Annotated in this window: 52 protein-coding genes, 1 tRNA gene and 1 pseudogene (2 of these 54 cut by a window edge); 34 read left to right on the plus strand and 20 right to left on the minus strand. The window is 53.7% G+C overall.

The genetic code is table 11. The features are described 5' to 3' along the window. The 5 genes from DK510_RS14600 to DK510_RS14620 all read right to left on the minus strand — a co-directional run. Nucleotides 1-313, minus strand: the 5' portion of a protein-coding gene (locus DK510_RS14600) for an ABC transporter permease (RefSeq protein WP_109312723.1). Its footprint begins 1,091 nt before the window's first position; 313 of the gene's 1,404 nt are visible here — the first part of the coding sequence; the start codon lies at nucleotides 311-313; its stop codon lies off the left edge, out of view. After that, a complete protein-coding gene (locus tag DK510_RS14605; protein ID WP_109312724.1) occupies nucleotides 313-999 on the minus strand; it encodes an ABC transporter ATP-binding protein in 687 nt (228 codons plus the stop codon). The genes DK510_RS14600 and DK510_RS14605 overlap by 1 nt, the downstream gene beginning before the upstream one ends. Before the next feature lie 29 nt (nucleotides 1,000-1,028). Beyond that, complete coding sequence (locus DK510_RS14610; RefSeq protein ID WP_160116533.1) at nucleotides 1,029-2,138, minus strand: HlyD family secretion protein; 1,110 nt, start codon at nucleotides 2,136-2,138, stop codon at nucleotides 1,029-1,031. Between the two features lie 83 nt (nucleotides 2,139-2,221). Beyond that, on the minus strand, nucleotides 2,222-3,676 hold the full coding sequence (gene gntH, locus DK510_RS14615) for a guanitoxin biosynthesis MBL fold metallo-hydrolase GntH (RefSeq protein WP_109312726.1): 1,455 nt from the start codon (nucleotides 3,674-3,676) through the stop codon (nucleotides 2,222-2,224). Between the two features lie 4 nt (nucleotides 3,677-3,680). Then, nucleotides 3,681-3,989, minus strand: a complete 309-nt coding sequence (locus DK510_RS14620) for a hypothetical protein (RefSeq protein WP_109312727.1) — start codon at nucleotides 3,987-3,989, stop codon at nucleotides 3,681-3,683. A 144-nt stretch (nucleotides 3,990-4,133) separates the two neighbouring features. Between DK510_RS14620 and DK510_RS14625 the strand changes: the two genes are divergently transcribed. After that, the gene (locus DK510_RS14625) at nucleotides 4,134-5,459 is read left to right on the plus strand and encodes a tetratricopeptide repeat protein (RefSeq protein ID WP_160116534.1); all 1,326 of its coding nucleotides are present in this window, start codon (nucleotides 4,134-4,136) and stop codon (nucleotides 5,457-5,459) included. Nucleotides 5,460-6,177: 718 nt separating this feature from the next. Here the strand turns inward: DK510_RS14625 and DK510_RS23640 are convergent. Both DK510_RS23640 and DK510_RS14635 read right to left on the minus strand, forming a co-directional pair. Beyond that, entirely contained in the window at nucleotides 6,178-6,459 is a 282-nt protein-coding gene (locus DK510_RS23640) for a DUF2799 domain-containing protein (RefSeq protein ID WP_370246365.1), read from the minus strand. Nucleotides 6,460-7,361: 902 nt separating this feature from the next. Next, nucleotides 7,362-7,979 carry a response regulator transcription factor gene (locus tag DK510_RS14635; protein ID WP_109312730.1) on the minus strand — a complete coding sequence of 206 codons (618 nt, stop codon included), beginning with the start codon at nucleotides 7,977-7,979 and terminating at the stop codon, nucleotides 7,362-7,364. A gap of 155 nt (nucleotides 7,980-8,134) precedes the next feature. Here DK510_RS14635 and DK510_RS14640 point away from each other — a divergent pair, with 155 nt between their 5' ends. The 6 genes from DK510_RS14640 to DK510_RS14665 all read left to right on the plus strand — a co-directional run bounded on the left by DK510_RS14640 (nucleotide 8,135) and on the right by DK510_RS14665 (nucleotide 17,192). Continuing rightward, nucleotides 8,135-8,629, plus strand: coding sequence for a molybdopterin-dependent oxidoreductase (locus DK510_RS14640; RefSeq protein WP_160116535.1), 495 nt, complete (start codon nucleotides 8,135-8,137; stop codon nucleotides 8,627-8,629). Between the two features lie 43 nt (nucleotides 8,630-8,672). Beyond that, complete coding sequence (locus DK510_RS14645) at nucleotides 8,673-11,210, plus strand: ATP-binding protein (protein WP_109312732.1); 2,538 nt, start codon at nucleotides 8,673-8,675, stop codon at nucleotides 11,208-11,210. Nucleotides 11,211-11,361: 151 nt separating this feature from the next. Then, the gene (locus tag DK510_RS14650; RefSeq protein WP_109312733.1) at nucleotides 11,362-12,582 is read left to right on the plus strand and encodes an NAD-dependent epimerase/dehydratase family protein; all 1,221 of its coding nucleotides are present in this window, start codon (nucleotides 11,362-11,364) and stop codon (nucleotides 12,580-12,582) included. Nucleotides 12,583-12,658: 76 nt separating this feature from the next. After that, entirely contained in the window at nucleotides 12,659-14,215 is a 1,557-nt protein-coding gene (locus tag DK510_RS14655) for a cellulose biosynthesis cyclic di-GMP-binding regulatory protein BcsB (protein WP_160116536.1), read from the plus strand. Next, entirely contained in the window at nucleotides 14,212-16,047 is a 1,836-nt protein-coding gene (locus DK510_RS14660; RefSeq protein WP_109312735.1) for a glycosyltransferase family 2 protein, read from the plus strand. Before DK510_RS14655 ends, DK510_RS14660 begins: the two co-directional genes overlap by 4 nt. Nucleotides 16,048-16,118: 71 nt before the next feature. Beyond that, nucleotides 16,119-17,192, plus strand: coding sequence for a hypothetical protein (locus tag DK510_RS14665; RefSeq protein ID WP_160116537.1), 1,074 nt, complete (start codon nucleotides 16,119-16,121; stop codon nucleotides 17,190-17,192). A gap of 703 nt (nucleotides 17,193-17,895) precedes the next feature. Here the strand turns inward: DK510_RS14665 and DK510_RS14670 are convergent. From DK510_RS14670 to DK510_RS23005, 3 genes are read right to left on the minus strand one after another with little or no spacing between them, the layout of a single operon-like run. Next, nucleotides 17,896-19,230, minus strand: coding sequence for a HAMP domain-containing sensor histidine kinase (locus DK510_RS14670; protein ID WP_109312737.1), 1,335 nt, complete (start codon nucleotides 19,228-19,230; stop codon nucleotides 17,896-17,898). Beyond that, a complete protein-coding gene (locus DK510_RS14675) occupies nucleotides 19,230-19,889 on the minus strand; it encodes a response regulator transcription factor (protein ID WP_109312738.1) in 660 nt (219 codons plus the stop codon). Before DK510_RS14675 ends, DK510_RS14670 begins: the two co-directional genes overlap by 1 nt. 37 nt (nucleotides 19,890-19,926) lie before the next feature. Continuing rightward, entirely contained in the window at nucleotides 19,927-20,580 is a 654-nt protein-coding gene (locus tag DK510_RS23005) for a PepSY domain-containing protein (protein ID WP_200833246.1), read from the minus strand. Nucleotides 20,581-20,786: 206 nt separating this feature from the next. Between DK510_RS23005 and DK510_RS23010 the strand changes: the two genes are divergently transcribed. Beyond that, on the plus strand, nucleotides 20,787-22,058 hold the full coding sequence (locus tag DK510_RS23010) for a hypothetical protein (protein ID WP_200833247.1): 1,272 nt from the start codon (nucleotides 20,787-20,789) through the stop codon (nucleotides 22,056-22,058). Nucleotides 22,059-22,259: 201 nt separating this feature from the next. Here the strand turns inward: DK510_RS23010 and DK510_RS14690 are convergent, their stop codons facing one another. Both DK510_RS14690 and DK510_RS14695 read right to left on the minus strand, forming a co-directional pair. Continuing rightward, the gene (locus DK510_RS14690; RefSeq protein ID WP_109312739.1) at nucleotides 22,260-22,448 is read right to left on the minus strand and encodes a hypothetical protein; all 189 of its coding nucleotides are present in this window, start codon (nucleotides 22,446-22,448) and stop codon (nucleotides 22,260-22,262) included. Between the two features lie 316 nt (nucleotides 22,449-22,764). Further along, nucleotides 22,765-23,553, minus strand: a complete 789-nt coding sequence (locus DK510_RS14695) for a helix-turn-helix transcriptional regulator (RefSeq protein WP_160116538.1) — start codon at nucleotides 23,551-23,553, stop codon at nucleotides 22,765-22,767. Nucleotides 23,554-24,111: 558 nt separating this feature from the next. On the opposite strand from DK510_RS14695, the gene DK510_RS14700 reads away from it, so the two are divergent. From DK510_RS14700 to DK510_RS14760, 12 genes are all read left to right on the plus strand, one after another. Next, the gene (locus tag DK510_RS14700; protein WP_109312741.1) at nucleotides 24,112-24,288 is read left to right on the plus strand and encodes a Flp family type IVb pilin; all 177 of its coding nucleotides are present in this window, start codon (nucleotides 24,112-24,114) and stop codon (nucleotides 24,286-24,288) included. 144 nt (nucleotides 24,289-24,432) lie between these two features. Further along, nucleotides 24,433-25,392 carry a Flp pilus assembly protein CpaB gene (cpaB, locus tag DK510_RS14705; RefSeq protein ID WP_109312742.1) on the plus strand — a complete coding sequence of 320 codons (960 nt, stop codon included), beginning with the start codon at nucleotides 24,433-24,435 and terminating at the stop codon, nucleotides 25,390-25,392. 9 nt (nucleotides 25,393-25,401) lie between these two features. Continuing rightward, entirely contained in the window at nucleotides 25,402-26,937 is a 1,536-nt protein-coding gene (locus tag DK510_RS14710) for a pilus assembly protein TadG-related protein (RefSeq protein ID WP_109312743.1), read from the plus strand. A 14-nt stretch (nucleotides 26,938-26,951) separates the two neighbouring features. Then, a complete protein-coding gene (locus DK510_RS14715; protein ID WP_109312744.1) occupies nucleotides 26,952-27,449 on the plus strand; it encodes a TadE/TadG family type IV pilus assembly protein in 498 nt (165 codons plus the stop codon). Then, complete coding sequence (locus DK510_RS14720) at nucleotides 27,446-28,093, plus strand: TadE/TadG family type IV pilus assembly protein (RefSeq protein ID WP_234999093.1); 648 nt, start codon at nucleotides 27,446-27,448, stop codon at nucleotides 28,091-28,093. Before DK510_RS14715 ends, DK510_RS14720 begins: the two co-directional genes overlap by 4 nt. Further along, nucleotides 28,090-29,319, plus strand: coding sequence for an AAA family ATPase (locus DK510_RS14725; protein ID WP_109312745.1), 1,230 nt, complete (start codon nucleotides 28,090-28,092; stop codon nucleotides 29,317-29,319). The genes DK510_RS14720 and DK510_RS14725 overlap by 4 nt, the downstream gene beginning before the upstream one ends. A 12-nt stretch (nucleotides 29,320-29,331) precedes the next feature. After that, a complete protein-coding gene (locus DK510_RS14730) occupies nucleotides 29,332-30,723 on the plus strand; it encodes a CpaF family protein (RefSeq protein ID WP_058278683.1) in 1,392 nt (463 codons plus the stop codon). Continuing rightward, the gene (locus DK510_RS14735) at nucleotides 30,720-31,688 is read left to right on the plus strand and encodes a type II secretion system F family protein (RefSeq protein ID WP_160116539.1); all 969 of its coding nucleotides are present in this window, start codon (nucleotides 30,720-30,722) and stop codon (nucleotides 31,686-31,688) included. The genes DK510_RS14730 and DK510_RS14735 overlap by 4 nt, the downstream gene beginning before the upstream one ends. A 14-nt stretch (nucleotides 31,689-31,702) precedes the next feature. After that, nucleotides 31,703-32,689, plus strand: coding sequence for a type II secretion system F family protein (locus DK510_RS14740; protein WP_058278685.1), 987 nt, complete (start codon nucleotides 31,703-31,705; stop codon nucleotides 32,687-32,689). Between the two features lie 418 nt (nucleotides 32,690-33,107). Further along, entirely contained in the window at nucleotides 33,108-33,485 is a 378-nt protein-coding gene (locus DK510_RS14750) for a hypothetical protein (RefSeq protein ID WP_160116540.1), read from the plus strand. Nucleotides 33,486-33,774: 289 nt separating this feature from the next. After that, nucleotides 33,775-34,020 carry a hypothetical protein gene (locus DK510_RS14755; protein ID WP_109312748.1) on the plus strand — a complete coding sequence of 82 codons (246 nt, stop codon included), beginning with the start codon at nucleotides 33,775-33,777 and terminating at the stop codon, nucleotides 34,018-34,020. 74 nt (nucleotides 34,021-34,094) lie between these two features. Then, nucleotides 34,095-34,814: a hypothetical protein gene (locus DK510_RS14760; RefSeq protein WP_160116541.1), complete on the plus strand. Its 720-nt coding sequence runs from the start codon at nucleotides 34,095-34,097 to the stop codon at nucleotides 34,812-34,814. A 2-nt stretch (nucleotides 34,815-34,816) separates the two neighbouring features. Here the strand turns inward: DK510_RS14760 and DK510_RS14765 are convergent, their stop codons facing one another. From DK510_RS14765 to DK510_RS14785, 5 genes are all read right to left on the minus strand, one after another. After that, nucleotides 34,817-37,594, minus strand: coding sequence for an NACHT domain-containing NTPase (locus DK510_RS14765; protein WP_160116542.1), 2,778 nt, complete (start codon nucleotides 37,592-37,594; stop codon nucleotides 34,817-34,819). A 350-nt stretch (nucleotides 37,595-37,944) separates the two neighbouring features. Further along, a tRNA-Arg gene (locus DK510_RS14770) sits at nucleotides 37,945-38,021 on the minus strand. Between the two features lie 64 nt (nucleotides 38,022-38,085). Next, nucleotides 38,086-39,468: an ATP-binding protein gene (locus DK510_RS14775; RefSeq protein WP_109312751.1), complete on the minus strand. Its 1,383-nt coding sequence runs from the start codon at nucleotides 39,466-39,468 to the stop codon at nucleotides 38,086-38,088. Between the two features lie 18 nt (nucleotides 39,469-39,486). Continuing rightward, nucleotides 39,487-40,905: an NAD(P)/FAD-dependent oxidoreductase gene (locus DK510_RS14780; RefSeq protein ID WP_109312788.1), complete on the minus strand. Its 1,419-nt coding sequence runs from the start codon at nucleotides 40,903-40,905 to the stop codon at nucleotides 39,487-39,489. Between the two features lie 4 nt (nucleotides 40,906-40,909). Continuing rightward, nucleotides 40,910-41,641: a TVP38/TMEM64 family protein gene (locus DK510_RS14785; protein WP_109312752.1), complete on the minus strand. Its 732-nt coding sequence runs from the start codon at nucleotides 41,639-41,641 to the stop codon at nucleotides 40,910-40,912. A 296-nt stretch (nucleotides 41,642-41,937) separates the two neighbouring features. Between DK510_RS14785 and rpmH the strand changes: the two genes are divergently transcribed. The 14 genes and pseudogenes from rpmH (at nucleotide 41,938) to DK510_RS14855 (ending at nucleotide 54,336) form a co-directional block, all read left to right on the plus strand. Beyond that, entirely contained in the window at nucleotides 41,938-42,072 is a 135-nt protein-coding gene (gene rpmH, locus DK510_RS14790) for a 50S ribosomal protein L34 (RefSeq protein WP_005632162.1), read from the plus strand. Between the two features lie 25 nt (nucleotides 42,073-42,097). Further along, a pseudogene (rnpA, locus tag DK510_RS14795) lies at nucleotides 42,098-42,524 on the plus strand (ribonuclease P protein component). Continuing rightward, nucleotides 42,521-42,760, plus strand: coding sequence for a membrane protein insertion efficiency factor YidD (gene yidD / locus DK510_RS14800; RefSeq protein WP_109312754.1), 240 nt, complete (start codon nucleotides 42,521-42,523; stop codon nucleotides 42,758-42,760). The pseudogene rnpA and the gene yidD overlap by 4 nt, the downstream one beginning before the upstream one ends. Before the next feature lie 76 nt (nucleotides 42,761-42,836). Then, entirely contained in the window at nucleotides 42,837-44,453 is a 1,617-nt protein-coding gene (locus DK510_RS14805; RefSeq protein WP_109312755.1) for an acyl-CoA dehydrogenase family protein, read from the plus strand. Nucleotides 44,454-44,497: 44 nt separating this feature from the next. Further along, nucleotides 44,498-45,391: a tRNA 2-thiocytidine(32) synthetase TtcA gene (ttcA, locus tag DK510_RS14810; RefSeq protein ID WP_109312756.1), complete on the plus strand. Its 894-nt coding sequence runs from the start codon at nucleotides 44,498-44,500 to the stop codon at nucleotides 45,389-45,391. A 71-nt stretch (nucleotides 45,392-45,462) separates the two neighbouring features. Then, nucleotides 45,463-46,995 carry a GGDEF domain-containing phosphodiesterase gene (locus tag DK510_RS14815; RefSeq protein ID WP_109312757.1) on the plus strand — a complete coding sequence of 511 codons (1,533 nt, stop codon included), beginning with the start codon at nucleotides 45,463-45,465 and terminating at the stop codon, nucleotides 46,993-46,995. A 123-nt stretch (nucleotides 46,996-47,118) separates the two neighbouring features. Continuing rightward, nucleotides 47,119-48,948, plus strand: a complete 1,830-nt coding sequence (yidC, locus tag DK510_RS14820) for a membrane protein insertase YidC (protein ID WP_109312789.1) — start codon at nucleotides 47,119-47,121, stop codon at nucleotides 48,946-48,948. Beyond that, a complete protein-coding gene (locus DK510_RS14825) occupies nucleotides 48,945-49,682 on the plus strand; it encodes an MOSC domain-containing protein (protein ID WP_109312758.1) in 738 nt (245 codons plus the stop codon). Before yidC ends, DK510_RS14825 begins: the two co-directional genes overlap by 4 nt. Further along, complete coding sequence (gene yihA / locus DK510_RS14830; protein ID WP_109312759.1) at nucleotides 49,679-50,332, plus strand: ribosome biogenesis GTP-binding protein YihA/YsxC; 654 nt, start codon at nucleotides 49,679-49,681, stop codon at nucleotides 50,330-50,332. Before DK510_RS14825 ends, yihA begins: the two co-directional genes overlap by 4 nt. Continuing rightward, entirely contained in the window at nucleotides 50,329-50,697 is a 369-nt protein-coding gene (locus DK510_RS14835) for a DUF2946 domain-containing protein (protein WP_109312760.1), read from the plus strand. Before yihA ends, DK510_RS14835 begins: the two co-directional genes overlap by 4 nt. Nucleotides 50,698-50,764: 67 nt before the next feature. Further along, nucleotides 50,765-52,168, plus strand: a complete 1,404-nt coding sequence (locus tag DK510_RS14840; protein WP_109312761.1) for a PepSY domain-containing protein — start codon at nucleotides 50,765-50,767, stop codon at nucleotides 52,166-52,168. A gap of 105 nt (nucleotides 52,169-52,273) precedes the next feature. Continuing rightward, on the plus strand, nucleotides 52,274-53,137 hold the full coding sequence (gene argB, locus DK510_RS14845) for an acetylglutamate kinase (RefSeq protein ID WP_109312762.1): 864 nt from the start codon (nucleotides 52,274-52,276) through the stop codon (nucleotides 53,135-53,137). 18 nt (nucleotides 53,138-53,155) lie between these two features. After that, nucleotides 53,156-53,842 carry a ferredoxin gene (locus tag DK510_RS14850; RefSeq protein WP_109312763.1) on the plus strand — a complete coding sequence of 229 codons (687 nt, stop codon included), beginning with the start codon at nucleotides 53,156-53,158 and terminating at the stop codon, nucleotides 53,840-53,842. Then, nucleotides 53,839-54,336, plus strand: coding sequence for a histidine phosphatase family protein (locus DK510_RS14855; protein WP_109312764.1), 498 nt, complete (start codon nucleotides 53,839-53,841; stop codon nucleotides 54,334-54,336). The genes DK510_RS14850 and DK510_RS14855 overlap by 4 nt, the downstream gene beginning before the upstream one ends. A 48-nt stretch (nucleotides 54,337-54,384) precedes the next feature. On the opposite strand, the gene DK510_RS14860 is transcribed toward DK510_RS14855, so the two are convergent. The 3 genes in view from DK510_RS14860 to DK510_RS14870 are tightly spaced (at most 12 nt apart) and all read right to left on the minus strand, a layout consistent with a single transcriptional unit that may run on beyond the window. Then, nucleotides 54,385-55,176: an amino acid ABC transporter ATP-binding protein gene (locus DK510_RS14860; protein WP_058272392.1), complete on the minus strand. Its 792-nt coding sequence runs from the start codon at nucleotides 55,174-55,176 to the stop codon at nucleotides 54,385-54,387. A 12-nt stretch (nucleotides 55,177-55,188) separates the two neighbouring features. Beyond that, nucleotides 55,189-56,493, minus strand: coding sequence for an amino acid ABC transporter permease (locus DK510_RS14865; protein ID WP_058272391.1), 1,305 nt, complete (start codon nucleotides 56,491-56,493; stop codon nucleotides 55,189-55,191). A gap of 1 nt (nucleotide 56,494) precedes the next feature. Continuing rightward, on the minus strand, nucleotides 56,495-57,671 hold the 3' portion of the coding sequence (locus tag DK510_RS14870) for an amino acid ABC transporter permease (RefSeq protein WP_058272390.1). Its footprint extends 92 nt past the window's final position; the window shows 1,177 of its 1,269 coding nt (coding positions 93-1,269); the start codon falls outside the window, past its right edge — the gene reads right to left on this strand; it ends in the stop codon at nucleotides 56,495-56,497.

Below are 57,671 nucleotides of genomic sequence, written 5' to 3' on the forward strand. Positions count from 1 at the left end.
GGTTGTCACCCATCATAATTGGCACTGCCCAGCTTATCTGGGGCAGATCTTCGATCATCTCGTAGCTGTCCCAGCTGATACCAGCGCCAGTTGTGCCGACACCAAAAACCGTTGCCATCAGGATCTGCACATCGTTTCCGCGTGCCGCAATGATCAGATCGATCCCTGATGCAGAATTGGCAAAACCCGCTCGTGCCTCTGTTCGCAGTCGTTCAACCCCAACAATCAAAGCCACGCTCAAGGCAATGCTAAGAACAGTTAACGCAGCGATAAAGCGGCGATTGAGAAGGCTTTTATAACAAAGATTAAACATCACGTTTTGCCCGCGTTCAGCATCGGCAAGTCAACACTCCGATCGAAGTGTTTTTCCAGGCTGCGATCATGGCTGACAAATAACAAACTCGCCCCTGATGCTTTGCATTCCTTCAACAACAACTGGACAAACGTATCTTTCGCTTCCTCATCCAAAGCCGAGGTGGGTTCATCCGCCAAAACTACTTCAGGCGCCCCTATCAGAGCACGCGCCGCCGCAACGCGTTGTTGCTGCCCAACACTCAGTGCGCTGGCAGGTCGATTGATGAGCTCAGTATCTTTAAGACCCAGCTCACTTAGCAACCGTGTGGCGGTAGCCTTGGGGTCTGGCCCCGACCGATTGCGCCGTTGCGCTGAAAACCGGCAGGGCAGCAACGTGTTTTCAAGCGCGCTGAGCCAAGGCAAGAGATTAAAGACCTGGAAAACAATCCCCAAATGATCCACGCGAAAACGGTCACGATCACCTCCGGCCAAAGCCCCGACATCCGTGCCTGCAACGCGAACCGCGCTTTGCGGTACATCGATCACGCCAGCAATTGCCGAGAGCAACGTGGTCTTTCCGCTGCCACTGGGGCCTCTCATAAACACGCTTTCCCCGGCCTCAAGATCGAAGCTATCGACTGAGAGAACCGGGTCAGGTTGACCGGGCCACCGAAACACCAAGGATTTGAGTTCGACAGTTTTCATTGATGACACAGATGCTTTGGCTTGGTTTTTCAAAGATAATTGAGCTTTTTAGTGATCCAGAAAAGGATCTCTGCCAAAACACCAATAGCTCCGGCTTTGTCTGTCTTGACCAAAGCTGTTCCTGACGTTCCAAATTGCAAGGAATTACTGTCTGCATCTGCAGGTAGTTCAACCAATACGATGTAGCTGGATATCCCGGCTAGTTCGCGCAATGAGGGAAGACCTGATCTTAGATCAACAGTACCTTCGACAGTTCCGACCGGAAAATCGGAAATACGGCCGGTAATTTCTTCACCGGGTTCCGTTCTAAATGCAAGCCGGATTTCGTCACCGACCGAAACATTAGCGCGACTAGATTGGGGCAGAGTAGCAATTACTGCATAGTCCCCAGGTTTGACAAAAGTTATTGCCCCTTGTAGCGGAGTGGCGCGGTTACCTGGTCGTAGTGATACAGCCGTGACAACGCCGTTTCCCGGCGCTTTTACAACTGTTTGCTCTAAATCCCAAAGAGCTTGCGCAAGTGTCTGTTCGGCCTCCACAACACCTGCGTCACGCCCGTCGATCTTCGCGGCGATACGTCGCTCAAGGCTTGTCTTCCGGGCTTCTGCTGCGCGGATATTCGCGGTCAACTGGTCGATGGTTGAGACGGCCTCTTGCAGTTGGAACGTGGTTGATGCCCCGCGTTCTTCCAAACGGATGATGTCATCGCGACGCTGAATTCCGAAAGTCAGCTGAGCAGTCAGGGATTCAATCTCGGCCTCGGCAGCTGATAAATCTGATAGCAGTTGATCGGCAGATGACTTTGCAGTTTCCAAAACAGCTTCGAGCCGGGAAACCTCGGCTTTGAAAACCTCATTATCTATCCGGAATAGGGTCTCGCCCTTTGCGACTTCCTGGTTTGGCTCCACAACGACTTCTGTAACCGTGCCCGCCACGTTCGGAGCAATATTCGTTGAAACACCCTGAATGGATACCGGGCCAGTCGGAGTTGTGTGGTTCAGCGCACCGATGACCACCAGAGCGATAACAGCGGCTACACCGTAAACTAGAGTTTTCCAGAATCCATTCCAGGGGAGAAGGTGAAACTTGGAAAAGACCAGCCAGACTATTCCAAAGTAGAGGCCAAGTACGATTAACAAGACTTCATTCCTTCGTGATGTTTCCAGAAAAGCTCGAACGACCACCCGAACTTACGAGTGATCGCCCTGTTTGTCATGATGACTTAGTTGTCACCTTGCTCTTCCAACACTTTGCGGTTGGCTTCACGATGGCGCCACGCCGCGCCCATACTCTCCTTCAGGTTTTCGGGAAGCGCTTCCAGAGGAACAACAAGATCGTCATCAACTGGCCACTCGGTCAGCAGCTCAGGGTGATATCCCTCGGGATAGTACAGCTTAGGATCGATCTCCATATCGCGCACGTAGGGTTCTTGAATGTCTTCGCGCCGATGGGGTGGCTTCGGCACGATCAACTGACCATTGCTAAAGTCAAACTGCGGTGCTCGTGAGTTTGGGAACTCGGGTAAGATGCCTTCTCGAACCCATATCTGATCTTTGGTGACGTTCACAACGATCCCGTCAGGCGCTCCAAAGTGATAGGGGCCTTTCCAGTGCTCTCGGATTTCCGCCACGGTTTCCTCGATCTGATAGGGGTCATAGCTCATGTGAGTGTTCATCAAAAGCCTGGGTTGCACCAGGTTGGCAATGTAGCCGGCCGCATAGCTCGGCGTGTGATGGGTATCGACGGTATAACGCCCGAGGAATGGCGGCACGCCTTGAACTCCGGATGAGATTTCGATGATTTCCTGCTGCTGTTCCGTGACGAAGACATCACAGCCTTTGGCAAAAGGAATATCGATCATGTTGGGTCGACCGTCACCAGTCCAGATGAAGCACATGCCATTCCAATCCATCCGGTATCCAGACGCACCGTCCTTGGCATGGCTTCTTTGCCAGTGTGTGACTTTGACCCCGTCTTCATCATAGATCACGCCGCCATTGTCACGGAAATCAAATTCGTTGACTTCGATGTCCCAACCTTTGCCAACGGGAAAGACGCTGAACGCATCCCGGTGCCAGCCGGTCATCATTTTCATGCCTTCTACCATCGTTGCGGTGCCGTACTCCTTGGTGCGGCCGGATGGGCCGTGGACCGTCAACTGCTCGTGCCATCCACCTGCCCAGGTTCCGAACATCCACAGGTACGGCAGACCACCAAAGTGGTCTACGTGCAGGTGCGTGATGAATACATCGGTAATTTCATTCAGTGCATATCCACTGGCAATGATGTTCGCTGGTGAGCCCTCACCAATGTCAAACATGAAAATCTTACCGTTACCCAGCTCAACAAGAATCGCTGTGTTCATTTGCCCAGGGCGAATGAACGGGGCAGATCCCATGAAGATAATTCTCATCTCGTTGGGCTGTACATCTTCTGTGCGTGGGAACCAGTTTGCCGCACTTTTCAACCACGGTTGAGGAGAGATGCCCTCAAAGGTCAGACCCTCTTTCCAACGTCCCATTGGCACGCCGCCAGTCAGCGCAGCCTCAATATCTTCTTGGGATGAGGGCTCCTGTACCGGAGGAGCCTGACCGAACGCATTTGTGGCGAACAATGTCGCTGCGACGGCGAGTGCGCTGAGTGACTTAATTGACTTCCTCTGTCTGTCTTGCAGCATATTTTCAGTCCTTTGTTCGAGCCTGGGTGAATATGAGAACCACTTCTGAAATGGCTTTCGGGACAATCTCTGAATTGGTGAATCGAGAGAGATGATCAGCGATTTCCTCGGCTAGCCCGTCTAGGCTTTCGGTGACAGGATCAATCAGACATGGTGACGTCTGCTCATTGACCTTCCGGGCCCTCTCCAAATCGGTTGAGAGCAACTCGAAGTCACCGCAAAGTGCCTCGAATCCACGATGGTTCTTTCGCATGACTCGGATGCGGCTGATTTGGTCCGGAAAAGCGAGCTCTAGTAAGTTGATGTCCGTCATTGCCCTGGCGCCTAGTCCATCTCTAGGCACCAGGCTGAGGGCACATCGCGCAGCGCGGAAGGGTTACACTGTGAAATTAGGGTGACATTCAAATATTCATTTGACAGTATGAAATTGAAAATACAGAGAAACTTGAAGTTTCAGATGCCCGACAGAGAATTGACCCTTGATCCGGAACGTCACGCGACCCGTGTGAAGTACGCGCTGGACCAGGTATTGGCGAGTGACATATTTGGCAAGGCTGAACGCCTTCGGAACTTTCTGAGCTACGTTGTCGAAGAGGCCATTGCGGGTAGATCCGAAGCTATTCTTGGCAAAACAATCGCTCAGGATGTTTACTTCAAGAGTTTTGCCAGTGATGACGGCCATATCAACGTTGTTCGTGTGGATGCGGGGCGGTTACGGCGGAAACTTCAGCATTACTATGAAACGGCAGGTGCTGGAGACGATCTGCGCATTCACATTGATAGCGGCGGCTACGCGCCTTGGTTCGAGGACCGCTCTGGTACAATTCAGAGCAATGTCGATCATACGCCATTCAGGCCAGGATTACCCTGGCTGATTGGCATCCCTGCTGTCACCATAGCGATCATTGCTCTTGCTTACGTCTTGGGCGGGCGCATGGAACAGGTTGTTGATCTCAACCCAAAGACATCCGCGCGCTCACTTGAGCGACAGGCTCTATCCGCTAAATCACCCGCTGCAGTACAGGCGTCAAACTACTGCGATCAAGCTCGGGGCCTGCTCTTTCCAATCGCAACTATCGATAACCAGATCCTGGCCAGCGACATATTTAGAATGGCAATAAATGAGGCTCCCGATTTTTACTGTGGATATGCCGGATTGGCCCATAGTCTGGGAACCCAGGCTCTACTAACGCGAAGCGAGGAAGAGCGTGACGCGCTGATACTGAATTCAGGACAAATGGCACAGAAAGCTGTGGACATTGCGCCCTCAAACGGCTGGAGCCAATCGGCAATGGCATGGGTATCTTACGTTTCTCGCGACTATGACAGAGCATTGGAGTATTCAGCACTCGCGCAGTCGCTTCGACCCAATGACGGAAACGTTCTGGACTTTCGCGGCGTGATACTACTGGTTATGGGTCGCTTTGAAGAAGCGTATGACGTCAGCGACCCAAGCCACCCCAGAGAGATAGGAAGTCATCGGTTTGCCCACAGGAACATTCACGCAGTTGCCAGTTTTCACATCGGTGAGTTTAGGGAAGCAATCGCATCTTTGAAATTTGCGAGTGACAATGGGGACCCGGTCAGTGCGCTGTCTTTGGTATTTTTGGCGGTTTCCTATCAAAGGTTGGGCGAATCCAAAGAGGCACATGCAACCTTGAATCAACTGAAACAGTCGTGGCCAGAGTTCAGGCCAGATCTTGTTCTAGCAGCATTTTATTCCAGTCCAAATCTATCGGACGAAGTGATTTCAGCCTTAACAGATGCGGGATGGCGGTTTTAAGATATTCCTTTTCGAGCCATGGCTGGAAACAGGCACATTTGCGTAAAGTGTGTTTTACCGCCAACACAAGAGAACATATCTTGGTAGTGTTAACCCGAAGCGATGCAACGAAATGGTCGCTGCAAGTCAGGATATTTGTGCCAAGCTTGCAAATTCCGAGAACAGGGCAAGTTACCTCAAGCTCATACTAGAGGGTCATGTGTCACTGTATCAGACTTGACCTTCAGCCTAACGAGCCGAATTGGTCTACTGCCACATTCTGGAGAAGGAGGGCCAATAGTTGCAAACAAGAGGCTTAAGCCAGAGAGGTTGTCTCCAAGTTCCGGCAGGTTGCCCAGCAATGTCCACCACTCAATGTGAGCCGCGCGCTAATCGGCGGATTTCCAATTTCTCTAAAACGGCCCAAAAGGGTGAGTGTGGAACGGTTCGAGTCTTCTCCATCTGCGACGGCAAGGGTGACCGAAGAAAGATGGATTGCGTCACCCATTAGCTAATTGCCGAACTCACAGGGTAGGTGCGCCGGAAAAAGGCTCATCTTGACCTTTCAATGATTTTGCAACACAACCCTTTGACTCTTAAACGCAAAAAAAATGCCCAACCTTTGCGGCCGGGCCAGTCCGAGGGAAGTCTTCATTTGGTTTGAGCATTCCGCAGCTTGGTAAAGATTTAGTTAGTTCCGCGCCCTTGCAGGTAGAGAATTTTCGAAGGCATCACTCGTTCATTGTTCAAGAAGATTTGCAAAGCCATCCTGAACGGCCTTGCGGATAACGGCAGAATCCTCACATGCGCCGATAGCGACTGCACCGGTACGGGCTATCTGATAGATGTTTTTGGGATTACAATAAGACCGAACACCTTCACGATAGGCTGCGAAGTACGCCTCCCTATCAGGTGTTTTCGAGCGACGCGCGCAAAGCTGTTCGTAAACACTGAAATAGCTTGGTTCTATTCCAAGCCTCCCGTCAGACATTCCGGCCTGAAACCAGTCTATTCTTGCCACACAATATTCGGGTGGAAACCATTTACAAAAAAGCTGTTGAACGTATCACTGGCTGATGCTGGCCCACCGACGCATACAGACAAAACCATACAACCGCAATACAACTGAGATTTCATCCATTGCTTGCTGGGAGATTTAGACCGTTTGCCGCTCTTCGCATTCTTCATCATTGCTCTCGCCCTTTTGTTAAGGAGTGTCGCGCCCATAAAACCGCAAGCATTCTGGTCATGATGCTCTATGTTGAGGACGGGATAAGCTCGGTTTCCGCTCACGCAGATTCACATGATGAAGGCGTCTTGTTCAAAAATAGTGACGACAAAGCATGCCCCACCGCTCCTGTATTCCTTGGGGCCAGCGGGATTTGGACAAGCCAAATGCCCCTGGCCATCAGGGGTAAGACGCTGCCTTCCCCCTCGGGCAACCCTATTAGACAACACCGTGTCCTCGGCTGCGCCTTCGGCGTCTGATCTGCAAATCAGCCCTGATTTTCCCATAAGGAAGTCAGGATCAATGAAATCGGTCTAGGTGCTGGATGAAGGAAGTGAGGCGAAAATGGCAAGGTTCTGTCGCTGGTGGCAGAACTATTTGTCGCCTGACAAATGATGTCGGGCGACACATAGTTTTGCCATTAGGCAAAATCTAAGCTATTGAATTTGCTAATTCTTGGTTGTTTCTTTCGCGTAACCCTTACCATTTGCGACTCAAAGATCTGCCATAAAACCCGAGTGTCCTTTTCAACCGTCGTTGCTCTCCTTTTATTGGTCGGCAAGACAAAGCTCGAAGTCTATTTAGACTCCGCGCGCAACACAGGGCACTTTTAGTGGAATGAGAAATTCGCCACGCAACCAAATGCGAGTTCGAAACAGAAAAGATAAAACCTGTTGTGGCGTTTGTTCCGCCGTTTAGAACAACTGCTTCTCTTTCGCCAGAAGCGCGGCTTGCGTTCGATTGGAAACGTCCAATTTTGCCAGCACGTTTTTTACATGCAGCTTTACCGTAACCTCTTGGATTCCTAGATTTCGGGCAATTTCCTTGTTGGAGAGGCCGATGCAGAGCTGTTCCAGCGTCTGCATCTCCCGGCCGGACAGGGTGGCAAAAAAGCCAGATGACTCCACTGGCTCATCTGCCTGTCCGAAATCAAAGGGAAAATACCTTTCGCCTGACAGTACAAACTTGATGGCGTTGACCAGCGACACGGCTTTCAACGACTTGGGAATAAACCCGTTTGCACCGTTCTCCATTGCCTTGTTGGCAACCTCCCGGTTGGCGACACCTGACATCAGTGCAACCTTAGTAGCAGGAAAGGCCTGACGGGCGCGACTGAGACCATTCAAACCGTCCATTCCCGGCATGTGATAGTCGAGGATCAGCAGATCGATGGAATCCAGACCGCGCATCAATTCCAACGCTTCTTCCAAATTGGCAGCGGTTTGAACTTTGAAATCGTCTACGGTTTCCAAGTAGGCTGCGATTGTGTCGCGGACCAGATCATGGTCGTCAGCTAAGAGGATATTAGGCATGTCCACAGTGTCCTTACGCTGAACGCATTCACAACCAAAAAATCAGGCCAAATCATGACAGAACTATACTTTGGTATAGATGCCTATGCCAATGCTCTGATGACCGTGGGGGATCATTAGTTATAACCCCGTTTACCTGACCCGGAGTCTATTCAATGGCACAAAAACACTACTCGCGGATTTACGTCGTACTGTTCATGCTATTGCTGAGTTTTATCACTCCGGCTACAGCTCGGGAAGAGATGACGTTGGAAATAACAACAACAGGCTCTAACGCTGCGACCAACGAATTCAGCCTTCAAGATCTTGACGCAATGGACCAGGTGACATTCAGCACCTCAACGATCTGGACAGATGATGAAGTTACGTTCTCGGGGGTGCCGTTAAAAGCCCTGCTTACCGAATTGAACACAGACGGCACCAGTATCGAGATGGTGGCCTTAAACGACTACAAGGTCACGATGCCGCTGGCGGAACTTGAAAACGACGCTCCGATCATCGCCACTCGCATGGATGGCGAGACGATGTCTGTTAGGGACAAGGGACCTTATTGGGTTGTTTTCCCATACGACCAGGATCCCAAATACCGGACTGAAACGATCTACACGTTCAGCATCTGGCAGCTTAAGCATTTGAAAGTCGTAGATTAACACGCTGAGTGTGCTTACGGTGACCTCAAACAGGAGGTTGTAATTGAAGTCCGAGTTGAACCGATACCGTCTCTTGGTATTGGCAGGCATCTGCCTGTTGATCATCTTGTTCGCAACAATGGTCTCGAACCTGGTAACACAGGTACGCGACTTGTCGAGCGCTGATGAAGACAACATTCAGTGGAGCATTTCGCAGCTTGACATCGAATTTGCGAACCTCGACGCCGTTCTAACCGAGCAAATTGCTGCACGGACAGGCTTCTCTGACCAATTACAGTTGCGTGCAGATATTGCCTTAAGTCGTTTGAACGTTGTCAATTCTGGGCGGGCTCGCGAAATTTATGGTGACAGTAGCGAAGCGGCGGAATTGATTGAGCAAATCGAGGTCTTTGCGGACGATGCCGTTGCAATTCTGGATTCGTCCGAGCCACTGGACGAAACTGATCTACTTGAACTGAAACGCTTGGTTCGTGACGTTCGCCCTGTTGTTCGAGAGCTTGCATTGCTGGGCGTCCGGATAGTCGCCGAGCGTTCCGAAGACCGGCGCGCTGAATTGGCCGGCCAGTTGTCTCGAACCGGGGGAATTGCAGTCGGTTTACTGATCCTTATGGCACTCTTGTTACTCTTCATGGATCGACTTTTGCAGCGCTCCGTTCGCAGGGACGCGGCACTATCTGCATCGTCAAAGCAACTTTCATCGACCGTCGCTGCATCACTAGATGCGATTGTAACTTCAGATAGCTCCGGACGTATTATCGAATTCAACGCTTCGGCCGAGCGCGTTTTTGGTTGGACCCGAGACGAAATTGTGGGGTTGACGATGGAGGACACCTTCATCCCACGGCGTATGCGCGATGCGCACCACAATGGCATGAAGCGTTACCTAGAAACGGGAGCGCCACGTGTCGTTGATGCCGGCCGTGTCGAGCTTGCCGCTTTGCGCAAAAGTGGCGAAGAGTTCCCAGTCGAATTAAACGTTACAACCACTCATGATGGTAATGACATCAAGTTCATTGCCTACATCCGTGACATCAGCGAGCGTAAGATCAACGAGCAGAAGCTGATTGATGCCCGCGACCGAGCCGAGAGGACGGACAAGGCCAAGTCACAATTCATGACAGTGATGAGCCACGAAATGCGCACCCCCCTGAACGGTATCCTGGGTGTGCTTGATCTGCTTAAGACTACCCCCCTAAACGACCAACAGGCTCGCTATACCCGCATTGCAACATCTTCCAGCGAGGTTTTGCTGGAACATGTGAACGAAGCTCTCGATATCACTCGTATTGAAACGGGTAATCTTCAACTGAACTCCGAAGCCTTTGATCTAACAGAGCTAATGCAAGCGTTGGTCGAATTGTTTGAACCGCTCGCCAATGAGAAAAACTTGGCTGTGAAACTCGACATAAACCCAACAATGCAAGGGCCATATCACGGTGATTCCGGGAGAATTCGCCAGGTACTTACCAATCTGATCGGAAACGCAATTAAGTTCACTGAAGATGGCGAAGTCACTTTACGCGTCACCGGCATTCATGGCCCCGAAACCTCTTCACTTCGTATTGAAGTGATCGATACCGGCATCGGAATTCCCGCCGAACAGCACGAACAGGTGTTTGAGGATTTTATTGCCCTCGCGAATAGTGAAGGTCGCCAGGCTCGTGGGGATGGTTTGGGTTTGTCCATCTCTCGTCGCATCGCGCGGGCGATGGGCGGGGATGTGTCCTTAAAAAGTGTCGAAGGTGCGGGATCGGTGTTCATCTTAACTTTGCCTTTAAGACGCACGGAACCTGAGACGCGAGACGACAGTGACAATCTGGCCCAAAACGCCAAGCAAGCGCCCTCATGCAATATCCTTATTGTCGAAGATAACAGCATCAACCGCAGTGTCCTGTGCGACATGCTAACGACCATGGGTCACACTGTACGCGAGGCTGTTAACGGCGAAGGTTGCCTACAAAAAGCCAAGGACGAGGTGTTCGATATCATCTTGATGGACATCAGCATGCCAGTCATGGACGGGATTGAAGCGACCGAACGCTTACGCCGCAGTAACGGGATAAACGCCGGGACACATATTGTCGGATTAACAGCCCATGGGCGCGAAGAATACCGTGAAAGATCTGTAGCTGCGGGTATGGATCGCTTTCATACCAAGCCCATCAGGCTAGAGGCTCTGCAAAATATTGTTGCAGAAGTCAGCTCAAAGCACTTGTCGAAACCGGATACGGCACACTTCCCCGAAGCGCTTTCCGAGATGATCGACTTGTTAGGCAGAGCCAAGGTCGCAAATATCGCGGAGAAATTTCTGTCCGAGATAGTTGCATTTACGGCGGACCTTCGCATAGCGAGCGACCCGCTCGATACGCTGGCCTTTGCAGAAGCAGCCCATAGGGCCAAGGGCGCGGCGTCTCTATTGGGGCAGATTGAACTACACGATGCTTTGGAAAAGCTGGAACTTGACGCGCGCGATGGAAATCTCACGGCAACGCAGATCTGGGCCGAAACACTGGAAGCCGAGGCAGCTAAGTCCAAATCGGTACTTGATGGGGCCATCAACCGCCACGCCAACACCCCATAGGCCTATCCGCCCTACCCGTTGGGATAGCTGCCCCAGCCTTAATCCCCCCAATCTATACTCTCGCACCCCGGCACGTTTCGCTCCGGGCCTCTACACCTGGATTCATCTTGAACAGGGTCGCCTGGAGGGGCCCGTGCAGAGGAACATCAAAATGAAAGATTCAAAAAAAATCATAGTGGTCGGTGGTGACGGATTCTGTGGCTGGCCAACGGCGCTCCACTTATCAAAGCTGGGTCATAACATTACTATCGTCGACAACATGTCGCGCCGTGAAATTGATGCGGCGTTGGGCGCTGACAGCCTGACGCCAATAGCCTCAATGGATGATCGACTGGCCTCATGGAAAGAGCATTCAGGCAGAACGATTGCATTTGAAAACATCGACATTGCACAGGATTTTGACGCCGTCACCACTTTGCTGGACACGATCAAACCAGACTCCATCGTGCACTTTGGCGAGCAACGCGCCGCACCATATTCGATGAAGGGTGTCGGTGAGAAGCGCTACACAGTCGACAACAACATTTCGGGCACTCACAACCTACTGGCGGCATCGGTCGCACTGGGTTTGGATCCACACTTTGTCCACCTCGGCACTATGGGCGTCTATGGATACGATGATGACGGGTTGGAAATTCCTGAAGGCTACTTGCCGGTCTATGTCCCTGGTGACGATAAGCAGATCACGAAGCGTGACATTTTATACCCGACCAACCCCGGCAGCGTGTACCATCTGACCAAATCCATGGATCAACTGCTGTTCCAGTTCTACGCCAAGAACGATCGGCTGCGGATCACCGACCTGCACCAAGGCATCGTTTGGGGAACTCAGACGGACGAAACCAAACTGGACGAACGCCTGATCAACCGCTTCGACTATGACGGGGATTACGGAACGGTATTGAACCGCTTTTTGATGCAGGCCGTCGTTGGTCACCCGCTGACGGTGCACGGAACAGGTGGCCAGACACGGGCGTTCATCCACATTCAGGACACCGTGAAGTGCCTTGCCCTGGCCGTTGAAAATCCGCCTGAAAAGGACGGCAAAGTTGCAATCCTCAACCAGATGACTGAAACGCATACCGTGCGCGAGCTAGCCAAACTGGTTGCAGATGTTTCCGACGCGCGGATCGCCAACGTGGACAACCCACGCAACGAAGCCGCTGAAAATGATCTGCGAGTTTCGAACAAAACCTTTCTCTCATTGGGACTGAAGCCGATCACACTGGCCGAAGGGTTGATCGACGAAACACAAAAGATAGCTGCAAAATACGCCGGCCGGTGCATTCACAAGATGATCCCATGTGTTTCAACCTGGACCCACAAACAACGGCCCGGCGTTGTCTTTCCAAAGCCACACAAAGTGGCCTGACCCTCTGCACCGCCCGTGTTGGTCCCGCTTGGAGGTGGTGCCAGCGCGATCGGTTACTTAAAACCATAAAATTACAGTGAAAAACATGCGCATGATTGGCATTGGGCTCATGGGATTTCTTTTGGCAGGCATAGCCCTCCTGCTATCGACAATGAACATTCTGGAACAAGGAAAACGCTACCTCCATGAAGTAACGTCCGGCACGCAACTGGTGTTTGAGCACCGCACACCCGCCCAAGCGCAGGATGTGTACGAAGCCGTGGTTATGCGGGCCGATCCGGACCATCCGGTCATTTTATCCGGTTTTCCCGCCTACCAGAGCGTCACATTCATGATGCCAGTGGATGCACGCCCGACGTCTGGATACCTCCAAATCGATGCAACGTCTCAGGTTCTGGATGGGGTTGAAGGGGTGCTGCGCATCTCAATCAATAATACCCGCCGAGGCGAGATGCTGCTGCGTTCAGGCGAGGTGGGACGTTCCCTGCAAATTCCTCTTTCACAGGCGGACTTTGCAGGGAACCAACTGGTCGTTTCTTTCTCGCTGCAGGGCACTGGCCCTCAAATCCAGTGTGGTTCGCAGGACGGTTTCGAAGCCGTTGTTGAGATTGAAACGACCAGTTCTGTTTTTTTGACGCTGGATCGGCCGCTGCAAAGTGTACGTGATCAGGTGCATGCCTGGGGTAATGTCGTGCGTGTTGCTTGGCCCGACTGGCTGAAAAAGGACGAACAGCTTCGCCGCTTGGTGTTGGCAACCCAATTCCAGCGACGGGGCCTTGCAACCGTGTTTGCTCCGTCCTCACAAGAACCAGCCTTAAATACTCTCGAGCTACGCGCGGCACTTCCAGCCTTTCCTGAAACCGATGTACATGGGCGAACGGTGGGCGCGTTGGCGCAAAAAGGAATGAATGGCGGTTTGCGCCGCTTTTACAGACAAGCTGTATGGCGTGAGCGTTTCAATTTGGGAGGGCGCAGCGGACAGTACATACCCAGCCAGTTGGACCTGCGCATGCAGCTTGGGCACCTCATGCATGGTCAGAATTGGTCGCTCACCGTAACGCTGAACAACCGACTTGTTTTTCAAGAGCATACCACAGGGACTCACGCCGAGTACCAGGCGTTAATTGACCTACCGGCTGATATTCAGGTCGCCACAAACACGCTCGAAGTAGTGGCGACAACGACCGCTCCGAAAGACGGCGTGTGTGATCAGGGCCCTGAACTGGTGGCGGAGTTACTACCTCATTCCCGTTTGATCGTTAGTGACATGCCCTTTGCCAACGCAATGTCCGAACTACACACGGCCTTGCATAATATTGGGCCGGTCAACATTGCCATGACTTCAGAACTAACCGCGCCGGACGCTGCCGCGGCAAGCCGCATGTTGGACCTAGTGATACCGGCTGGCGTTGAACTCAAACCGGCTGGAAGAAAGGCTCACATCCATGTCCTGGGCCCAGGTCACCCTGCCCCGCTTTTACCTCATGCTGGCGCCACCTGGTTAGTCACGCAAGTCAGTGCCACCCAAGGCTTGTCCGTTAGAAAATTATTACCGAACGAACCAATGTCGCATGTCGGCGTTGCACTGCTGGTGACGCCCGCCGCCCCGGTATTACCGGAGGCAAAAGGATGAATGACCTTGATGACAAGCGCGAACAGATCAACTTTGTCTCGGTCGACAGCGCACCCAAACGTTTTGCCGGATCGGTTTCAGATTGGCAGGCACCCAAGATGCTGGCGGTGTTTGCGCTGCTTGCCACAACACAACTTTGGATCGTGAACACTGACTTTGTCGCACAGGTATTTCCAAACCGTGACTATGTGTTTTCGGCCCATTCGGGGCGGCATGCCATTGCGATCCGGATCTTCCTGATCTCGTTCTTTGTCGCTTTTGCTGCATTCAGCTCCGGCGATTTCCGTGGGCGTTCCATGTTTGGCCTGGATCTGGTACTGACCTTCCTGGCAGGCTGCGCAGTATTCGATCTGGCAAATGTCATGGCAGAAGACATCCTCGGATCATCCTTCTCCCTGCATTTCAGTGCCATTGCGTCTGGTTTGTTCGGCTTTGCGGTGTATTCGTTCAAACTGCTGGAGCGTGGCTTCATGCCAGCCCGCATACGTGTCCAACATATTCCGGTTAGTCAGATGCGTGCCTTGTTGCGCCTTGGTGTCACAATTGCCATCGCAGCGGGAATCGCGATGTGGGTTGGCGGTATGGACCTGCATGTGGTCTCAGTGATGCGCAATTTGACGTTGCTCGGCGGCATTGGTCCGGGTGTATTTCTGTTCCTGCCCGTGCTTTTTGGGCAGCTCTATGTGCTTGCTATCTACGATGTGGCGACTGCCAAAAAACCCAAGTTTAATCCACCCGTCTCGGTCATCGTGCCCGCGCATAATGAGTCCTACATCATCAAAGACACGATCAACGCAATGGATCGCGCCGCACACCACTATGGTGGTGAGGTTAACGTTCTAATCATGAACAACAATTCGACCGACGACACAGAAGAAATCGCGCGCGAGACACTCTTGTCATGCAAGGCCGCAATGGGGCGCGTGATCAATGTTCCAAAGCCCGGCAAATCTAACGCTCTCAACGCAGGTCTTGATGCCTGCGAGACCGAGTTTCTTGTGCGTGTCGATGCCGACACTCTTGTGGGCGAAGATAACTTTTCCCGAGCTATGCCATACTTCACTGATCCCTCCGTAGGTGTTGTAGGCGGCGTGCCTGTACCACCAGGTGGAGCCCTTTTTGACCGGGCTCGCCTGTTGGAAGTTCTTGTGAAGCACGGCTTTTACTCAGTTGCCATGGGGGCAGTGAACGGCGTTGTGGGTATCCCGGGCATGTTCGTTGTCTACCGCGCGCAACACCCACGCCAACTGGGCGGTTTTGTTGAAGGGATGAATGGTGAAGACACCGACATCTCGCTCCGCATTGGAGAGTTGGGCTTCCACTCGGTTGTTGATCCCAAAATCCGCTACATCTCTGAAGTGCCGTCATCCTACAGCCATATGCGTGAGCAACGCATGCGCTGGTTCCGCTCAATCTACCACATCTCGTCGCGCTGTCGGGACCTGATCTATGGACCAAACGTGACGTTGAGGGGGAAGGTTATCCTACCCTACATGCTGGTAAACTCCGCACGCCGCGCGATGCTTGTCCCTCTGATAATTTTTGGGACCTTAGAGTGGGGCGTCGCGTTTAACGAAAATACCCCTATCGTATGGCAATCCATCGTGGCCGTGACCACAGGTGCGCCTGCGATCGTGGCAGTGGTTGCTTCGCTGCTAAACGGTGTGCCGCGCGGCATCCTTGCGCTACCAGAATACCTGATCTTTCGGGTCTTGCGGGCCTATTTCACACTCGAATCCATGCTCAGCATTTTGATCGATATCCGCGCCGAAAACCTTGAGCTCGCGATCCGACGCGACATCGTTCCCGACAAGCCCATACGCGTAGCATGATGACGACATTTCATTCTCGGCCACAGAAGATTGGCCGACACAAACCACGAGATTCAGTAGAGGAGCGTAAAATGAGACAAATAGCTTTGGCCGCTACCTTATCTTTGACTTTGGCAAATGTGGGTGCAGCACAGGAACAACGCTTACAATTCAAGGCTCTTATCCAGCAGGAGCAGGCCGATCCAGTTGCGGTGCATGCCGCAATGACGTCATTGGCAGAAAGTGGGTACGTTCCGGCAATAGATCGGGTCGGATACTATTTCCGAAATGGGATCGGCTCGCAAAAAGATCTAAAAGCAGCGCGTCAATGGTATGCGAGCGCCGTCGATGCTGCTCATCCTTGGTCCACTGCATCTCTTGCACGAGTTGAAATGGAGATGGGACGGGGTGACGTTGCATTGGAGCTCCTCCGGGCTGGCGCCCGCGACAACCTACCCGGCGCAGAACGGCTTTTGGCAACGGCACACATTGATCGAAAGTTGGGCGCTGCTTCAGACGTCAAACAGGGACGAGCGATCTTGGAGCGTATGGCGGAGAGCGGTGATCAAAATGCGGCGCGCGATTTAGTGGTGCGCATAAACTGGAAACGGTTAAAAGGACCGGCGCCCGATTCAGCCGTAGAGCAAGTTGTGCGTGAAGGCCTTGGGGGCGACGCGAAGTACGCCGCAGTTGCACTGGTCTATCTGTCTTCGCAGCCTGATAGAAGCCAAGAGGCTATTCAAACACGTGCAATGCTCGCGGAAGTTCCAGGCATTTCTGATCGGGTGTTGTCGCCAGAGCTGATTAAGCTTGCCGCAGAAATAAATCCCACTCAGTTCTGGTCGGAAGTCGGGGAAATTCTTGAAGACACTCAACCAGAAAACTACGCCAAGGCAGCAAGCACGGCCTTTTGGATCAGCAAGAATGCGTGGGTTCGCGTGTTACAGAAAGAACTTCGCGTATTCGGGTATTATCAAGGTCGGATCGATGGGATGATGACCTCACGTACAATCAAGGCACAGAACCGTTTTTGCAGGGATCGCGAGCTTTGGTCTATTTGCGCATCAGGTCCACTCCGCGGAGCAACTGTACGGACCATGGCAGATGCAATTGCAAAGGAAAAGCATAGCGGCAAAATTGACAATATTTCGCATCCGGGTTCGTGAAGTGAGGCGGAGCAAATGGAAGGTTTTGGGCATTCAGGTACGGACTTTTGCGATCCGACTGAAGTGTTCCGAGCGCGCATCTCGTTTTGGCCTTGGAGAAACATAACTACTCCCGCGTTCGCCACGTGACAGATCAGCAGGAACAGGTAGCTTCGCTGTCTGACCTACAAATCAGCTCTGACTTTCCGAAAGGGAAGTCAGAACAAACCAAACTGCCTGCGGGAGCATAAAATGGGGGTAGCGTGTCAGTTGATTACGCAAAGGTCAAATTCAACTGATGTCCAACGTTGGGGGTGCCTTCTGATGTCGAACGTTCACCTAGTTTCTGGTCCAACTATGACGGTTGGGTCAGGTTCGTGTGGCGTTCAACAGGAAATGTGGAACGCCACTGATAATTGACTCAATCGACAGACAAAACCTCAATAAATCGGCCATTCACGTCATTCAATTCTGACCCAAACGTCAAGCATTTCTGACCCAAATTGAATGGCGGCCATTCATCGACGCTGCAGCCAATATCTCAAGGAAAGCACAACAACATCAAGAAACCCCACAGCGCACTGGGCTATCGCCCACCAGCCCCCGAAACTATCATCCCAATGGATCAGAGGCCAACAATGCACTAACAATCAAACTGGACCAGTCAGATGAGGCTGCTCAGAAATCCACACATTGAGCCACTCATTCTCTGAGCCGTCGCCGCTTATGGCTTGGTTGGAATCACCACCCGACCGCTTAAACCTCCAAGCGAGACAGATTTTCCCAAGTCAAAGTGCGCACCATATGCATTGAGAAGATCAACCGCTATTGCCAGCCCCAGCCCGCTGCCTCTCACCGAAGTGTCAAGCCGCCCACCAGAGCGCAATGCTTCGCGTATTTCGTCCTCTGGAATACCCGGCCCGTCATCTTCGATACAGATCTCGACGCAGTATTCCCGACGTTTCGCAATCAGTCTTACTTGGCCGCGACACCATTTGACTGCGTTATCCAACAAGTTTCCAAGAACCTCTTCGATATCTTGCGTATCCATGCGCACCCAGAGTTCGGGGTCGCTTTTGACGTCCAGCTTTTTGCCTTCTCTTTCGGCAATCGTTGAAAACAGCCGTGCGAGACGTTCGACTGAGTGTGAAATATCCGTGCGCGAATGCGTCAACTCAGCTGTGTTTATAGCTCGGATGCGCGCGAGTGACCGACCGAGTTGAGCGTCGATTCGATCAAGAGCTTCGTCAGCGATATTTGTGTCGACGCCGGACTGGGACATAGCCTGCAATTCATTTCTCAGAATAGTGGCAGGTGTTTTCAAAGCATGTGCCAGATCAGCGGCTTGCCTGCGTGATCCGGACACAATGTCCCTATTGCGACGCAAAAGCTGATTCAAGTCATTGACCAAAGGGGCCACTTCCTCCGGATAATCCTTTGGTTTCAGGTCGTCATCAGCGTCCCAACGATAAGCCACATCCCTGCGCAATTTACGAAGAGGCCCCAGGATGACAGACATCAGCATCAATGAGCTTGCAACGCCGATCAGGCCAACCAACCCAAACACTGGCAGAAGACTGCGCTGTGCCGCCTGTCTTTCGTTGACCAATTGCGCCTGGCTTTCAGCAACACTTATGCCCCAGACAGTGTCATCTTCGAAGGTAATCTGTTGGTACGCGCTGCGCAGCGCTTCGCCCTCGGGGCCCGAAGTGTTCCAAAGGGTTGCGTTTTCTGAGGCGTTGGGTGGCTCGGCGATTGTTTCATCAAACAGAGACGCCGACGTGAAAACCTCTCCGTCGCCGCTGGTGACCTGCCAGTATCTGCCGGAATATGGCGCACTGTATGCCGGATCAAACATGAGATCACGCAGGGCATCCGGGTCTTGGGTCGTGACGCTCAGCCCGACAACAAGCTGGGTGTGGCGATCTAGAAGCGTGGCGTCGAACCTGTTTGAAACTCGGGAATCGATGAATGAAAACACCGCGAGTGTGCCCACGCCAACCGACAAGGCCCCGGACGCAATCCCCCCAAGCAATGCCCGTTGACGCAATGACAACATCAGAGTGAATCGATCATGTATCCGCGACCCCGAACCGTCGTGATCAGGTCAGGTCCCAACTTGTTACGCAGTCGGTTTATGAAAACCGCGATGGTATTCGAGTCCCGGTCACCATTGTATTCGTAGATATGCTCTGAAAGCTCGGATCTTGGAATCAGGCGACCGGCGTTATGGGCCAGGTAAGTCAGAACAGCAATCTCCTGGGCGGTTAAATCGATCGGAACACCTTCAACAGCCACCCGTCCATTACGTGTATCAAGAATGACGTTGCCCATCTCGATAATGGGGTTAAGCTGCCCACTCTGACGGCGCAAGATGGCGCGGACACGCGCGGCCAGCTCGGGCAAATGGAATGGTTTGGTCATGTAATCATCCGCACCAGCATCCAACCCGTCGACCCGTTCGCTCCACCCATCACGTGCCGTCAGGATCAATACCGGAGTTTTTACGCCTGCGCTGCGCCAGTCGCGCAAAACAGAGATGCCATCTCGTTCCGGAAGCCCGAGATCGAGGATGATCATATCATATGGTTCTGTAGTTCCCAGATGCTGGGCGTCAATGCCATTGTGGACGATATCGACCACTCGGCCTTCAGCGTTCAGCAGCTTTTTGATCTGCTCACAAAGGTGCGGTTCATCTTCAGCGAGTAATACTCTCATACTTTTTTCTATAGGCCTGCGACCGAAATTTTAACCACTATTTTTTGCCACCACCATTACCGTTGCCGCCGGAGTTGCCGTTACCGTTGCCACCGCTGTTGCCGTTGCCGCCAGAGTTGCCGTTGCCGTTGCCACCTGAGTTGCCGTTGCCGTTGCCACCTGAGTTGCCGTTGCCGTTGCCACCTGAGTTGCCGTTACCGCCAGAGTTGCCGTTGCCACCGGAGTTGCCGTTGCCGCCAGAGTTACCGTTGCCGTTGCCGCCGGAGTTGCCGTTGCCATTGCCGCCGCTATTGTTGCTCTGATTGCCCTTACTGCTGGCCTGTCCTTGCGAGTTGGATTTGGCAGAATTGCCGGGTGTGGACTTGGCTGCATTGGAAATCTGGCGTCCGATATTTGAACGATTGGGCACAACCACACCGGTTTGAGCATTCACGATAACACTGATGATCTTGCCGTTGGGTTTCTTTACAAGGATCCGATAGTAGACCTTGTCAGTCTGGAACGCACGCGCATCAACCGGCGTTCCGCCAAAGACTCTTTCAACGCCTTTAAGAACCCTCTTCAACCTGATGGTGCTGCCCGACGTTGTCACTTTGCGCAATTCGGACTGCTTTAGTTCGCGCACAGCAGCATGCCCGTCCCCGACTTGGAGAAAGGCGAACAGACAAGCGATGATAAAAAATTTTCTCATCCTCAGTACTCAATATCGCGTAACTGCGCCTCAATTCTACAGATTTTAAGATGAACTGGCGATGAACGGCCGGTTCGTCGCAGGTTCAACGATAATGGGCTTAAATCTGTCAGTTAGTTCCTGATTCCGGCACGCACAGCCGTGCTGTCATTTTTCTACGCATTTCATCGTGTGTGGAAATTCGCATTTAACAAACGAGGACCGTCATGAAGATCAAAACGACCGGCCTAATGAAAGCCTCTGCAATAGCAATCGCTTTGCTGGGATCTACTGCAATTATTGGGGCGTTCACATTCCCCGATACCGCCTATGCCAAGCAAGGCAATGGTAACGGCGGTGGCAATGGTAACGGCGGTGGCAATGGTAACGGCGGTGGCAATGGTAACGGCGGTGGCAATGGTAACGGCGGTGGCAATGGTAACGGCGGTGGCAATGGTAACGGGGGCGACAAAGGCAACAGCGGTGGCAAAGGCCACGGCAGCAGCGCGAGTAGCGGAAAAGATAAAGGTAAAGGATCAACCGCATCCACAAACGGCGCAAGCAAAGCTGCCGGGAAATCTGGTCACAAGTCAAAAGGCTCTGAACGGAGCTCCTCGAAATCTTCCAAGAAGGGTCAATTCTCTCTGAATGGATTGTTTGGCGGCAATAAAAAACAAACTGCCAAGAAGACACAAAGGAAGGGAATTGCCGGCCTGTTCAAAGGTAGCAAGCCAGTCACCACTGCAAAACGAACAAAAACTACTTCAGTTAAGCGGTCTTTGCGCCCGCCAAGCAGGAAAGCAACGATTCTAGAAGATAGTACGCTTGCGCTTGAACCACGCAACCTCGGCAAGTTGAACGGCGCCACTAACTCCAGCCCCAAGGCAAAGCTCGCGCATATTGCCAACGGTCAGTATATGAAAGGTACGGGGCCGGTCAGCCTTGCAGCAGGCCTTGCCGTTGCGGACACCAAATTCAATCACATCATGGGTGAAAACAACACGTTGAGTCCCAAAGACGTGAAAGAAATCAACGCAGCGCTGGACTACTTGGACGAAGCCCCCCTGTCCCTGGAAGAAGCCGAGGATATCCTTGCCAATGAGGAAGCCAACCCTGGGACAACTGATCCTGAAGATTTGGAAGACGCGCAAGCCGTTAAAGATGCGCACGACTTAACCACGGATGAAGATGGTAATCCGATTGATCGACCTACGGAAGATCAGTTGGCGTCCGCAGAAGCCGTGCATCAGGCAGAAGACAACCTTTTGGATCACCACAAGGGCGGGTTTTCAGAAGATGACGCCATCGCAGCGCAGCAGCAAGACAGTGTTCTCGACGCTGTACGAGCCTCTAATCCTGACGAGGAAGCCGTCAAAACCGCTCTTGGCAATTCGTATGACGAAGACAAGTACGATGACGAAGAAGTCAGTATCGATCCGGCCGAAGAAGATCAGACGTCTGATGGAGAGGAAGAGGAAGAACTTGTTAGTAATGGCTAAGTGCTAGGTCAGAAGGGTGTTGGTAAAGACCTGGTCCGCGCCAATATCGCACGGGTTCGCATCATTCCCCAATAACCATTTGGATTCTTTACCCTGCCTCTCACTGTAAAAAAAGCCCGCTCTGATTAGAGCGGGCTTTTGCATTGGTGTTTTCCCGGGTAGGATGTGTCCCTGGAAAACTGCAGACGTCTTTATGTAGGGTCAGACGTCCTTTTTTGCTCTTTCAAACTGTTCGCTATTTACGATAGCCGTCAGAGCAATCTCGACAGGCGAGAAACGCCCGCTGCCGGATTTCGTGGTGTTCGACACGCATTTGTGCGCGGTGGAACGTGATGGTTTCATTCGTACAGGAACCGGATCCAAAGCTTTTTCAGTGGCAGACTTAATCATGCTGTTCCCCTTCCAGGGAGCCAAGCGCCCTTAACCGTCTCGGCTCGGTAGAATGAGTATGCGCGATGTTTGTTGAACACTGCGAGAACACATTGTTCATCTTTGGTTAAAGTTGCAGCCGATACGTCAACAATAGTCTAAGTTGCCCTTCGCTGCTCAAATCCCCACTGATGGTTTAAGTAACCCTTGATAGTAGATGAGCAGCAATTGTCGTATTTGGCCTTGCACCATCGCTGTGTAGTTGAACAGACAAAGGAACGTTTTGCCAACCTGTGCGGCTAACTTGGTGCTTTACAGCTATCGCATTCACTAGCCGTCAGCCGATACGTGCTGTTTCAGCATTGTTGGAGCCGCGGTCTGCATCATTTCTTCGATTTAACAAATGCAGCAGTTCAACTTGATTAGAAGCGCCCGTCTTTGAAAAAACTGAACTCAGATGCGACCGAACAGTCGTTGGGCAGACAGTCAGGGCTTCGGAAACCTTTTTGACCGTAAATCCTTCCTTCAACATGGCACAAACCCGAAATTCACACCGGCTCAGGCCTGCTGGATTTTGAGGACCCAGTATCGGAACACGTTTGTTTCCCGAAACCTCCTTAAGATGGTGATTTCGGCCCTTCTCAAAAATCGCGGAAGCTGAACCAGGCGTTCGATTGCTCCAACCGGACGCTAGTGTCGACGCCATTATGGCCAGTAAATCCAAATCAAATTGGGCAGGCTTATGCTGGAAATGCAGCTCGATGTGATCCACATGCCCGCCACTCGTATCAAGCGGAACGATGATCACCTCACCCAAATCCTTTAAATCGCCCTCAAGATGTCGTGGTATTGCTGCTTTGTCTGCAATCAATGCATCCGACAATGTCCAAATTGAACCAGCCTTTGCCGTCGCAAAATTGTCACCCAAAACCAGCTCTGCCTGAGTTTGAGATTGAGAGGGCCAGACTTTACCTTCTTCTCTGCAACACCGAGCAACGTATTTTACTTTTCGGTCCAGCTTAAATGTTCGCGCAATTAATGCAGCGTCTGCATTAACCAACTCTATTAATTTGCTTAACGCTTGTGGAATGGAATTATTACCCGCTAAAGCGTGTATCCATTCCATAACGAATCTGAAGCTGTTTTGCGCCTGGGCGCTTCTGGGAAAACTGACACTCATTACTCTACCAACCAAATCAGCAAACTTTGCTGGTCAAAATTTCTTTCGCAGCCCCCGCCGCAGTTACAAACTTGTTTAGGTCTCATCAGCTCAGCAACTGGTTTTTGAAGCTTCAAATGAAGATGTACAATAAAGCTTGGCGCCGAACTAATTACTAATTATCTGAATTTATTACTAAAATTAAATTTTGTGAAAATTAAACGTCGACATCCGATCGATCCAAAGAACGAGATTTTAGACTACAGTTACCCCTCGAATCACTAAATTGTTTCCAAACATACTGATTCGAATGAATGTTAAGACCTCGTTAATGCAAGGTTTATTTTTGTCATCTTCAGGTAACTAATGAAATTAAAAACACACTTTTAAGGTGTATTTTTCCTATTTTTCGCGGAAGGCGGGAATTTTTATCACGGCTACCGTTATTTCAGAGCCAATGCAAAATGTCTGGCTTGCGTTGCGATAAACGCAACGTGGATTTCAATTTAACCTTTCGGGGGAAACATGACCAAATTTATGAAGAAGTTTGTCAAAGAAGAAAGCGGCGCGGCAATTGTTGAATATGGCCTTGCCCTTTTGGTTGTCGCGTCAATTGCGGTTGGTGCGTTCTCTTATCTTGGCACCACTACAAACACGAACGTGACGGGTGCTTGCGAAGCTCTGGGTAGCGCAACCTGCTGAGCCATTGGTTCCTTGCGATTTGCAGACCACAACAACATTCTGCGCTGTCCCATCCGTATAGCGGCGCAGAATACACCGCCGGGATTTTCGAAATCACATTTGTAGAAGTTTCGAGATTTTTGAGCGTAACTTTTGGAGACAGAGATGCGTATCAGACCAATTATTACAACATTTTTCGGAATTGCGATTGCTTCAGGCTCTGTGTTCCTGGCGAAAGACTACATCCAATTTAACACGACTGCACCCAGTGCTACGACGAACGCCGATCTCGTTGAGATCTACGTTGCGCGCTCAGAGATTGCATTTGGTCAAACAATAGAGAATCATCACGTCACAACTCATCTCTGGCCACGCGAAGCGCTACCTGCAGGGGTTTTTACCGAGTTAGGGGTACTTGTTCCGGATAGTCGCCAAAAGCTGCGTCGCGCAAAGGGGCGGTTCTATCCCGGTGAAGTCATGCTTCTTTCGAAAGTTTCGAATTTCGGAGAGAAGGTCACGCTGGTTCAAAAGCTGGGTGAAAACACGCGCGCGATGGCGATCGAAGTGGATGCCGTGACCGCGGTCGGCGGATTTGTCACTCCGGGTGATTGGGTCGACATCGTTTTGACTCAAGGCGCAAGGATGGATTTGCGCGCTGTTACTATTTTGCAGAATATCCGCGTGATTGGCGTTGACCAGCAATCCGAAGAACTGAGCGATCAACCCGAAATTGCCCGCACGATCACAGTGGAAGTGACACCTCAGCAAGGACAGCGCCTGGCTTTGGCTCAAAAAGCCGGGACCCTGAGCCTCACTCTAAGAACGCTGGACGGTGTCGAGGATGAGCCAATGGAAATGGTTCGCCTGCGCGATCTTTTGCAAGAAGAAGGTCCAGCTGAAGAAGTCGAAACTCAACCGACGGTTAGGTTGAATCGCGGCACGGAATCCGAAGTTGTCATCATCCAGAGGAACTCCCGCGGAGCCGAAGAAGCGACAGAGGCGGAGACGACCCCCCAGACGAAATCCAGCAATCAGACGGATGCCTCGTCCACCCCGATAACTGTCAGCCCAGAGATCAAGCCAAAAGCCCGCTCGATCGAAGTCAGCCAGAACTCTGCACAGTAAGTCTGCGCCATGCATTTTAAAGCCAACATATCATTCTTTGTCAGGGACGAACGCGGCACGGTCGCGATCCTTTGGGGCACAGCATTTGTTGCATTTCTCGGTTTCTTTGCGATCACGCTGGATGTTGGCCGATTGAACTCGACCCACGCAGAGTTTCAGTCCTTCGCGGACCACGTAGCCTTGGCAGCCGCTGGTGAGTTGGACGGACAACCCGACGCTATCACCCGCGCAACCAATGCAGCGGCCAACTTGATCAGTGACAGCCAGACATTTGCCAACGGTCCTTCCACGCTTTCGGGCTCGTCGGATTATACGCTTTTGTTTCACTCCGCGCTGCCGGTTTCGGACCTCACGCCGTTGGGCGCAGATGTCACCACCAACCCACGACAAGCCAAATTTGCGCAGGTCGTGTTAACACCCAAGTCCCTTAGCATGAACCTTGCTTCGGCTTTGGACAGAATGCTTGGTGGAAGCGGCATATCGGCCAGCGTTTCGGCCGAGGCCGTCGCCGGTTACTCCAAAGCGGCCTGCGATATCTCACCTTTGATGTTCTGCCTGCCGCCGGATTGGGAAAATACCCTGACCGTCGGCGATCAAATCTTGCTGCGCAGCGGTGGCAACGGAACCGCCTGGGGACCGGGTAATTTTGGGTTTATCGACCTGGCGACATTTGAAGATGCCTCTGGCGTATGTGCGGACGAAGGCGGGAACAAACTTGCCTGCCTCATCGCAGCGCAAAGCCAGATTACGCAATGCGTGTTGACTAATGGTCTGGATACCGAACCGGGTCAGAAGGTCGGAATCACCAATGCGGCGTTCAATGTCCGCTTTGATATTTTCCGCTCCGTGCTTAATGGTGAGAAAAACAACCCGGACTTTGCACCGGCTCCGAACGTCATCAAAGGGATACAGAAAAAGGGGGGTGGTTCCTGCATTCAGGGTAACGAAGAGGTTACGCCTGACACGGTCGCTCTTGGTCGAGACACTTGCATGGCGGCAGGCACATGCGGTGGCAACAACCGGTTCGGAGACGGCGTCTGGGATCGCGCAGGGTATCTTAACCGGAACCATGACCTTGCAGACGGTATCGCAGACGGAATTGGCAGCGATGCTCACCTTCCGGCTCTTAGCGTAACGGATAGCGTGTTTGCTGGCACAAGATACGGAATGTATCTGCGGGAAATCGCGCACGGCAATAGCAACCCACATTCACCGCCGAACGCAAATTCGATCCTGGACCCTTCGCTTGCGGAAACCGGCCGCCCGATGTGCTCGAACCAAATGTCGACTGACCCGGCCCGTCGTGTCGTAACAGCGGCAGGCATCGATTGTACCCAAAATCCGGTTTCCGGCTCGACCACGGGCGTTCCGGTTACAAAGTTTGTTGCTGTCTTCCTGACAGAACCAGTTGGGGATGATGGCGGCTCGCCACCCAGCTTTGACATCCATGGCGAAGTTGTCGGCTTCCCTGACGTTTCAGGTGTCGGCAGCGGCGGCAATGGGTTCGGCGGTATCTTTCGCGACCTCGTGCAACTGTATCGGTGATAGGACGCAGGATCATGAAAAGCTGCCTCGCAAAACCCTTCAAACGCTTCGCAAAAAAGGATGATGGCGCGATCCTCGTGGAATTTGGCCTGGTCATGCCACTTATGCTGTTGCTGCTGGCGGTCACGTTGGAATCTGCACGCATGATGTGGTCCTACCAATCGGTCATAGCAGGCGTTCGCGACGCCAGTCGCTATCTGTCCAGAGTGACACCCGCAGATATCTGCACCTCTGGAGGCAATGTTGCCGGACTTACTACTACTTTGAAGGGCATCGTCGAGGACGACAAAAATGCCAACAGCCTGTTCCCGCCCAGCATAACGGTCAATTCGGTGACACCCAGTCTGTCCTGTGTATCAGGAACCTATCGGGTCAACCCAGCGCCTGTCGGTACGGTCAGCGCGAACATTACTATTCAATTTCCTTTGGGCGGAATCCTGTCTCTCTTTGGCAACGGGCTGTCTTCGGTGACGACTGACGTTTCGGACACTTCACGGATTTTTGGGCAATGAAAGGTCTGCTTCATATCCACACGCACATGCTTCGCAGAGGGCAGAAAGTTCTTTGGGATCAAAGCGGCGGCGTTCTTGTCGAGTTCGCCATTGTCGTTTCCCTGTTTCTGTTCCTCTTCATGGCGCTACTGGATTTCGGTCGCATGTCCTATAGCATTGCAAATGCTCAGAAAGCCTCGCAACTGGCAGCGCGCATTGCAATCGTTCGACCGCCTGCGTGCCCCGGAGTACCCACGACGCATCAGCGGGGCACCTCTACTTCGTCACCACGGTTTGGCACGTCCTGCAGTGCCTCGGCCGGGGTTTGTACGGATCCTCAAACCCCTTCGTGTTCGGGTGTCGCAATCAATGCTACAGCCTCGGAAGTCTGGGCGCGGATTAGCCCGCTTTTGCCTCCGGATGCCACAATAGACAACTTACAGTTTCATTATGACTTCAACCCCAATCTGGGTTTCTTGGGTGGCCCGTATACTCCCATGGTCTCAGTCGAATTGAACCTTAACGATTTTCAATTCGTTTCACCGTTGGCCGCGCTGGCAAATGCTGCGGGCGCAACTAACAGCACAATATCTTCGACAGTCGGTTACTCAAACTTCAGCGTCTCGCTGCCTGCTGAAGACCTTGCATTAGGAGAGTCAGGATGAGAGATCAGAATGTTTTTACACCGAAATCGCAGGCAATTATGCTTGTTTCGGAAAACGAAGAGATCGCGCAGCTGGTTGCGGATGTCTTTCCCGTAAATGAGGAAAATAAAGTCACCAGGAACGGGGCATCGTTTCAGATGTTGAATGGAACTGCCCTCGATCTTGCATTCAAGCACGATCTGGTGATCTTTGAAATCGACCCTGATGACACAGGGGAGCTCCGCGCTATCGAGGCTGTCCTGACGCACCGCGACGATAACACCTTGTTTGTTGCACTCACTCAGAATGATCTGTCGATCACCAAGGCGCGTGAATTGTACAAGATCGGTATTGATGAGGTTTTGCCGCTGTCGATTGATGGCGAAGGTTTGAAAGCCGCAGTCAGTGAGAAACTAAATGCGCGCGCGGTTTCGCGAACCACTATTTCAGACGGTTCTTCGGCGTTGGGCAAGGTCATACCAGTCGCAAAGGCGCGCGGTGGAATCGGAGCTACAACAGTTGCTGTCAACCTCGCTTGCTCGCTTGTCGGCGGGCGGGGATCTTTTTTCAGGAAGTCCGCAAAAAACCGAGTAGCCCTATTGGATTTTGACCTTCAGTTCGGAAACTCAAATGTTTTTCTAGATCTCGAGGACAACGGCGGGTTCCTTCAACTTATCGAAAACTCTAAGATTCCTGACGATCATTTTCTGTCTTCGATCCTGCAAGAGCATGGGCTTGGCGTCGACGTTCTGTGCGCGCCTACCCCGATGGTGCCCCTACAATCGATGCGGCCTGATCTGATCGAAGGGATGCTGGACCTTCTGCAACAGCGCTATGATTATATTATCATCGACCTTCCCTGCGCTGTCGTTGAATGGGTTGAACCTATTTTCAAACGGGCCACCAAATTGGCTTTGGTTACCGATACTACTGTCCCCTGTGTGCGCCAGGCGCGGCGGTTGATTGAATTCTACCGCGAGGCAAACGTCGGTCTTCCGGTGGAGTTCGTGGTCAACAGAGAGCGGAACACATTGATCAAGCCTTCGCATGTCCGCGGGGCCGAGAAGGTATTGAAGACAAGTCTGAAACACTGGCTGCCCGAGAATTCGAAAGTTGCCAGAAACTCCGTAGATCTTGGACGGCCGATTGTGGACTTGAAGCGGCAAACGGATCTTGGAAAAGCCTTGGCAAAACTGGCCGCTGCGGTCTCGGCTGAAACTCAGCCCGTGGCAACGAAGAAAGCGTAAAAGGAGATCAACGTGTTCAACGAATTTAGATCACGCAAGGTTGCTTCCAAGTCGAATGTGCTGACACTGGATCGACCCATTGACATGCCCACCAAATCCAAGGCGACTCCTGATCCAGTAGATGTCGATCTGCAGGCGCATCTGGAACTCAAAAGCCGCTTGCATGGTGAGCTACTGGACCGGCTCAATCTTTCAGTTATCGATAAGGTTGAACGATCGGAATTGAAGCGCCAGATCGCATCTTTGGTAACCGGTCTGATCGAGGCTGAAAACCTGCACATGCGCTCTGAGGCTTTCACTGCGCTGGTTGATGAGCTTATTCACGAAGTTATGGGTCTGGGGCCATTGGAGCCGTTGCTGGAAGACCCGACTATCAACGATATTCTCGTAAACTCTTTTGATCAGGTTTACGTCGAACGCTTTGGTCTTCTGGAGCTTTCTACTGTTCGCTTCCGCGATGAACGTCACTTGCTGCGGATTATCGACAAGATCGTCAGCAAAGTTGGTCGGCGTATCGATGAGTCTCAGCCCTGGGTTGATGCGCGCTTGGAAGACGGCAGCCGCGTTAACGCAATTATTCGGCCGTGTTCCGTCGATGGACCAGCTTTGTCAATTCGCAAATTCTCCCGCAACCCGCTGACAATAAAAAAGCTTGTTGATCAGAACAGCATGAATGATCAGGCAGCCAAACTCCTTGCGGCCCTTGTCGAAGCAAGGTTGAATATTCTCATTTCAGGCGGCACTGGCACGGGCAAAACAACCATGCTGAACGCTGTATCGTCGTTTATCGATGGCAATCAGCGTATTGTTACTATCGAAGACGCTGCCGAACTTCAGCTTCAGCAAAGCCACGTTGTTCGTCTTGAAACCCGCCCTCCGAATGCTGAAGGGCAAGGTGTAATCACCCAACGTGACCTAGTTCGCAATGCCCTGAGGATGCGGCCTGACCGCATCATCGTAGGAGAAGTTCGTGGGTCAGAGTGTTTTGACATGCTTCAAGCCATGAATACGGGCCATGACGGGTCTATGACTACCGTTCACGCAAACTCGGCGCGTGATTCACTAAGCCGGGTTGAGCAGATGGTAACAATGCTTGGCACTGACTTGCCGATGAAAACCATCCGATCACAGATTGCTTCGGCGATACAGATTGTACTCCAGCTCAGCCGCCTTAGCGACGGCTCCCGCAGAGTCGTCAGCATTTCGGAAATTACCGGCATGGAAGATGACACAATCACCATGCAGGACATTTTTGTTTTCAAACGTCGCGGCAAGTCGGAGGACGGGCAGATTCTTGGGGAATTCCTGCCTACGGGTATTCGGCCAAAATGCTTCGATCAGTTGGTTGCCGCAGGGGTCAACGTAGATACCAACATGTTTATTCGTGGGGCTATGTCGTTATGATTGACCTGCAACCGAACACCCTGAACATTCTGTTCTACATTTCGATTTTCCTTGGAATTCTTCTTGCATACGAAGGATTACAGCAGCTTTTCCTGCGCAAGGAATCCCTCAGCGAGGCCAGAAACCGGCGCATGAAGCTGATCCAGGGGGGCGCCTCGACCGATCAGGTTCTGCAATTGTTACGCGACCCTGCAATGATGGCTCCTGGCGAAAAACCCAGTTTGATCGCGCGCTTTCGCCGTCTGCTTGTCCAAGCCGGGCTGACGATCAATCCGATCTGGATAGTCCTTACAGCCACTTGTGTAGCCCTAGCGGCCTTCGTTGCAATATCCCGGCTCCTAGCCCCGGAAATTGCCGCAGTTCTTAGCGGCTTTCTGGCCGTTATTCTCCCGGTGCTGGTACTGATCGCCATGAAGGATGCCCGATCCAGGAAACTGACAAAACAGTTGCCGGATGCATTGGACCTTATGGCCCGTGGCCTGAAGGTCGGACACCCGGTGGCTGTAACGGTCGGGAATGTGGCATCGGATCTTCCGGATCCGATAGGTTCCGAGTTTGGCATTATTCAAGACCAAATTAACTACGGCGACGACGTCGCAACGGCGTTTCAGGATTTCTCGAAACGTGTCGGAACAGAGGACGCAAACTATCTTGCGGTCAGCATCGGTATTCAGCACGGAACCGGCGGCAACCTTGCACGTGTCCTAAGCATTTTGTCCCAAGTCATCCGCGACCGGCAAACCATGCAAAAAAAGATCAAGGCAATCTCTGCCGAGGGCCGTCTTAGCAGCCTTATTCTTACGGTCTTGCCGGTGTTCATCTACTTCTCAATCGAGATGTCCACACCTACGTTCTACGGCGATGTGCGAAATGATCCGCTATTTCCCTATTTCGCGTGTGCGATCATCGGCCTGACAATTGCTCAAGGGCTTATTCTGAAACGGCTCGTAAAGTTCAAATTCTGAGAGGGAGCGGAAAAATGGAATTTATTCAAGGTTTTCTGAACAGCCAAGATCTTCCCCTTCAGTATCTCGTGCTGGGCGGGATCGCCGTAAGCGTATTCTTTGTAATCCTCGGGATTTCCGGCATGACCGCAACTGATGACACGGCTGCACGCCGGATGCGGGTCGGATCAATTTCTCGGGGGCATGGCGCAGATTTCGACCTCATCCAGGGGGATAACAGCGACCCGCACGGTCTTCTAAAGGCTTTTGTGCCCTCGTCGAAACGTGAGCGTTCCAGAATTGGCAGAATGCTTAAGCAGGCTGGTATTCAGCGCAAACACGCCATCCGCACTTTCTATTTGTTTCGTGTGGTTATGGGGTTCGTGCTACCGGCCGCTTTCGTTACGGCGTTGGCTTTACCGTTAGAAATTCAGGTTCAGCTTGGTATTGCCAGTCTTTTGCAGAGCATCTCCTGGGTAAATGCATTGCAGATTGTCACCGCGCTGATGGTAGTCGGATTCTACGGCCCTGCTCTGTGGCTGCGGTACCGTATTAGAAAGCGCCGTCAGGCCATTGAACACAGTCTTCCAAATGCGCTGGACCTGTTGCAAGTAGCGATAGAGGCAGGATTAGGATTTGACGCCGCGATGGTGCGTGTGTCGCATGAAATGGCGCACGCAGCACCGGAAATTTCGCAAGAATTCACGATACTCCAACTGGAACTGCAAGCTGGCAAAGAGCGCCAAGCCGCCTTTATGGACATGGCGGAACGCGTCGGCATTGATGAGGTAAACTCTTTCGCGAACGCCTTCCTGCAATCCAACCAATACGGTACCAGCATTTCTGCTTCTCTACGGAGGTTTGCCACCGACATGCGTGTGGATCGCGAACTTCGGGCACAGGAAAAGGCCAACAAACTACCAGTGCAGATGTCAGCTGTTATGGCCATGTGTATGATGCCCGTTCTTCTGCTGATCTGCCTTTCACCGATGGTGATCCGATGGATCAACATGTTTGGGTGAAAGCGAGGAAGACAACAGTTAGAAGTTTGACGTCAATCCGGGCGCTGCCGGTCCGTCACAGAGCCCGGAGTTCTCCAACCCATGGATGTTCGACGCCTCGGCAACAAACCGCGAACGTCGTTGAACGGGTGTTATGTGAAGCGATCTCTGGTTGTATCATCGCCGATCTGGGTCCTTATCACTCCAGTGTCCCAATTCATAAATAACCTGTTTTTTCATACGACGTATAAAAGCAAGGTAGTTTATCACCTGATCAACCTCATCCATGTCTCCGGTGGCATAGGTGACTGCAATCATCTTGAACTGAGCCTCTGGATCCTCCGCTACTTTTTCGTCACACCGATAATGTCCGCTAAGCTCCACGGCACAAGCAGCGTACATGCATCTCAAAGTCCGATGTCGCTATGAAGGCAAGAGATTGAATTTCAATAACAACGGCATTGTCGCGCTGTCCACCCGGACACTAGCAGCAGAAATGGGTGTTGCCGCTAAGACAGCAGCCACAGCATTGGCAGACTTGCAGGCCAAGGGGTGGATCGTATGCACCCAACGACACAAAAAGGGCATCGAAGGCAATGCACTGTCACCGGAATGGCGATTGACGATGCTGCCGACCGAACATCTTGGCAAACCCAAAGCACCAACATACGACCCGAGATTTTGGGAGAAGGGCAAAGACTACGAAGTTATTGAATACAAAAGCAGTAAACGGCCCGGTCACGCTCGCGGGGACGCTACTCGGTTCCGGAGCGCGAATACTGAAGCGTCCAATGTGCTTAGGTTTCGAGGCGAGTAATTCAGAAACCTGCTGCTAAGTCTGCTGCACCCTTGCCGCAAAGTTTGCAGCAGAAATTCCAAGGCACGAGCCAACCTGCTGCAATGTCTGCACCAAGAACCGCCCAATTTCACACACTCCCTGCTGCTGAGTTTGCCGCACATCTAATCACCAGCTCTTACACACCGCTCGCGCCCTGCACTGCCATCATTGAATTAACATCCAAACGGGAAAACCTGTCAGAGAAAGCGCCCGATTTGCACCCGGGTTCAAAGTTCCATCAAAGCGACCAACAAATTTGGAGAAAACCATGAATGTCATGATAGCACTTGCCACAGTATTGTATTTGCTGGTCGGCCATACCGCATACAGCAAGATTATCATTCCAAGCACATATCGCGAAGCTCTCGGCGGCGATGAAGACGCGATATTGTCGCTTATCCATCGGAATGAAAAATCGTTGGTCCGCTACCTGACATATGTGGGTTGGTTGTTGTTCTATCCGGCGTTCTTAGCCTTAGGCTGGATCATCGCCCGTTTGGACTTCGACATTTGAACCCGGGTGCAATTCTGAGCGCTGCACAAAGGCTAAATGCAATCTGAAACGCACTGGCCACCGAGAGAAACGAAATGGGTAAAACAAACCAAGAACGAGACCCAACCTCAGGTCAAATTCCTCACAGGAAAACACCAAAGGGCGGTTTCACAGAAGGTCGGCGGATGCAGCATGTACACAAGCAAATACAACGCTCCGTCATGCAGTATCCGGAACGGTCACCGGAAGCGTTAGACCGCATAGACAGAGAAATCGAAGCAGCCGTTCGGGAAGATCGCCAAATTCGCTTGGACCACGCATTTCCCCACCCTGCCGCTCACCCCAGACGGATGGCCACAAGTTTTTCGCGTATAGTTTTGAACCCGGGTGCAAGCGGCATTGAACCAGTATCCGAAGAAGACACTGCGAAGGTAGAATTCCATGACGTCGAATACGTCACCGAGTTTAGGTTGGTTGTTGTCCACCGCATGTCGCTATGGGGTGCACCTCTTGGGCAAATCGGAGCGCTACTAGGAATATCCGCCAGACACGCCCAACGCCTCTTTGACAAACTGACAGATCGCCTTTTGTCGGAAGCAAAACAATCTGATATCGCGGCATCGGTTGGCGAGACACTGGCGTTTTATCATGCGGTCAGAAGCGAGTGCATGCGGATTGCGGCGATGAGCACAGACGCTTCAATTCAACTAAATGCAATGGAAATAGCTCTAACGGCGGAAGCGGATAAACACCGCTTTTTGCAGGCCTGTGGCTTCTACGACCATGCAAGATACGTCCCACAAACAGTACCCTGAGTTTAGTCTAAACCATTTCCTAGTTCAGCTGCAGGGTAAAGAAAACGTTCATAATCTGTTGTGTCTTTATGTTCAGCCGAAAACTGCACCTGCCCACGACTCAAAGATGTCAAAGCTAGGCGAAGTTCTCCAAGTCGAGATTTTGGGAACTCGCCAGATCTCTCCCAATGAGCGTTTAAGAATGCAAACACCACTCTTGGCAACTTATCATCAGTAAGAAAGTTGGAAGATACAGCGGCCATAGAAATAGGAAGCGCTATTGCAAAAATGCTGAAAGGATGGGTTTCTAAGGCATCACGAAGATTACCAATAAGATCACGGCTCTGAATTTCAAAGAAACCAATACCCACAATCAACAAGATCCAGAATACCACCACTGGCCCGGTAAGCAGAAAAGCCATCCGAGTGAGCCTCTCCATTGCCCGCAAACGTTCAGACTGTGTTTTTACACGGGCAAACTGCCTGCGGAACACTTCTTCACTGCTTTTTGACTTCCTTCTAAAAGCGAGGCGTATGAACTGATGTGCAAAGATTAACTGAGCCACATACAACCTTAATAGGAATCTCTGCCATGGAGTTGCGACAGCCTGCATGTTCGGCCCCACACACTCCGTCAAATAAACCACAGAATTCGGCTCGCTGATTAACCTAGTACTGAGATTCGCTTCTGAGGAACACTTGTCCAGCAACTGACCTGCACCTTTTACTGCAGAGTTGCTTTTTATTGCGACGGCCTTCGCAATTAGGAATTCAAAAAACTGCTTGTGGGGGAAACGCAAGTTACTTGATCCACCAGCCGGATCTGGCACTAACAAACCTGAACTGCAAATTTCCTCAGCGATTGCTTCAATGCGTTCTGCTGTGCTTTCATTTTTGTACCGCTTGTCGAAATCAATCATCCCCTCCGCAATTTCAGCGGAGACACCAAGCGACTTGGAAAGTGCAAGCAAGTGGTCATAGATTTCCCTAATCATTTCCGTAATTTCAGAACGAGGAATAGTGTTCTTTAATCTGAGGCCAGACATCCGCCATGCCACACAGATAGTTAGGAATTCCCGAATTTGCTTAGGAAGCACGAGGTATCTTGACCCGGTAGGTGCATCAAGCTTCTTCTGATCTCGCTCTAGCTCGGCTTCTTTTCTGGCGAAAACAGCTTGAATGTACTTCTCGATCAAAGCTGCGCCCGTGAGTTGGTTGCCACCAGCCTGCAAGTCTTCAATTTCGTTCCATATGGTGGCGACGACAGGAAGCATTGAGGGGCGTGATACGATGTCCAAGAAATCGCGATTTTTTTCAACTGCCCCTACAATTCCATTGGCAACTGCCGGGTCATAATTTCGACAGGCCTCTGAAATCTGCGGTGCAGTAAGTTTTTCAAGTTTCCAGATGTCCGTGTACAAGTCGCCGCCTAGTTTGCGGGCTTCTTGATTGCGAAGTGTTCGGTTAGCTTCTGCTTGATCCAAAAAGAAGTTGGGGCGTCCGGTAAACAGGACTTTCGTACCGGGGAATGCAAACTTCCAAAGTGCGTTGAAATGTTGGTGTCTGTAGTACGCTTGACCTGAATTGCGAAGTTCATCAAAGCCTTCAAAAATCACGACCGCGTCGCCTGACTTAATGAGGTTGTGAACTTGTCTTGGAGATAGCCCGTATCGTGTGCACCAATTAGAGAGGAAGCCAAGCGGGTCCGTTTCAGATGGGCTTTGTCCACGTAGTTCAATGAGCAAAGGCACACGTTCATTTAGTTCTTGTGTCTCGACAAAGCGCTTAGCCCAGTCGTAACAAAACTTGAGCAAGGCAGTGCTCTTGCCCTGTCCATACTCGCCTGTGATGGCTATTTGTTTTCCTGATGTATCGTTAAGCCAAGTCGCAATTTTCTCGGCCAGAGCTTCTGGCTGACTATCGTCATTGTTGCTAAGTACATTGAGTTCAACGTAAGAGTTTTTGAGTGTGGCAGTTGTCCCACCAACTTGTGTTTCCTCAAATGCTTCAATTATCAATCTGGCGTAATTGACAAGCTCCAGGTTCATCAAGATTAGTTCTCTCGAAGACAAAACGCGAATTGATTGCCTGCATATTTCCAGAGTGCCCAACTTTTCCTCTCGTCGACTGTCGGACATGTAGAGCGCATAAAGGCTGAAGTCTTCGATCGAACCGTACCGTTGCATTAACGATTCAAGTCTATTTTCCAAAGACCTTGTATTAGGTTTACTATCGCAAATGAGTACAAGAGCTTCTTCGGTATCGTGATCACGTAAACCTAGAATTTTGCCGACCCATAGCCTGCCCTCCTCTCTCCATCCGTCGTCAGGAATGTGTATTCCATTTCTCAATGCTTCCACGAACATATCTCTCAATAGAATACTGGTTGGCACCGGTGCAGGAGGTTCAGAGACTTTCTCTTTCCAATTCGCCACGGCGTCGCTAGCCAATGGATCAGGCTGCCCACGATAAAAGAGTTTTGTTTGCTCGATGAACAAGGCCGCTATGCTGTTGTCGAGGTACTTTTCAGCTAAGTCGGTTTCTGAAACCCGTTGCGGCGCTTCCCAATTTATTACCGCGGTGGACCCAAAACGATAGATAGAGAAAATCGCTACTATTGAAAGTAAGAGAGCAAGATAAGAAGGTGCGCTACTTTCAATAGGCACCAAACCTATTGCCTCTGATGCTTTTGACACAATTGCCGTTGGTAAACTCGAAGACATTGCGGACAGACCTAATAAAAGACAGGTCAGCATCGTTGAAACGACCGTAAAGGCAAAACGCGCCTTGGATGCTCGCATGCGCCACCGCATCCAAAGAACCAAAAACACACACGCAATGAACAGGGACAATACAACGAAAAGTATGATCGGCATTCTCAATCGGTCCAACTCAAAGTTTCGTGGCAACTATCGCTAGTAGTTGATTGAGTTCAACCTAAGCTTTTATCCAAAACTTACTTTGACTCCCAAAGATTGTATGGAAAACCTAAATCTTATCTCGGGCATGGTTCGATCGTGTTCAGCCAAGATCAAGCAAAGAAGTTTGAATTGCAGGACAAACGGCGAAAGAAACATCCAACTCAAAAGGTGGGTAAGTTGGTGGGTAGCTGGACTAAACCGTCATTTTATCTAATAAAATCAGATATAAATGGCGGACCGAGGAGGATTCGAACCCCCGACCCCTTGATTCGTAGTCAAGTACTCTATCCAGCTGAGCTATCGGTCCGCGTTGGTGAGGCGGTATTTAGACCCGGTGTTCGGGACACGCAAGTCGATTCTTCAAAAAGTTTTCAAAAAGTCCCATCGCCCCGCGGAAGCCTGATTTCAAAGGTTGTCCCCTCGGGCCCGGTATGCGCCAGTATCAGGTCTCCGCCATGCCCACGCACCAGCTCCTGCGCGATGGCAAGCCCTAGCCCAGAGCCTCCCTTACGCACCCCTCCCTGAAATGGAGTGAACAGGTTCTCACGTGCTTTGGGCGGTAATCCGGGGCCGTCATCCCTGATCTCGACGCACCAGTCGTCTTTATATTCGCAGCCGGCGATCGTGATGTTTCCCGGCTTCCCGGATGCCACCAAGGCCTGGCGCGCATTGCGCACAAGGTTCATCATGACACGGAATATCTGCTCTGGGTCGGCCCGGGCCACAAGGTCTTTGGGCACGTCGTTCACGATCTCGACGCAGGCATCTGCAACAGCCAGCTGTTCGCTGGCGACGACATCTGCGGCGACATCTTGCATGCGCACCATGGTCAGTGTCGGCGCAGGTTCTTCTGCGCGTCCGAAGGCCAACGTGCTTTCGCACAACGACACTGCCCGTGTGATCGAGTTCACCAGCTTGGGCGCCATGCGTCGCACCAAGGGATCATCGCTGGTCTCAATCCGGTCGGTGAAGAGCTGTGCCGAAGTCAGTATGTTCCGCAAATCGTGGCTGACCTTGGCCACCGCGCCGCCCAGTTGCGCCAGCCGTTCACGTTGCTTCAAGGCCTGCGTCAGCTCGGTCTGCAATTGCTGCAGCGCCTCCTCGGCCTCGCGAAGTTCGGTCACTTTGGAGTTGGGCGAGATGATTCCTCGTGCGTCTTCGGGTGCCCCTGCATAGCGCTGCATATAACCAACAACACTTTTGATCGGTTTCACCAAAACGACGCGCACGGCCAAAAACAAAAAGAACGCGGTGATGATGGAAATTACGAAGGACAGCCCCAGAATGCGCAGGCCGTAATCCGTCATCGCCATTCTCAGCGGCATGCTTTCTATGGTGACTTCAATCAGCAGACCTGCCCCTTTGACGGGTTCGCCAATAACGCGGATGACTTCGTTCTCAGTAGTGAACAATCGCGCCAGCGCGTCGCGGATCAACACCCAGGGCCCTGCGTCGCGCAGATCGTAGGTCTTGGTGATCTGTTCCGGAATCGGCGAAGACAGCATAAGCTGGCGCACCTCATCGCGGCGCAGCACGACGTTATAGACACCCGCGTTGGCCAGCAGTTCGGCCTCAAGGTCTTCGGCCAGCATATCGTCAGCCAGCAGCGCCAAGGACGCGATCTGCGCGCGCTCAAGCCGGTTCAGCAGGAAGTCTTCGCGAAAGCGCGCGATTGAAGGAACAAAGATCAAAATCTCGGCCAACATCACGAAGACTGTCGTCAGGATCAGAAATCGGCCCGACAGCGAATTCAATCTGCTCTCCCTTCTTGGCTAGGGCATCCAGCGTTGGACGAACCTGACCACTTGTTTAACCATCTGATTCTCAAACAGCCTTGGCGAGAAATAGGCACCCGCCACCCGTTTGTTAAGCTCTCCGATCGTCGGATAGGGCGAAACCATCGCAGCGATCTGACCCATCTTCAGGTTATTGGCCAACGCAAGCGACCACAAGTTGATCAGCTCTCCGGCCTGATGCCCTACGATTGTGGCCCCCACAGGCCGACCCTTTACGACCATGACCTTAATGAACCCTTTGGTTTTCCGCTCAGAGATTGCCCGGTCGTTATGGTGATAGTCAAAGCGCGCGATTTCGACCTTGTCACCATGTTGTTCACGAGCCTGAGCCTCGTTCAGGCCCACCTGCGCCAATTCCGGGTCGGTGTAGGTCGCCCAAGGGATATGTGCGGTTTTTGCCTTCGAGGGCAGGCCAAACAACGCAGAACGGATAATGATCCCTGCGTGATATCCAGCGACATGAGTGAATTGCAGACCACCAGCGACGTCGCCAATGGCGTAAACTCTGCGATTCGTCGTGCGCAGCGCGTCATCGACCTTGATCCCGTTGCGGGTTGGTTCAATCCCGGCAGCCTTTAAGTTCAAACGGTCTGTGTTGGCCTTACGCCCGGCGGCCAACAACAAATGAGACCCCGAATAGATCTCACCCGCCTCGGTCACAATTTCTATGGCCCCTTTGTTGTCGCGAATCTGGGCGACCATAGCCTGTTCATGAATAACCACACCTTCGGCGCGCAAGCTGTTCAGAACGACCGCGGCGGCCTCGGGGTCATCCTTGCCCAGCGCCTTCAGGCCTTCGACAACCGTGACCTTACAGCCCAGTCGGACATGCGCTTGCGCCATCTCCATCCCGATCGGTCCGCCACCAATAATCAAAAGATGTTCAGGCTTGTCGCGCAGGTCAAAGATCGTCTCATTGGTATAGAATGGCACCTGATCCAATCCCGGAATCGGAGGCACCAAAGGCGAAGAGCCCGTCGCGATCACTATGCGCCGTGCGGTGATCATGTTGTCGCCCGCCTGCACCTGTGTCGGAGAGACGAAGCTGCCGAATTCCCGGATCACATTTACGCCGAAACCTTCAAACCGTTCCTGACTGTCCATCGGCTCGATCTGAGCGATAACATCGTGAACGTGGTCTTTGGCGGCGGCGTAGTCGGCCTGCGGCACCATGTCAGCCACGCCCAGCGCGGCAGAATGTGCCTGACCGTATGCTGCCTTGCCGCTGGCAATCAGAGCCTTGGAAGGGACGCAGCCGAAGTTGAGGCAATCGCCACCCATCTTGTGACCTTCCAGCAGAATCACATTGGCCCCCATCTGGCTGGCGCCAGCAGCGACTGACAGCCCCCCGGACCCGGCGCCAATCACCAGGATGTCGGTTTTCAATTCTTGCATGATTTCAGCGGTCCTTTCGGCCACGCAGAGATTTGATGACAATTGGCAGCGTGGCCAGCACACACAAGCCGATGATCGGGCCAATCACAAATGGTTCCCATAACAGCGATACATCAGGTGTTTCGCCCCGATCGAACACACCACCCAGCCCGACACCGATCCATGTGTAGACAATTCCGCCCGGGATAATGCCTAGCGCGGTGGTGATCAGGAAGTTGCGGAACCTCACGCCAACCAGCGCAGGCACCAAGTTGGCCACAAAAAACGGCACAACGGGAACAAGACGCAATAGAAACAACACCGATATCTCATTCTCGCGTAGCCCGTCTTTCAGCTTCTTGATCGTCCCTTCCGAGGACTCAAGCCGTTTGGTCAGGGATTCGCCCAACCCCCAGCGTGCCGCCAGAAAGATAGCAGAGGCTCCGATGGTTGCCGCAAACACGTTGAACATGGTTCCGGCGAACAGGCCAAAAAGAAACCCGCCGGTCATTGACGCCACTGCGGCACCCGGCAGCGAAAACGCGACGATGACAATGTAAATGCCAACGAAAGCTGCAGCCATTGCCCAATAGTTGGCGTCGCGCCAGGTCAATAGCGCCTCACGATTGTCGCGCAGCGTCTCAAAAGTCAGGTAGTCGCCCAGTGTGAAGAACCCCACCGCAGCGACGGCGAGAATCACCAGCAATGGAATATGCCGCGCCAACCCATTGCGCGGTGCCTGAGTCGTTTCGCTCATAAGGCTGTCCGGTTTCTTACGTTTCATTCTGCCCCCAACATGCGCTGCTTGCGCCCTACGCAACAGGGGGCTCACGCTGCCTTGATGTTTTTGGTAAGGAATGTGAGGGTTTGGGGCGATAATCCCGCTGTTTTGAAACGTTTTGTCCGACCCGACTACAGAATTGTTGCAAAAGCCACGAAAACCCCCACCTAGGGGTTTGACTTACCCCCCACTACCCAGTAGAGGACGGGCTTCGAACACCACGGGCAGGCGAATCCGCGCTGCACCCGACCGCATAGATTGGAGACGGAGCGATGAAACGCACCTATCAGCCTTCGAACCTGGTTCGCAAACGCCGCCACGGTTTCCGCGCGCGCATGGCCACTAAGGCCGGTCGCAAAATCCTGAATTCGCGCCGCGCACGCGGCCGCAAGTCGCTGAGCGCGTAAACCGCTCACCGATCAGGTTATGAACATGACGCCGCCGGAGGCCCCTCGTGGATGGTAAGAACCAGCCCGGGGAAACGCCCCCGGCGGCGTCCGTTTGCGCGCCGGAAATTTTGACCGTTCTCAGGAAACGATCTGATTTCCTTAAGGCAGCGCGTGCCCGCAGGCAGGGCACATCCTCGATGATGGTGCAGGCTCGCAAACGTGCCCCGGACGAGGCGACCGGAATTCGGGTAGGCTTTACCTGTTCCAAAAAGGTTGGCAATGCCGTAGCACGCAACCGCGCCAAACGCAGGTTGCGCGAGGCCGCGCGGGCTGTTCTGCCTGTCAATGGCCATGACGGGTGGGATTACGTCCTGATTGGTCGGGCCGAAACCACAGCCGCGAGACCCTATGAGGCACTTCTGGACGATCTGCGCTATGCGCTTCGCAAAGTGCACAGCGGGCGGAAATGACCCTCTTCTCTCATATCGTGGCACTGCCTATCAGGGCCTATCGACTGGTCTTCAGTCCCTGGGTTGGCTTCAATTGCCGATACCAGCCCACCTGCTCGGCCTATGCGCTGGAAGCACTGGAAAAGCACGGGGCCATCAAGGGAAGCTGGCTGGCTGCACGGCGGATTGGCCGATGCCACCCCTGGGGCGGCGATGGGTACGACCCCGTACCCAACCGCAAGGAAGACGACAGCTGATCTTTATGACCCTCCGTCAGCCTTGACCCATTCGGACATGCGCTGAACACTTGAACCCGTACTGCCCGAGGTTCAGATGACATCCGACGCCCGCCATTCCCTTCCGACACATGACGTATTGAATCAGCCGCCTGTGCGCGGGGATTCTAACCTCTGGTCTTCAGATCCTGTTCTGCGAAACGCCGTGCATTTCACGGGCGGTCGCGAAGCGCCTTTGGCGGCTTACGGGGAAACGTTGGGACGGGTGGAAACCCGTGAGCTGGGGCGTGAGACCAATAGGCACGTCCCCGAACTTCGATTGTTCGATCAGGGCGGTAGGCGCCTGGACGAGGTACGGTTTCACCCCGCCTATCATGAGATGATGCAGATCAGCCAATCTGCCGGCTATGCGGCCTTGGCCTGGGACGGTCAGTCGGGCGGCCACACGACCCACGCCGCGATGATGTATCTGGCCAGCCAGGTTGAGCCCGGCCATTGCTGCCCATTGACCATGACCTATGCGGCGATCCCGGCCCTTGGGGCCAATGAACAGATCGCCTCCGAGTGGCGGCCTAAGCTCATGGCGCGCAGCTATGATCCGAAGACTAAACCGGTCGAACAAAAATCCAGCGCCACATTGGGCATGGCAATGACCGAAAAGCAGGGCGGCTCGGACGTGCGCGCCAATACCACCATCGCTACTCGAGACGGCGAGCACTGGCGTCTGCGCGGGCACAAGTGGTTCTGCTCGGCCCCGATGTCGGACGGATTTCTGACGCTGGCACAGGCGCCCGGTGGGCTGACCTGTTTTCTCGTCCCACGCTGGCTGGACGGTGACCGCAACGCCATTCACCTGATGCGACTAAAAGACAAGCTGGGGAACAAATCCAACGCCTCGTCCGAAATCGAATATCACGATGCACTGGCTTACCAATTAGGCGACGAAGGCGCGGGTGTTCGGACAATTATCGAGATGGTCCATCACACCCGGCTGGATACGGCCGTCGCCCCGGCAGGCCTGATGCGCGCAGCCCTCAGCGAAGCGCATCATTGGGTCGCCCACCGCAGCGCTTTTCAGCGCCGGTTGATCGACCAACCTCTGATGCGCGCTGTTCTGGCGGATCTCGTGTTGGACTGGGAGGGCGCGTTGACGCTGGGGATGCGCGTCGCGCAAGCCTTCGACGGCCAGTCACCCGAAGACAAGGCCTTTGCCCGTATCGGTGTCGCCCTGGCCAAGTTCCTGAGTAACAAGCGGTGCCCGGCCGTAGTCGTTGAGGCAATGGAGGTGCTGGGTGGCATGGGCTATGTCGAAGACACGCCCCTGCCCCTACTGTATCGCGAAGCCCCGCTGAACGGTATTTGGGAGGGGTCGGGCAATGTGATCTGTCTCGACATTCTGCGCAGCCTTTCTCGCGACCCGCTGGCCGCTGAGGTCCTGCAGGCCGAACTGGATATAGCAACGGGTGTCGACCACGGCTTTGACGCCGCGCTCAAGGAGCATCGTGATCGGTGGCCCGGGCTGCCGCCTGAGAGTGAAGCCCGTTGGTTTGCCGAACGTACAGCATTGCTGCTGACAGCCGCTCAGCTATTGCGTCGCGCACCCGCGGCCGTTGCAGATGGGTTCATCGCCACAAGGCTTTTAGGCAACAGCGGCCGCATCCCCGGATCCGTGTCCGGGCTGGATTCGGACGCCTTGCTGGCACGCCTGGGCTGACCCGGCCACTTGCCCGGTTGCCTCAACTGCTGTAGGGGCTGCGCATGTTTGACGAAGCAGACGATATCCACCCGCTCTTTGCCGGCGCGCCCTCGACCACCGAGTTCAAAAAGCTGCGCAAACGCATCGTGCGCCAGACCCGCGAAGCCATTGAGCAGTACGGGATGGTGGACGTTTCCGCACATGACAAAGACGGCAAACCGCCCCGCTGGCTGGTGTGCCTCTCGGGCGGCAAGGACAGCTATACCCTGCTGGCAGTTCTCTATGAGCTGAAATGGCGCGGCCTGCTGCCCGTTGATTTGCTGGCTTGCAATCTGGATCAGGGTCAACCCGGATTTCCGGCCACCGTCCTGCCTGAGTTTCTGGAACGCATGGGCGTTCCGCATCGCATCGAATATCAGGACACCTATTCCATCGTCATGGACAAGGTTCCGCAGGGCCGCACCTTTTGCGCCCTGTGTTCGCGCCTGCGCCGAGGTAACCTGTACCGCATTGCGCGGGAAGAGGGATGCTCGGCCGTCGTACTGGGCCACCACCGCGACGATATCCTCGAGACGTTCTTCATGAACCTGTTTCACGGCGGTCGCTTGGCCACCATGCCGCCCAAGCTGGTGAACGAAGAAGGCGATTTGTTCGTCTTCCGCCCCCTCGCCCATGTGGCTGAGGCCGATTGCGAGAAATTCGCGACTTCGATGAACTATCCGATTATCCCCTGCGACCTCTGCGGCAGTCAGGATGGGTTGCAACGTCAGCAGGTCAAACAGATTTTGGATCAGTGGGAAAAGAACAGCCCCGGACGCCGCCAAGTGATGTTCCGGGCCCTGACAAAGGCGCGTCCGTCGCATCTTTTGGACCCAAAATTGTTTGATTTTCAAAATCTTGCACTCAAACCGAATGAAAATGACGAAAATTCGGGCGAAATTCCGCAGCTCCGTTAACGAGTGACTCAGATTGGTTTCCTAGGGTCGACCTGAGCGTTTCAAACGCAAGGTAGAGGCCCGAAGATCCGATGTGGAAACATATCTCAGTCAGCAGAATTTTTGACTCTCTTGCCATGGTGCTAAGCGGTCCGCCCGCCTTGGCCTTCGCGCCTGCGATCAGTCTGGCCGCGTATTGGATTGGTGGTGAGCGGGTATTGGTTGTCGTGGCACTTACCCTGCCGCTTGTGTTCGCCGCGGTATCGACCGCGCACAAGGCCAGCAATCGGGAAAAAGACAGTTACGGCCTCCTTCCTCTCGACAGGTTTGAGGCCCAGATGGAAACGCTGTTTGCGGAAAATCAGCTCACTGGCCACGAAGCCTCCTGTATGATTGTTGAATTGGACGGGTTTTCTGAGTGTCTTGATCTGCACGGAAATGCGGCCGGGAACGTAATGGCTGACCAATTCCGCAGCCGGGTACTTTCGGTCATACGCTCAAATGACATTGCCACTGGGCTGGACCAGGGCAAGATCGCAATCGGCCTGCACGCCGCGCAGAATCTGGATCTGGAGGCCTGCATTCAGATGTCGGGGCGCATTCAGGCCGCCGTCGATGAGCCAATCATGCTAAATGGCACCAGCGTTTACATGTCATGTTCAATCGGGTTTTGTCTGCAATCCACTTTGCCCGACGTCACCTTTGCCGAGTGGATCGATGCCGCCAACGCGGCCTTGGCCGAAGCACAAAGGAACGGTCCTGCAACCATCCGCGCCTTTTCATCTGAAACGCAGCGGCGGGCACGCGTGCGTGCCAACCTGCGCAATGAGTTTATTGCGGCCTTGGATAGTGGCGAAATCCGCCCATGGTTTCAGCCGCAGATTTCCACCGACACCGGCCACGTTACCGGGTTCGAGGCGCTTGCCCGTTGGGAACACCCACAGAAAGGCGTGCTGGGACCGCCGGTTTTCCTGCCTTTTGCAGAACAAGCCGATCTGATGGAACGCTTGGGTCAGGTGATGCGCCATCACGCTTTCGCCGCCATGCGCCAGTGGAACCGTGCCGGTGTCGTCGTGCCTCGGATCGGCGTGAATTTCTCATCAGAAGAGCTGCGCGACCCGGCGTTGATCGACCGTCTGAAATGGGAGCTGGATCAAAATGACCTGACGCCCGACAGATTGACCGTCGAGATTCTTGAAACAGTGTTTTCCAGGCGGCCCGATGACGTTATCACCCGCAACGTAATAAGCATGTCCAAGCTCGGCTGCTGCATTGACCTCGATGTTTTCGGCACCGGCCACGCCTCCATAGCGTCGATCAAGCGCTTTGACGTCTCACGCATGAAAATCGATCGGTCCTTCGTGGCAAAGGCGGATCGGGACGCAAGCCAGCAGCAGTTGGTCAGCGCGATTTTGACTATGGCGGAGCGACTGAATGTCGAAACCCTGGCCGAGGGGGTCGAAACACAAGGCGAGCATGCCTTGATGGCGCAACTGGGCTGCGATCACGTGCAGGGGTTTGGAATTGGAAAGCCCATGCCCTTTGAAAAGACGTTGGACTGGATGGCCGCACATCAAAACAAACTCAACGGAATGCCAAAAATCGGGCGTCAGGCACGTCCTTAGGCGCGAATTAACGCCACAGAACCCCAATCGGTGATGAATTACAGGGCGATTCCGCTTGACCTTTGGGCCCGCACTCTGTTGAACCCAGCGGGTGTCTTTCACTGCTTAAGGTGGCTGTCCCCGATGGACGATCAGAACAAGAACCTCATCCTCGCAACCGCGCTCAGCTTTCTCGTGATCCTGGTTTGGTTCGTGCTGTTTCCACCGCCCGAGCCGACGACCGCACCGGAGTCTGCCGAGATCAGCGCGACTGATGGTACAGAGGTTCAGACCCCAAGCGCTGCTGGCACCAATACAGTTGGTGAAGCAACCACAGACGCAACCGAGGTCGAGCCCGACGCCCAGGCACCTCGGGTCGAGATTGAAACACCCCGCCTGAAAGGCAGCCTGTCCCTGTCCGGCGGTCGTATCGATGAGCTGTTCCTGAAAGATTACAAAGTTTCGATCGAAGAAGGCGCACCCATTGTCGAGCTGCTGTCGCCCGTTGGTTCGGAATCGGCTTACTATGCCTTGTACGGATGGGCACCGGGCGCAGGTGTTGCCGGTGCTGATGTCCCCGGCCCTAATACGCTGTGGACCGTCGAAGACGGCGAAACCCTGGGGGTCGATACCCCGGTCACTCTGAAATGGGACAACAGCAAGGGCCTGACCTTCCGCCGCACTATTGAGGTTGACCAGGACTACATGTTCACCGTCACCCAGTCGGTTGAGAACAATACCCAGGCCGAGGTCGGCATGGCCCCATATGGCATCCTGGCCCGTCACGGCATTGGCGAAGACGGCGACCTGCCCGATCTGAAAAACTTCTTCATCCTACATGAAGGCGTTATGGTCATGGCTGACGGCGTTCTGGACGAGATCGACTATGGCGATGTGCGCGACTTTGACATTGACCCGAATGAGCGTGCGCAAGCCGAAGTCTTTCAGGTCAAGGAAGGTGGCTGGGTCGGCTTTACCGATCACTACTGGATGACCACTCTGATCCCTGCAGAGGGATCGGCATTCAAGGCTGCGGCTAAATATGACGCCCGCCGCAAGATTTATCAGACCGAAACGGTTCTGCCGACGCTGACTGTCGCGCCCGGCGCAACTGAAGAAGTCACCACCCAACTGTTCGCGGGTGCCAAAGAATGGGAAACCATCCGCGAGTATCAGGCTGACGGTGTACAGAAGTTCGTCGACAGCATCGACTGGGGCTGGTTCTACTTCCTGACCAAGCCGATTTTCTGGCTACTGCACAACATCAACGCCCTGATCGGCAACATGGGTTGGTCGATCATTGGCCTGACGCTGATCATCAAGGCGATCCTATTCCCTCTGGCGTACAAATCCTACGTCTCGATGGCGAAGATGAAAGAGCTTCAGCCGCAGATGGAGGCCATGAAAGAAGCCGCAGGCGACGATCGCCAAAAGATGCAGCAGGGCATGATGGAGCTGTACAAGAAGGAAAAGGTAAACCCCGCCGCGGGCTGTTTGCCGATCCTGATGCAGATCCCGATCTTCTTCTCGCTGTATAAGGTGATCTTCGTCACTATCGAACTGCGTCAGGCCCCCTGGTTTGGCCCGTTCCAAGACCTCAGCGCACCTGATCCGACTTCGATCATGAACCTGTTTGGTTTGCTGCCCTTTGCCGGCCCGCAACCAGATACCTTCATGGCACTGATCTTCATCGGTATCCTGCCTTTGCTGTTGGGGATCTCGATGTGGTTGCAGCAAAAGCTGAACCCGGCACCAACTGACCCGACTCAGGCGATGATCTTTGCCTGGATGCCTTGGGTGTTCATGTTCATGTTGGGCAGCTTTGCCAGCGGGCTGGTCGTTTACTGGATCGCGAACAACACGATCACGTTCACGCAGCAATACCTGATCATGCGCAGTCAGGGCTATAAGCCTGACGTGTTCGGCAACATCAAATCTGGCTTCAAGCGGACGCCCAAAACGGACGACAAATGAATGCTGAGGTAACCCATATCTGGCGGCATCCGATCAAAAGTCATGGTCGCGAGGTCCTCCAGACCGTATCAGTGACCCCCGGGCAGACCATGCCCGGGGATCGCGTTTGGGCAGTCGCGCACGAAGCGTCGAAGGCGGATGGTTCTCAATGGGTGCCTTGCGCCAATTTCAGTCGCGGGGCGAAAGCACCGCAACTGATGGCTATCTCGGCCCGGCTGAACGGCGACACGATAACTCTGACACATCCAGATCGTCCGGATTTGACTTTTAATCCGGATGTGGAACAGCAGGTCTTTTTGGACTGGGTCCAGCCGTTGATGCCTGCGGATCGGGCGGCGTCAGCCCGGATTATCCGAGTGCCGGGTCGCGGCATGACTGACAGTGACTACCCCTCGATCAGCCTGTGCAACATGGCATCGCACCGCGCGGTCGAGCAAAAGCTTGACAGCAATCTGTCGATCCAGCGCTGGCGTGGCAACATCTGGTTCGATGGCCTGCCCCTGTGGGAAGAATTCGACTGGCTGGATCGCGAAGTACAGATCGGTGAGGCCGTGTTTCATGTCAAAGAACGCATCCGCCGCTGTTTGGCGACAACGGCAAATCCCGAAACTGGCGTGCGCGATGCGGATACGCTGGGCACATTGAACAGCTGGGGCCATCAGGATTTCGGCGTTTACGCCGAGGTTATCCGAGGCGGCGCAATTTCAGTTGGCGATAAGGTTCATCCGTTATGAGCACCCTACCCTTTCCACTGGTCGAAGACCCGGACAAGTTCGCGCTGGAACGCGGCCGCAAATTGTTTGCGGGACAATCCGAATTTGTCAAAGGCGTGGTCGCAATGAATGGCCTACCGACCCCTGACCGGCTTGAGGTCTGCTTTGCCGGACGTTCAAACGTAGGCAAGTCCAGCCTGATCAATGCGCTGACCGGCACCAAAGGTCTGGCACGCGCGTCCAACACTCCAGGCCGCACGCAGGAGATCAACTTTTTCACACAAGGTCCCGAACTTTATCTGGTTGACCTGCCCGGGTACGGATACGCCAACGCCCCGGTGAAGGTCGTTGAAAAATGGCAGCGGCTGCTGAAACAGTATCTAAGCGGCCGCCAGACCCTGCGACGGGCGTTTGTCCTGATTGACTCGCGCCATGGGGTGAAGCCGGTCGATGCCGAGATCATGAAGCTGCTGGATTCCAGCGCTGTTACCTTTCAATGCGTGATGACCAAGGCGGACAAGGTCAAGGCCAATGAGCGGCAGAAGGTGTTGGATCAGGTTCGCGGCGCGTTGTCCAAGCACCCGGCAGCATATCCTGAGATTGTGCTGACGTCGTCTGAAAAGGGTGACGGTATTCCGACCCTTCGTTCGATCATCGGACATCTGGAATGATCCGGATCGGCCGCATTTTCCCAATCCTTACATTGCTGGCAGTTGTGCTGACCGGCGCGATCCCGCAAGGCTGGATGCCCGCGATGGGCAGTGATGGGAAAGTGCTGCTGGTGATCTGTACTGGCGATGGAACAGTCGAACAATGGGTGGACCTGAACCCCGGTGATCCTGTGCACGACGACACGGATTCGCGCGCAATGTGCCCATTCGCGGGCCTAACGGCGGATACACACCTGCCGTCAGTCGGTGAGATTGTCCCTTTTGCGGCGAAAATCCAGCCACGCTGGATCCATCGTGATTTCACCCATCGCAGTGCCGGGTTCTACGCCCGCTATGATGCGCGGGGGCCGCCCTTCTTTTCCTGATTCACCTCAACACTTTTGAACCCGTGCACGCGCTGCGCGGGGCAGTATTCGAATCCGGAGAACAAAAATGGCACTGGATAGCCAAAACCTGGGGGATACCCCGGCGCAGAACACTACTGCGCAAAAATTCTATTTCGCCGCCTGGCGGTGGCACTTTTATGCAGGGATCTTCGTCATCCCGTTCCTGATCATTCTGGCAGTAACCGGACTAATGATGATGTTCATCACGCAGTTCGACGGTCGCGACGGCGAAGAAATCGCCGTGGATGTCCACGGGCAAGCGTTACCGGCCTCACAACAGGCCCTTATCGCCCTTGACGAGGTGCCCGGCACGGTTGCCGAGTGGATTGGTCCGAAGGCTGATAATCTGGCCACTGTGTTTCGCATCAAAACCGAAGAAGGTCAGCGTCTTGTCGCCGTCGATCCTTACGCCGGAGAGGTTCTGCAGGTCTGGAATCGTCGCGCCGGATGGTATGATCTGGCCGACAACATCCACTCGACCCTTCTGATTGGCACGACCGGAGACCGCATTATTGAAATCGCAGCGGGGCTGAGCCTGCTTTTGGTCTTTACCGGTCTTTACATGTGGTGGCCGCGTGGAAACACCTTGGCCGCTTTTGTGCCCAATCTGCGCGCACGCGGCCGCGCATTGTGGCGGTCACTGCACGCTGTGATTGGGTTCTGGATGTCCGGGCTGTTGGTGGTCTTCCTGATCTCGGGCCTCTCCTGGGCGGGCGTCTGGGGCGGTATGATCGTTCAGCCATGGAGCAGCTTTCCGGCCGAAAAATGGGACAATGTCCCCCTGTCCGATGACATCCACGCCAGTATGAACCACGGCCACCAGAACGATGTCCCATGGGCGTTGGAACAAACGCCCATGCCCGCTTCTGGGTCCGAGGCCGGGATCGACGGTGTCCCACAGGGCACGCAGGTCGATATCGACGCGCTTGTGGCCCTTGGCACCGCTTTGGACATGACAGGCCGTTTTCGTGTGGCCTATCCCGGCGGCGAGGACGGTGTCTGGACCCTGAACCGCGACAGCATGAGCAGCGACTCGACCGATCCGGTGAACGACCGCACTGTCCACGTGGACCAATTTACCGGCAAGATTCTGGCGGATGTCCGGTATGAGGATTACTCGCTGATGGGAAAATCCATGGCCATTGGGATCCCGTTTCACATGGGTCTGATGGGCATGTGGAACTTTGTCCTGAACCTGGTGTTCTGCCTGTCTGTCATCTTCGTCTGCGTCTCGGGCGTTGTGATGTGGTTTAAACGCCGGCCGCAGCGGGCCCGCCGTCTGGCTGCACCGCCGATGCCTGCAGAGCTGCCATTGTGGAAAGGGGCTGTCCTAATCGGGTTGTTCACCGCGATGGCGTTCCCGCTGGTGGGCCTCACCTTGCTGACCGTACTGGCCGTCGATTTGCTGCTGATCAGCAACATCCCGGCGATGAAACGCGCGATAAGCTGACACACAAACAGCCGCATCCGGGCAACCGGTGCCGCCCTATGCGCGATCCGGTCTTGGCAGAGCTGGACAAAGGCCCTAACACGGGTTCCCAGAGGGACTGCAGCCATGAAGACAAGAGACATGAACCGGGACTGGATCGCCACCGCCGCAACGCTGAACAGCGCACTGCCATACCTGCAACGCTACGACGGCGCTATTGTCGTCATTAAACTTGGCGGCCACGCCATGGGCAGCGATGAAGCCATGGAAAGCTTCGCCCGCGATGTCGTCCTGATGCGTCAGGTGGGCGTAAACCCGGTTGTCGTGCATGGCGGTGGTCCGATGATCAACGCGATGCTAGATAAGCTGGATATCCAGTCCGAGTTCGTGAACGGCAAGCGTGTCACCGACAAAGCAACCGTTGAAGTGGTTGAGATGGTGCTGTCCGGCCTCGTGAACAAGCGCATCGTGCAGGCGATCAACGGCCAGGGCGGCTCGGCCGTGGGCCTGTCGGGCAAGGATGCGCAGTTGATGATTTGTGATCAGACCGATGAATCCCTTGGTTTTGTCGGAAGCCCGGCAGAGATGAACCCGAAAATCCTGCATGACCTGTTTGCGCATGATGTAATCCCCGTGATTGCCCCTCTGGGTGCTGGTCGAAATGGTGAAACCTTCAATGTTAATGGCGACACCGCTGCCGGAGCCATTGCATCGGCGCTGAAGGCCGATCGCCTTCTGCTCTTGACCGATGTCTCGGGTGTTAAGAATGCCGCCGGGGACGTCGTGACTGAACTGAAGGCGGGTCAGATCCGAGAAATGACGCTGGACGGCACTATTGCGGGCGGCATGATACCCAAGACCGAAACGGCTCTGGACGCGCTGCACAGCGGGGTCCGTGCCGTGGTTATCCTTGACGGACGCGCGCCCAATGCCGTCTTGCTTGAACTTTATACAGAACACGGCGCCGGATCGCTGATCCGGCCGGACTGAACCTTTGGCGGAGGAGACATGACAAAACGCCATCCCCCCTCCTCTGACCCGGCAGTGCATAGCTATGCTGATATCGAAAAGGCTGCACAGAACGTTGGCCTGATCATCATGGGCGCGCTGCACCCTCGCGTTACAGACGCCAAGCAGTTGGAAGGCGGCACGCTGATCCTGTTGGGTGCAGGGGGGGCTTTCTGGCCCGCCCTGAAATCCTCACCTGAATGGCAAGGTGATGACCCGGTTGACCGTTGGTCGTCGCGTGTAGTGGGGCAAATGGCGCAGGATTTGTCCGCCACCGCCTATTTTCCGTTTGGCGGCCCGCCCTATACGCCCTTTATCGACTGGGCATTGAAATCGGGACGCACGTTCAGCAGCCCGGTGGGCGCTTTGGTGCACGATGAGGTCGGCATGATGATCTCATTCCGGGGTGCGCTGCATTTCACCAACAAAATTCCCATACCCGCACCACCTGGCGCGTCCCCCTGCACCACCTGCGCCGCCCCCTGCACCCAGACATGCCCGGTGGGCGCTCTGAACAGTCGGGACTTTTATGATGTGTCGACCTGCCATGGACACCTGTCCACTCCTGAAGGGCAAACCTGCATGACCGGTGGTTGTCTTGTACGGCTGTCCTGTCCTCTTAGCTCGGGTGCCGCGCGTGATCCCGAACAATCCGCGCATCACATGAGAGCATTTCACCCATCATGACCCGCACTCTGATCCTGACGCGCCACGCGAAATCCAGTTGGGACTGTATGGCCCTTGCCGATCATGATCGCCCGTTGAACAAGCGCGGGCGCAGGTCGGCTGCAGCAATTGGTGCATGGCTGCGTGAAAACGATTGGCTGCCGGATGAAGTTCTCAGCTCAAGCTCGGCCAGAACCCGCGAGACGTGGGAGAGGATGGGCCTGCAGGCAGATAGCGTTTGCTTTCACCGAACGCTTTATCATGCGGACCCCGCACATATGCTGCTTGAGTTATCGGGCGCGACGAAACAAACCGTTTTGATGCTGGGCCACAATCCCAGCATTGCCGCTTTTGCGAACCAAATCGTTAAGCACCCGCCGGATCACGCCCGGTTCTACGACTACCCAACCTGTTCAACAGCTGTGATCCGCTTTGACATCGAGGATTGGTCCGGCGTCCGGTGGCACAGCGGCGATGTGCAGGGGTTTGTTATTCCACGCGAGTTGCTGGAATAGAAAAAGGCGAGGCCAAAGCCCCGCCTTTTCCTGAATTGGTAACCGGGTTCAGTGCCCCAGAATCTGGCTCAGGAACAGCTTGGTCCGCTCACTCTGCGGGTTGTTGAAGAACTCTTCCGGTTCGTTCTGTTCCACGATCTGTCCAGCATCCATAAAGATCACGCGGTTGGCGACCTGACGAGCAAAGCCCATCTCGTGCGTGACGCACAGCATGGTCATGCCTTCCTCGGCCAGCTCGATCATGGTGTCGAGCACCTCTTTGATCATCTCGGGGTCCAGCGCCGATGTCGGTTCATCGAACAACATGATCCGCGGCATCATGCACAGCGAGCGGGCAATCGCCACACGCTGCTGCTGACCACCTGAAAGCTGACCGGGATACTTATCCGCCTGCTCGGGGATTTTCACCTTTTCCAGGAAGTGCATCGCGCGCTCTTCGGCCTCTTTCTTAGGCGTCTTGCGCACCCAGATCGGGGCCAGCGTGCAGTTCTCCAGAATGGTCAGATGCGGGAACAGGTTGAAGTGCTGGAACACCATGCCAACCTCGGACCGGATCTTGTCGATGTTCTTGAGGTCATTCGACAGTTCGGTCCCATCCACCATGATCGTGCCCTGCTGGTGTTCCTCCAGCGCGTTCAGGCAACGGATCAATGTGGATTTTCCGGAACCGGAAGGACCCGCAATAACAATCCGCTCGCCCTGATTGACGGTCAGATTGATGTCGCGCAGCACGTGGAAAGATCCGTACCACTTGTTCATGTTGTTGATTTCGATGGCGACCTCGTCGCTCACCTGCATCTTCGAGCGATCGATTTGACGGTCAATTGCAAGTTCAGACATATGTTGAACTCCTTAATGGTGGCCAGTCTGAAGCTTGCGCTCCAGATACATGGAGTAACGGGACATGGAGAAGCAGACGACGAAGAACAGCGCCGCGATGAACGCGAACAGTTCCCAGTAGATGCCGTTCCAAGCGGTGTCGGCGCGAATGGCAGATGCCAGTCCGATCACGTCGAACAATCCGATGATCGACACCAGTGTCGTATCTTTGAAGATCCCGATGAATGTGCTCACGATGCCCGGAATTGAGATTTTCAGGGCTTGCGGCATGATGATCAGTCGCTGTGCTTGCCAGTAGTTCAGGCCGAGACTGTCGGCACCTTCATACTGACCCCGTGGCAGGGCAGCCAGACCACCCCGGATCACCTCGGCCATATAGGCGGCTGAGAACAGGGTCATCATGATCATCACCCGCAGGATGATGTCAAAGTTTGTGCCCGGCGGCAGGAACAGGTTCAGCAGCAGCGAGGCCACGAACAGCAGCGTGATCAGCGGCACACCGCGGATGAACTCGATAAAGCCCACGCACAGGTACTTGACGATCATCAGGTCGGACTGACGGCCCAGCGCCAGTACAATTCCGATCGGTAACGAGACACCAATGGCCACGACACCCAGCAGGATCGCCAGCATGAAGCCACCGAACTGGCGGCTTTGTACGGCTTCGATACCGATTGGCAGGATCGAGTCCAGGGCACCGACGAAATAGCTGGACAGAACCAGCCACCAGATAACCGACGCTGCGACGCCCGCAATCAAGCCAAACAGACCGCTCAGTTGTTTGCTGACAAGGGTGTAGACACCCCAACCGACAACAAACCCCAACGCTGCCGCGATCGGCCCCCAAATGGTGCCGCCCCACATCAGCCAGACCATTAGGAATGGGTAGATAGCCGAAAAAATTAGCATCTTGGTAGGCAAACGGTCCGAATACAGTACCGGAGCGAGTGCCACCAGCAACAGCAGCAGCGCGGCGATCGGACGCCAGTAAAGATGGCTGGGATAGAAGCCGAATAGCAACTGAAGCCAACGGTCGTTGATCACCGCCCAACAGGCGTGACCATGGGTCGAACCCCAGGTGGCCATCATGATTTCGCGACATTCGTTCAGCGAGTTTGCGTTCCAGACGGACTGGAAGACCCACGGCAGAACACCCGACAGAACGTAGTAGATCGCATAAAGCGAAACAAGCGTCAGGATCGAGTTGAACCAGCCGGAAAACAGGTTGTGCCTGATCCAACCAATTAGGCCGACTTCGGACGCTGGCGGGGCCTGCTCCGGCAACATTTCCGTGCGGACAAATGAAACATCACTCATATTACCGCTCCACCAATTTGACGCTGTTATTGTACCAGTTCATCACAGCCGAAATGCTCAGCGAGATGCACAGATAGACCAGCATCAGCAGCAGAACGCATTCCAGCTCGCGGCCGGTCTGGTTCATGGTGATGCCACCCAGGGTCCCCGTGATGTCCATATATCCGACCGCAATCGCCAAAGACGAGTTCTTGGTCAGGTTCAGATAGTTCGAGATCATCGGCGGGATGATCACCCGCAGCGCCTGGGGCAGGATAACCAGCCGCATGGTGCGACCCGGGCGCAAGCCCAGCGCAGACGCAGCTTCGGTCTGACCCTTGGAAATAGCCAGAATGCCGGCGCGTACAATCTCGGCGATGAAGGCCGCCGTATATAGCGACAAAGCCAGCCATAGCGCGATCAGAGAGTTGCGCATATGCGTGCCGCCTCTGAAATTGAATCCTTTCAGTTCCGGGTATCCAAGGTGTAAGCCAAGTGCAGCCATCAGGATGATCATCGGGACGAACAGAATGCCCAGCTGGATATGCCAGATCTTAGGACGGTCGCCTGTTGATTCCTGTTTGTCGGCGGCCCAGGCGGACACTTTGCGCATGGTAAAGATGCTGCCACCCAGAACGACCAGAAACGCGACCAGATCCAGCGAAATATCAAACCGAAGGCTTGATGTTCCAAACAGGTGGATGTCACCCAAACTGCGCGAAAACAGGAACTCGGGGATATAAACACCGCGATTAGTGACAGCGACGGAATTGAACAAATCCATCGTAGCTGTCGGGTTATCGCCCCGGAATGCGTTTGGTGCTGGCAGACCCTCAATCAGAATGGCCATTGCCAGAACGATCCACAACAGAACAGGCACATTGCGGAACATCTCGACATAGACAGTCATGATCCGCGCGACCAACCAGTTGTTGGACAGGCGCAGGACACCGACAAGTACGCCGACGATTGTCGCCGTAATGCAGCCCAAAACAGCTACGACCAGCGTGTTTAGCAAACCGATAAAGGCCGCTCTCAGATGGCTGTCCTGAGAGGTGTATTCCAACAAACGCTGATTGATATCATAGCTTGCCGATTCCCCGAAAAAGCCAAACTCAACCGGTTTGCCCAGAGCCTCGAGGTTTTGAATAGTGTTAGAAATAATCCAGGCTGCCAGAAGCATGAAACCGATCAATGCA

The sequence above is a fragment of the Ruegeria sp. AU67 genome (assembly GCF_900312795.1).
In the GTDB taxonomy this organism is placed as follows: domain Bacteria; phylum Pseudomonadota; class Alphaproteobacteria; order Rhodobacterales; family Rhodobacteraceae; genus Ruegeria; species Ruegeria atlantica.

What these genes read in the sequence shown, in the direction of transcription:
- DK510_RS14605 (WP_109312724.1), bottom strand. Translation starts at nt 999, where the DNA reads ATGAAAACTGTCGAACTCAAATCCTTGGTGTTTCGGTGGCCCGGTCAA.
- gntH (WP_109312726.1), bottom strand. Translation starts at nt 3,676, where the DNA reads ATGCTGCAAGACAGACAGAGGAAGTCAATTAAGTCACTCAGCGCACTC.
- DK510_RS14620 (WP_109312727.1), bottom strand. Translation starts at nt 3,989, where the DNA reads ATGACGGACATCAACTTACTAGAGCTCGCTTTTCCGGACCAAATCAGC.
- DK510_RS14625 (WP_160116534.1), top strand. Translation starts at nt 4,134, where the DNA reads ATGCCCGACAGAGAATTGACCCTTGATCCGGAACGTCACGCGACCCGT.
- DK510_RS14635 (WP_109312730.1), bottom strand. Translation starts at nt 7,979, where the DNA reads ATGCCTAATATCCTCTTAGCTGACGACCATGATCTGGTCCGCGACACA.
- DK510_RS14640 (WP_160116535.1), top strand. Translation starts at nt 8,135, where the DNA reads ATGGCACAAAAACACTACTCGCGGATTTACGTCGTACTGTTCATGCTA.
- DK510_RS14650 (WP_109312733.1), top strand. Translation starts at nt 11,362, where the DNA reads ATGAAAGATTCAAAAAAAATCATAGTGGTCGGTGGTGACGGATTCTGT.
- DK510_RS14660 (WP_109312735.1), top strand. Translation starts at nt 14,212, where the DNA reads ATGAATGACCTTGATGACAAGCGCGAACAGATCAACTTTGTCTCGGTC.
- DK510_RS14665 (WP_160116537.1), top strand. Translation starts at nt 16,119, where the DNA reads ATGAGACAAATAGCTTTGGCCGCTACCTTATCTTTGACTTTGGCAAAT.
- DK510_RS14670 (WP_109312737.1), bottom strand. Translation starts at nt 19,230, where the DNA reads ATGTTGTCATTGCGTCAACGGGCATTGCTTGGGGGGATTGCGTCCGGG.
- DK510_RS14675 (WP_109312738.1), bottom strand. Translation starts at nt 19,889, where the DNA reads ATGAGAGTATTACTCGCTGAAGATGAACCGCACCTTTGTGAGCAGATC.
- DK510_RS23005 (WP_200833246.1), bottom strand. Translation starts at nt 20,580, where the DNA reads ATGAGAAAATTTTTTATCATCGCTTGTCTGTTCGCCTTTCTCCAAGTC.
- DK510_RS23010 (WP_200833247.1), top strand. Translation starts at nt 20,787, where the DNA reads ATGAAGATCAAAACGACCGGCCTAATGAAAGCCTCTGCAATAGCAATC.
- DK510_RS14690 (WP_109312739.1), bottom strand. Translation starts at nt 22,448, where the DNA reads ATGATTAAGTCTGCCACTGAAAAAGCTTTGGATCCGGTTCCTGTACGA.
- DK510_RS14695 (WP_160116538.1), bottom strand. Translation starts at nt 23,553, where the DNA reads ATGGAATGGATACACGCTTTAGCGGGTAATAATTCCATTCCACAAGCG.
- DK510_RS14700 (WP_109312741.1), top strand. Translation starts at nt 24,112, where the DNA reads ATGACCAAATTTATGAAGAAGTTTGTCAAAGAAGAAAGCGGCGCGGCA.
- cpaB (WP_109312742.1), top strand. Translation starts at nt 24,433, where the DNA reads ATGCGTATCAGACCAATTATTACAACATTTTTCGGAATTGCGATTGCT.
- DK510_RS14710 (WP_109312743.1), top strand. Translation starts at nt 25,402, where the DNA reads ATGCATTTTAAAGCCAACATATCATTCTTTGTCAGGGACGAACGCGGC.
- DK510_RS14715 (WP_109312744.1), top strand. Translation starts at nt 26,952, where the DNA reads ATGAAAAGCTGCCTCGCAAAACCCTTCAAACGCTTCGCAAAAAAGGAT.
- DK510_RS14720 (WP_234999093.1), top strand. Translation starts at nt 27,446, where the DNA reads ATGAAAGGTCTGCTTCATATCCACACGCACATGCTTCGCAGAGGGCAG.
- DK510_RS14725 (WP_109312745.1), top strand. Translation starts at nt 28,090, where the DNA reads ATGAGAGATCAGAATGTTTTTACACCGAAATCGCAGGCAATTATGCTT.
- DK510_RS14735 (WP_160116539.1), top strand. Translation starts at nt 30,720, where the DNA reads ATGATTGACCTGCAACCGAACACCCTGAACATTCTGTTCTACATTTCG.
- DK510_RS14740 (WP_058278685.1), top strand. Translation starts at nt 31,703, where the DNA reads ATGGAATTTATTCAAGGTTTTCTGAACAGCCAAGATCTTCCCCTTCAG.
- DK510_RS14755 (WP_109312748.1), top strand. Translation starts at nt 33,775, where the DNA reads ATGAATGTCATGATAGCACTTGCCACAGTATTGTATTTGCTGGTCGGC.
- DK510_RS14760 (WP_160116541.1), top strand. Translation starts at nt 34,095, where the DNA reads ATGGGTAAAACAAACCAAGAACGAGACCCAACCTCAGGTCAAATTCCT.
- DK510_RS14765 (WP_160116542.1), bottom strand. Translation starts at nt 37,594, where the DNA reads ATGCGAGCATCCAAGGCGCGTTTTGCCTTTACGGTCGTTTCAACGATG.
- DK510_RS14780 (WP_109312788.1), bottom strand. Translation starts at nt 40,905, where the DNA reads ATGCAAGAATTGAAAACCGACATCCTGGTGATTGGCGCCGGGTCCGGG.
- DK510_RS14785 (WP_109312752.1), bottom strand. Translation starts at nt 41,641, where the DNA reads ATGAGCGAAACGACTCAGGCACCGCGCAATGGGTTGGCGCGGCATATT.
- rpmH (WP_005632162.1), top strand. Translation starts at nt 41,938, where the DNA reads ATGAAACGCACCTATCAGCCTTCGAACCTGGTTCGCAAACGCCGCCAC.
- yidD (WP_109312754.1), top strand. Translation starts at nt 42,521, where the DNA reads ATGACCCTCTTCTCTCATATCGTGGCACTGCCTATCAGGGCCTATCGA.
- DK510_RS14805 (WP_109312755.1), top strand. Translation starts at nt 42,837, where the DNA reads ATGACATCCGACGCCCGCCATTCCCTTCCGACACATGACGTATTGAAT.
- ttcA (WP_109312756.1), top strand. Translation starts at nt 44,498, where the DNA reads ATGTTTGACGAAGCAGACGATATCCACCCGCTCTTTGCCGGCGCGCCC.
- DK510_RS14815 (WP_109312757.1), top strand. Translation starts at nt 45,463, where the DNA reads ATGTGGAAACATATCTCAGTCAGCAGAATTTTTGACTCTCTTGCCATG.
- yidC (WP_109312789.1), top strand. Translation starts at nt 47,119, where the DNA reads ATGGACGATCAGAACAAGAACCTCATCCTCGCAACCGCGCTCAGCTTT.
- DK510_RS14825 (WP_109312758.1), top strand. Translation starts at nt 48,945, where the DNA reads ATGAATGCTGAGGTAACCCATATCTGGCGGCATCCGATCAAAAGTCAT.
- yihA (WP_109312759.1), top strand. Translation starts at nt 49,679, where the DNA reads ATGAGCACCCTACCCTTTCCACTGGTCGAAGACCCGGACAAGTTCGCG.
- DK510_RS14835 (WP_109312760.1), top strand. Translation starts at nt 50,329, where the DNA reads ATGATCCGGATCGGCCGCATTTTCCCAATCCTTACATTGCTGGCAGTT.
- DK510_RS14840 (WP_109312761.1), top strand. Translation starts at nt 50,765, where the DNA reads ATGGCACTGGATAGCCAAAACCTGGGGGATACCCCGGCGCAGAACACT.
- argB (WP_109312762.1), top strand. Translation starts at nt 52,274, where the DNA reads ATGAAGACAAGAGACATGAACCGGGACTGGATCGCCACCGCCGCAACG.
- DK510_RS14850 (WP_109312763.1), top strand. Translation starts at nt 53,156, where the DNA reads ATGACAAAACGCCATCCCCCCTCCTCTGACCCGGCAGTGCATAGCTAT.
- DK510_RS14855 (WP_109312764.1), top strand. Translation starts at nt 53,839, where the DNA reads ATGACCCGCACTCTGATCCTGACGCGCCACGCGAAATCCAGTTGGGAC.
- DK510_RS14860 (WP_058272392.1), bottom strand. Translation starts at nt 55,176, where the DNA reads ATGTCTGAACTTGCAATTGACCGTCAAATCGATCGCTCGAAGATGCAG.
- DK510_RS14865 (WP_058272391.1), bottom strand. Translation starts at nt 56,493, where the DNA reads ATGAGTGATGTTTCATTTGTCCGCACGGAAATGTTGCCGGAGCAGGCC.